The 56,438-nt window shown below is 66.5% G+C and carries 52 protein-coding genes and 1 pseudogene (2 of these 53 only partly in view); 31 read left to right on the plus strand and 22 right to left on the minus strand.

Annotated elements, in window-relative coordinates; translation table 11 throughout:
* Together ACXAD2_RS04455 and ACXAD2_RS04460 are read left to right on the plus strand one after the other, a co-directional pair.
* Positions 1 to 191 carry the final stretch of a nitrile hydratase accessory protein gene (locus ACXAD2_RS04455; RefSeq protein ID WP_475167405.1) on the plus strand. The gene continues 286 nt to the left of window position 1, outside the view, so the window shows 191 of its 477 coding nt (coding positions 287–477); its start codon lies beyond the left edge, outside the window; it ends in the stop codon at positions 189 to 191.
* Between the two features lie 163 nt (positions 192 to 354).
* Positions 355 to 1,737 (plus strand): amidase, encoded by a 1,383-nt coding sequence (locus ACXAD2_RS04460; protein WP_475167407.1) that lies wholly within the window; start codon positions 355 to 357, stop codon positions 1,735 to 1,737.
* Between the two features lie 141 nt (positions 1,738 to 1,878).
* Here the strand turns inward: ACXAD2_RS04460 and ACXAD2_RS04465 are convergent, their stop codons facing one another.
* On the minus strand, positions 1,879 to 2,754 hold the full coding sequence (locus ACXAD2_RS04465) for an arginase family protein (RefSeq protein ID WP_475167410.1): 876 nt from the start codon (positions 2,752 to 2,754) through the stop codon (positions 1,879 to 1,881).
* Positions 2,755 to 3,045: 291 nt separating this feature from the next.
* On the opposite strand from ACXAD2_RS04465, the gene ACXAD2_RS04470 reads away from it, so the two are divergent.
* The 24 genes and pseudogenes from ACXAD2_RS04470 (at position 3,046) to ACXAD2_RS04585 (ending at position 32,267) form a co-directional block, all read left to right on the plus strand.
* Entirely contained in the window at positions 3,046 to 3,396 is a 351-nt protein-coding gene (locus ACXAD2_RS04470; protein WP_475167413.1) for an EthD domain-containing protein, read from the plus strand.
* A gap of 272 nt (positions 3,397 to 3,668) precedes the next feature.
* Positions 3,669 to 4,262 (plus strand): annotated as a pseudogene (locus ACXAD2_RS04475) (substrate-binding domain-containing protein); the annotation flags it as partial.
* A 487-nt stretch (positions 4,263 to 4,749) separates the two neighbouring features.
* Complete coding sequence (locus ACXAD2_RS04480) at positions 4,750 to 8,178, plus strand: ATP-binding cassette domain-containing protein (protein ID WP_475167415.1); 3,429 nt, start codon at positions 4,750 to 4,752, stop codon at positions 8,176 to 8,178.
* Between the two features lie 152 nt (positions 8,179 to 8,330).
* On the plus strand, positions 8,331 to 9,272 hold the full coding sequence (locus ACXAD2_RS04485) for a helix-turn-helix domain-containing protein (RefSeq protein ID WP_475167418.1): 942 nt from the start codon (positions 8,331 to 8,333) through the stop codon (positions 9,270 to 9,272).
* Positions 9,273 to 9,497: 225 nt separating this feature from the next.
* Positions 9,498 to 11,192, plus strand: coding sequence for a glycoside hydrolase family 3 protein (locus ACXAD2_RS04490; RefSeq protein ID WP_475167419.1), 1,695 nt, complete (start codon positions 9,498 to 9,500; stop codon positions 11,190 to 11,192).
* A 76-nt stretch (positions 11,193 to 11,268) separates the two neighbouring features.
* Entirely contained in the window at positions 11,269 to 12,501 is a 1,233-nt protein-coding gene (locus ACXAD2_RS04495; protein ID WP_475167422.1) for an ABC transporter substrate-binding protein, read from the plus strand.
* Between the two features lie 59 nt (positions 12,502 to 12,560).
* The gene (locus ACXAD2_RS04500; RefSeq protein WP_475167426.1) at positions 12,561 to 13,442 is read left to right on the plus strand and encodes a carbohydrate ABC transporter permease; all 882 of its coding nucleotides are present in this window, start codon (positions 12,561 to 12,563) and stop codon (positions 13,440 to 13,442) included.
* A complete protein-coding gene (locus ACXAD2_RS04505; protein WP_475167429.1) occupies positions 13,439 to 14,338 on the plus strand; it encodes a carbohydrate ABC transporter permease in 900 nt (299 codons plus the stop codon). Before ACXAD2_RS04500 ends, ACXAD2_RS04505 begins: the two co-directional genes overlap by 4 nt.
* Positions 14,335 to 15,432, plus strand: a complete 1,098-nt coding sequence (locus ACXAD2_RS04510) for an ABC transporter ATP-binding protein (protein WP_475167432.1) — start codon at positions 14,335 to 14,337, stop codon at positions 15,430 to 15,432. The genes ACXAD2_RS04505 and ACXAD2_RS04510 overlap by 4 nt, the downstream gene beginning before the upstream one ends.
* 854 nt (positions 15,433 to 16,286) lie before the next feature.
* Positions 16,287 to 16,946 carry a GntR family transcriptional regulator gene (locus ACXAD2_RS04515; RefSeq protein WP_224901329.1) on the plus strand — a complete coding sequence of 220 codons (660 nt, stop codon included), beginning with the start codon at positions 16,287 to 16,289 and terminating at the stop codon, positions 16,944 to 16,946.
* A gap of 226 nt (positions 16,947 to 17,172) precedes the next feature.
* Entirely contained in the window at positions 17,173 to 18,066 is an 894-nt protein-coding gene (locus ACXAD2_RS04520) for a tripartite tricarboxylate transporter substrate-binding protein (RefSeq protein WP_475167435.1), read from the plus strand.
* An 81-nt stretch (positions 18,067 to 18,147) separates the two neighbouring features.
* Positions 18,148 to 19,044 carry a substrate-binding periplasmic protein gene (locus tag ACXAD2_RS04525; protein WP_224901324.1) on the plus strand — a complete coding sequence of 299 codons (897 nt, stop codon included), beginning with the start codon at positions 18,148 to 18,150 and terminating at the stop codon, positions 19,042 to 19,044.
* Between the two features lie 10 nt (positions 19,045 to 19,054).
* The gene (locus tag ACXAD2_RS04530) at positions 19,055 to 19,720 is read left to right on the plus strand and encodes an amino acid ABC transporter permease (RefSeq protein ID WP_224901321.1); all 666 of its coding nucleotides are present in this window, start codon (positions 19,055 to 19,057) and stop codon (positions 19,718 to 19,720) included.
* A gap of 3 nt (positions 19,721 to 19,723) precedes the next feature.
* Positions 19,724 to 20,386: an amino acid ABC transporter permease gene (locus ACXAD2_RS04535; protein ID WP_224901318.1), complete on the plus strand. Its 663-nt coding sequence runs from the start codon at positions 19,724 to 19,726 to the stop codon at positions 20,384 to 20,386.
* Position 20,387: 1 nt separating this feature from the next.
* Positions 20,388 to 21,161 carry an amino acid ABC transporter ATP-binding protein gene (locus ACXAD2_RS04540; RefSeq protein WP_475167440.1) on the plus strand — a complete coding sequence of 258 codons (774 nt, stop codon included), beginning with the start codon at positions 20,388 to 20,390 and terminating at the stop codon, positions 21,159 to 21,161.
* Positions 21,161 to 23,413 carry a GMC family oxidoreductase gene (locus ACXAD2_RS04545; RefSeq protein WP_475167442.1) on the plus strand — a complete coding sequence of 751 codons (2,253 nt, stop codon included), beginning with the start codon at positions 21,161 to 21,163 and terminating at the stop codon, positions 23,411 to 23,413. Before ACXAD2_RS04540 ends, ACXAD2_RS04545 begins: the two co-directional genes overlap by 1 nt.
* Positions 23,410 to 24,570, plus strand: coding sequence for an NAD(P)/FAD-dependent oxidoreductase (locus tag ACXAD2_RS04550; protein WP_475167444.1), 1,161 nt, complete (start codon positions 23,410 to 23,412; stop codon positions 24,568 to 24,570). The genes ACXAD2_RS04545 and ACXAD2_RS04550 overlap by 4 nt, the downstream gene beginning before the upstream one ends.
* Before the next feature lies 1 nt (position 24,571).
* Positions 24,572 to 26,527: an oxidoreductase gene (locus ACXAD2_RS04555; protein ID WP_475167449.1), complete on the plus strand. Its 1,956-nt coding sequence runs from the start codon at positions 24,572 to 24,574 to the stop codon at positions 26,525 to 26,527.
* On the plus strand, positions 26,524 to 27,819 hold the full coding sequence (locus tag ACXAD2_RS04560) for an NAD(P)/FAD-dependent oxidoreductase (protein WP_475167451.1): 1,296 nt from the start codon (positions 26,524 to 26,526) through the stop codon (positions 27,817 to 27,819). Before ACXAD2_RS04555 ends, ACXAD2_RS04560 begins: the two co-directional genes overlap by 4 nt.
* 27 nt (positions 27,820 to 27,846) lie before the next feature.
* A complete protein-coding gene (locus ACXAD2_RS04565) occupies positions 27,847 to 28,215 on the plus strand; it encodes a hypothetical protein (protein WP_224901302.1) in 369 nt (122 codons plus the stop codon).
* Positions 28,216 to 28,225: 10 nt separating this feature from the next.
* Entirely contained in the window at positions 28,226 to 29,422 is a 1,197-nt protein-coding gene (locus ACXAD2_RS04570) for an NAD(P)/FAD-dependent oxidoreductase (RefSeq protein ID WP_475167452.1), read from the plus strand.
* A gap of 33 nt (positions 29,423 to 29,455) precedes the next feature.
* Complete coding sequence (locus tag ACXAD2_RS04575; RefSeq protein WP_475167454.1) at positions 29,456 to 30,259, plus strand: AroM family protein; 804 nt, start codon at positions 29,456 to 29,458, stop codon at positions 30,257 to 30,259.
* Positions 30,256 to 31,143 (plus strand): creatininase family protein, encoded by an 888-nt coding sequence (locus ACXAD2_RS04580; protein ID WP_475167456.1) that lies wholly within the window; start codon positions 30,256 to 30,258, stop codon positions 31,141 to 31,143. Before ACXAD2_RS04575 ends, ACXAD2_RS04580 begins: the two co-directional genes overlap by 4 nt.
* Positions 31,140 to 32,267, plus strand: a complete 1,128-nt coding sequence (locus tag ACXAD2_RS04585; RefSeq protein WP_475167458.1) for a saccharopine dehydrogenase NADP-binding domain-containing protein — start codon at positions 31,140 to 31,142, stop codon at positions 32,265 to 32,267. Before ACXAD2_RS04580 ends, ACXAD2_RS04585 begins: the two co-directional genes overlap by 4 nt.
* Before the next feature lie 59 nt (positions 32,268 to 32,326).
* On the opposite strand, the gene ACXAD2_RS04590 is transcribed toward ACXAD2_RS04585, so the two are convergent.
* From ACXAD2_RS04590 to ACXAD2_RS04665, 16 genes are all read right to left on the minus strand, one after another.
* A complete protein-coding gene (locus tag ACXAD2_RS04590; RefSeq protein WP_475167461.1) occupies positions 32,327 to 32,983 on the minus strand; it encodes an amino acid ABC transporter permease in 657 nt (218 codons plus the stop codon).
* Positions 32,980 to 33,642, minus strand: a complete 663-nt coding sequence (locus ACXAD2_RS04595; protein ID WP_475167463.1) for an amino acid ABC transporter permease — start codon at positions 33,640 to 33,642, stop codon at positions 32,980 to 32,982. Before ACXAD2_RS04595 ends, ACXAD2_RS04590 begins: the two co-directional genes overlap by 4 nt.
* Positions 33,643 to 33,649: 7 nt before the next feature.
* A complete protein-coding gene (locus tag ACXAD2_RS04600; protein ID WP_475167466.1) occupies positions 33,650 to 34,426 on the minus strand; it encodes an amino acid ABC transporter ATP-binding protein in 777 nt (258 codons plus the stop codon).
* Positions 34,413 to 35,192, minus strand: a complete 780-nt coding sequence (locus ACXAD2_RS04605; protein ID WP_475167469.1) for an AroM family protein — start codon at positions 35,190 to 35,192, stop codon at positions 34,413 to 34,415. The genes ACXAD2_RS04600 and ACXAD2_RS04605 overlap by 14 nt, the downstream gene beginning before the upstream one ends.
* A 79-nt stretch (positions 35,193 to 35,271) precedes the next feature.
* The gene (locus ACXAD2_RS04610) at positions 35,272 to 36,084 is read right to left on the minus strand and encodes a substrate-binding periplasmic protein (RefSeq protein WP_475167471.1); all 813 of its coding nucleotides are present in this window, start codon (positions 36,082 to 36,084) and stop codon (positions 35,272 to 35,274) included.
* Between the two features lie 118 nt (positions 36,085 to 36,202).
* Entirely contained in the window at positions 36,203 to 36,973 is a 771-nt protein-coding gene (locus ACXAD2_RS04615; protein WP_475167474.1) for an SDR family oxidoreductase, read from the minus strand.
* Positions 36,973 to 37,899 carry a dihydrodipicolinate synthase family protein gene (locus ACXAD2_RS04620; RefSeq protein ID WP_475167480.1) on the minus strand — a complete coding sequence of 309 codons (927 nt, stop codon included), beginning with the start codon at positions 37,897 to 37,899 and terminating at the stop codon, positions 36,973 to 36,975. The genes ACXAD2_RS04615 and ACXAD2_RS04620 overlap by 1 nt, the downstream gene beginning before the upstream one ends.
* A gap of 62 nt (positions 37,900 to 37,961) precedes the next feature.
* Positions 37,962 to 39,320 carry a dihydroorotase gene (locus ACXAD2_RS04625; protein ID WP_475167483.1) on the minus strand — a complete coding sequence of 453 codons (1,359 nt, stop codon included), beginning with the start codon at positions 39,318 to 39,320 and terminating at the stop codon, positions 37,962 to 37,964.
* Positions 39,320 to 39,982, minus strand: a complete 663-nt coding sequence (locus ACXAD2_RS04630; RefSeq protein WP_475167487.1) for an aspartate/glutamate racemase family protein — start codon at positions 39,980 to 39,982, stop codon at positions 39,320 to 39,322. Before ACXAD2_RS04630 ends, ACXAD2_RS04625 begins: the two co-directional genes overlap by 1 nt.
* Before the next feature lie 620 nt (positions 39,983 to 40,602).
* Positions 40,603 to 41,628, minus strand: coding sequence for a YeiH family protein (locus ACXAD2_RS04635; RefSeq protein ID WP_475167490.1), 1,026 nt, complete (start codon positions 41,626 to 41,628; stop codon positions 40,603 to 40,605).
* Between the two features lie 95 nt (positions 41,629 to 41,723).
* Positions 41,724 to 42,782, minus strand: a complete 1,059-nt coding sequence (locus ACXAD2_RS04640) for a TRAP transporter substrate-binding protein (RefSeq protein ID WP_475167491.1) — start codon at positions 42,780 to 42,782, stop codon at positions 41,724 to 41,726.
* 30 nt (positions 42,783 to 42,812) lie between these two features.
* Positions 42,813 to 44,102 (minus strand): TRAP transporter large permease, encoded by a 1,290-nt coding sequence (locus ACXAD2_RS04645; protein WP_224901255.1) that lies wholly within the window; start codon positions 44,100 to 44,102, stop codon positions 42,813 to 42,815.
* 1 nt (position 44,103) lies between these two features.
* Positions 44,104 to 44,691, minus strand: a complete 588-nt coding sequence (locus ACXAD2_RS04650; RefSeq protein ID WP_164182853.1) for a TRAP transporter small permease — start codon at positions 44,689 to 44,691, stop codon at positions 44,104 to 44,106.
* 49 nt (positions 44,692 to 44,740) lie between these two features.
* Positions 44,741 to 45,247, minus strand: coding sequence for a flavin reductase family protein (locus ACXAD2_RS04655; protein WP_475167496.1), 507 nt, complete (start codon positions 45,245 to 45,247; stop codon positions 44,741 to 44,743).
* Complete coding sequence (locus tag ACXAD2_RS04660) at positions 45,247 to 46,137, minus strand: aldo/keto reductase (protein ID WP_475168193.1); 891 nt, start codon at positions 46,135 to 46,137, stop codon at positions 45,247 to 45,249. Before ACXAD2_RS04660 ends, ACXAD2_RS04655 begins: the two co-directional genes overlap by 1 nt.
* 38 nt (positions 46,138 to 46,175) lie before the next feature.
* Positions 46,176 to 47,330: an LLM class flavin-dependent oxidoreductase gene (locus ACXAD2_RS04665; protein WP_164182856.1), complete on the minus strand. Its 1,155-nt coding sequence runs from the start codon at positions 47,328 to 47,330 to the stop codon at positions 46,176 to 46,178.
* 112 nt (positions 47,331 to 47,442) lie between these two features.
* Here ACXAD2_RS04665 and ACXAD2_RS04670 point away from each other — a divergent pair, with 112 nt between their 5' ends.
* The 5 genes from ACXAD2_RS04670 (at position 47,443) to ACXAD2_RS04690 (ending at position 52,803) form a co-directional block, all read left to right on the plus strand.
* Entirely contained in the window at positions 47,443 to 48,168 is a 726-nt protein-coding gene (locus ACXAD2_RS04670) for a GntR family transcriptional regulator (protein WP_066111593.1), read from the plus strand.
* An 18-nt stretch (positions 48,169 to 48,186) separates the two neighbouring features.
* The gene (locus ACXAD2_RS04675) at positions 48,187 to 49,329 is read left to right on the plus strand and encodes a Gfo/Idh/MocA family protein (protein WP_475167500.1); all 1,143 of its coding nucleotides are present in this window, start codon (positions 48,187 to 48,189) and stop codon (positions 49,327 to 49,329) included.
* Positions 49,330 to 49,499: 170 nt separating this feature from the next.
* On the plus strand, positions 49,500 to 49,958 hold the full coding sequence (locus ACXAD2_RS04680) for a (2Fe-2S)-binding protein (protein WP_475167505.1): 459 nt from the start codon (positions 49,500 to 49,502) through the stop codon (positions 49,956 to 49,958).
* Positions 49,959 to 49,962: 4 nt separating this feature from the next.
* Positions 49,963 to 52,182 (plus strand): xanthine dehydrogenase family protein molybdopterin-binding subunit, encoded by a 2,220-nt coding sequence (locus tag ACXAD2_RS04685; RefSeq protein ID WP_475167508.1) that lies wholly within the window; start codon positions 49,963 to 49,965, stop codon positions 52,180 to 52,182.
* A 3-nt stretch (positions 52,183 to 52,185) separates the two neighbouring features.
* Entirely contained in the window at positions 52,186 to 52,803 is a 618-nt protein-coding gene (locus tag ACXAD2_RS04690; RefSeq protein ID WP_475167510.1) for an Isoquinoline 1-oxidoreductase subunit, read from the plus strand.
* A gap of 90 nt (positions 52,804 to 52,893) precedes the next feature.
* Here the strand turns inward: ACXAD2_RS04690 and ACXAD2_RS04695 are convergent, their stop codons facing one another.
* The 5 genes from ACXAD2_RS04695 to ACXAD2_RS04715 form a co-directional block, all read right to left on the minus strand.
* Entirely contained in the window at positions 52,894 to 53,208 is a 315-nt protein-coding gene (locus ACXAD2_RS04695; protein ID WP_475167512.1) for a transposase, read from the minus strand.
* 72 nt (positions 53,209 to 53,280) lie between these two features.
* Positions 53,281 to 54,009, minus strand: coding sequence for a precorrin-6A synthase (deacetylating) (gene cobF / locus ACXAD2_RS04700; RefSeq protein WP_475167515.1), 729 nt, complete (start codon positions 54,007 to 54,009; stop codon positions 53,281 to 53,283).
* A complete protein-coding gene (locus ACXAD2_RS04705; protein ID WP_475167516.1) occupies positions 54,006 to 55,313 on the minus strand; it encodes a cobyrinate a,c-diamide synthase in 1,308 nt (435 codons plus the stop codon). Before ACXAD2_RS04705 ends, cobF begins: the two co-directional genes overlap by 4 nt.
* Positions 55,313 to 56,101, minus strand: coding sequence for a precorrin-4 C(11)-methyltransferase (gene cobM, locus ACXAD2_RS04710; RefSeq protein WP_475167519.1), 789 nt, complete (start codon positions 56,099 to 56,101; stop codon positions 55,313 to 55,315). The genes ACXAD2_RS04705 and cobM overlap by 1 nt, the downstream gene beginning before the upstream one ends.
* Positions 56,101 to 56,438, minus strand: the 3' portion of a protein-coding gene (locus ACXAD2_RS04715) for a cobalamin biosynthesis protein (protein ID WP_475168196.1). It continues 22 nt past the right edge of the window; 338 of the gene's 360 nt are visible here — the last part of the coding sequence; its start codon lies off the right edge, out of view — the gene reads right to left on this strand; its stop codon occupies positions 56,101 to 56,103. The genes cobM and ACXAD2_RS04715 overlap by 1 nt, the downstream gene beginning before the upstream one ends.

Here is a 56,438-nt window from a genome sequence, read left to right on the forward strand (position 1 = left end):
CGGCGACCGAAGAGGAGATCTCGGAGACCGCGGAACACTGGCGGCGCTCTTACATTGCCACCGAGCACGGCAAGCCGATCGCGTTCCGGCGCGATCTGCCGAACCTGCCCGACATCGACGATGACCACCATCACCACCATGCGCCGAGCACGCCGGCCGAGCCGATCTCGGTAAGTCCCGCCGAGGCCTGATCCGACAGCAGCTCTGGCACGCTATCCCCCGCGAAAGGCTTCCGGGGGCTGGCATGCTGCATCCATCTGCCGCGCCTCCGGTGCTGGCGGCAGACCCATAGCGGAGGGCGCTTGCGCCGCTCCGACGCGGGCATGCGCCCATACTCCCTCGAAAGACAAGCCGATGCACTACAGCTCCATCACCGCCCTCGCCCGTGACCTCTCAGCCCGCAAGGTCTCGCCGGTTGAAGTCACCCGGCACATGCTGAACCGGATCGATGCGCTCGAGCCGCAACTGAATGCCTATGTCACGGTGACCGCGGAACGGGCGCTGGAACAGGCCGCTACCGCCGAAGCGGAGATTGCCGCGGGGAAATACCGAGGTCCGCTGCACGGCGTGCCCCTGTCGTACAAAGACATCCTTTACACCGATTTCGCCAAAACCACCGCCGGCACCCGGATTCACAAGGATTTCCGTCCGGGCTACACCGCAACCGTCATTCAGCGGCTCGAGGCCGCTGGCGCCGTGACGCTGGGCAAGGTGAAGACCACCGAGCAGGCCTATGCCAATCACCATCCCGATGTGACTGCCCCGTCGAACCCGTGGAATGCCGGACATTGGGCGGGCTCCTCGTCCTCGGGCTCGGGCGTGTCGGTCGCGGCGGGGCTCGCTTTCTCCTCGCTCGGCTCCGACACCGGCGGCTCGATCCGCTTTCCTGCGGCGGCGAACGGCGTGACGGGCCTCAAGCCCACCTGGGGCCGCACCAGCCGCCACGGCGCCTTCGAACTGGCCGCCTCGCTCGATCACATCGGCCCCTTCGCGCGCAGCGCGGAAGATGCCGGCCTCGTCCTGCAGGCCATGGCCGGCGCGGATATTAATGATCCCACGGCGCTCACCGCGCCGGTTCCGGACTACAGCGCCGAGGCCGGCCAGTCGATTGCCGGGCTGCGCATCGGCATCGACCGCGCCTATATCTCCGAGGGCATCGACCCGGCCAACGTGGCCGCCATCGACGAGGCCGCGCGGGTGCTGCAATCACTGGGCGCGGTGCTGGTCGACGTGACGGTCGAAGACTGGAAGGCCGCCGCCAAGGCCTGGCTGCCGATCTGCGCCCCCGAGACCGCCGCGGCACATGAGGCCACCTTCCCCTCCCGCCGCGATGACTACGGCGAGACCCTCGCCGCGCTCATCGACATGGGCGACGGCTACAGCTCGCGCGAGGTCGCCCGGGCCCATCAGACCCGGCTGGGGTTCACTGCCAAGCTGAATGCGCTCTTCCGGCAGGTCGATCTGCTGCTCATCCCCGCCACCATCTGGCGGGTTCCGGATCTCGCCAACTGGGCCGACTACGCCGAGGGCGACAATTCCGAATTCATCCGCTTCACCGGCCCCTTCGACATGTCGGGCTCGCCCACCCTCACGATGCCCGGCGGCTTCGACAAGAACGGTCTGCCCCTCGCCGTGCAGCTTGTCGCCCCGCAGCTCTGCGAAGGGCGGCTGGTGAGAGCCGGCTCGGCCTTCCAGAAAGCCACGGACTGGCACCTCCGGCAGCCTCCGATTGGGTGATGATGCGGCCTGCTTGGCCTCCGCGCGCCGATCCCGGCCCTCCAGGGGACAACCCGCTGCATATGAAAGGCGCCGCAGGTCGACCGGCGGCGCCTTCACGGTCTCTGCGGCGCTGGACGTTCCGCCGGCCCGCCTTGACAGTCAGTCCGAGAGAAGCGGCAGCTCCGCCAGCATGTCGCGCATGTTCATGGCGTCCCAGGGCAGGTGCTCCGCGATCCCGAGACCGACGATGTCGGTTTCCTTCGAGACATCGCGCAGCAGGCGTACCACCTGCGGCATGGTCATTTTGCCTTGGGGCGTACTGTCCCATTCCGCGTTGTCACTGCCCGGCTTATTGAACAGCAGCGAGCGGAAGCGGGTCGGGTCGAGAACGTCGAGGTCGAGATGGATCGCCAGATGCTTCGCGCCGCTCGCCCGGACCCACTCGAGGATCGGGGCGCTGCTGTCCGCGAGTTCCGCGGGCGGCACGAAGGGAATGCCCATCTCGGCAAGCATGCCGCGTTCGAGATCGCTCATGTCGTCCATGCCAGCGTAGACCACCCGCGAGGGATCGACCTTGCGTGGCACCAAATCCGCGAAGTCCTTGTCTCCGCGGCCTATCAGACTGCCCAGCACCATCGCGTGCGCGCGCTCGAAATACTCGGGTGTCATGATGTCGGGATGGGCATCGACCCAGAGGATGGCCAGATCGCCATCGTATTTCTCGTTGAGATAGGCAAAGGGGGCAAGATCGACGCCGCAGTCTCCTCCGAAGATGACGAGACGGTCAGGGTCGTGCGCCTCGATTTGTGCGCGGGCGGCGCGCGCCTGTTCCAGCAGCCGCGACTTCGCCAGGATCCCATCCTCGAGGGGCAGCGGCGCGTCCGAGGGCTGGTCAACCGCCACCTCGGCGATGGGATCGTCCGAGGCAGGCGCCAGGAAAGCCAGGAGTTCAGAGCCGAAATGGTAGGCGGGCAAGTTCCCACCCTGCCATTGCGGCATCTTCAGGCGCAGTGTCTTGCGAGGCTGCTCGGTCACGTGGATGTCTCCTTTTTTAGAACGGGGGCGCGGCGCATCGCCGGGCCTTTGGCCCGTTCTAGGACACCTGGCCCGATGTCGGATCGAACCAGCCTGCCCAAAGCCGGGAGCATCTTGCCAAGTTTGCCCGCGCGGCAGGAATTTCCTGCCGCCGGTGGCAAGTCAGTTCCGAAATCTGGCAGCGGGATGCGCGTCACGCCGCGTCGCCGCGTGCTACCGATCAACGGCAGACAAAGCGCCCGGCTCAACCGGCGCATGACAGAATCTCACAGGAAAACAGGGACCGCGCCGATGTACACCGTCGCCATGATCTTCCGCCGCAAGCCCGGCATGTCGCTCGAAGACTTCAACGCCTACTACCGTGATCGTCACGGCCCGCTGATGCTCGAACACATCTCCGACCGTGGCCTTATTTCCTACGAGCAATTCCCGGCCGACACTAGCGGCGCGCAGGGCCGCTACGTCACCGAGGGCGAGCTCGAGTATGACGCGATCTCGATCTACAGCTTCGAGACGGAAGCCCAGGCCGAGGAATGCTGGGCCTTGCCGGAAGTCATGGAAGACAGCGCCAAGTTCATCGATTTCGACACGATGATCTCGCTGCCGCTGACTCGGCGGATGGTGTCGTCAAAGACCGGCTGACGCGCAGGCGCCCCCCCCCCCTCAAAAACGAAAGCGCTTCAGCGCTCAATCCAACAGGAGAAGACATAATGAAGACATGGACCAAAGCCCCTCTATCACGGCTCGCAAGCGGGCTTGCCGCGGCCGCGCTGCTTGCCGGTACGGTGCAGGCGGCTGATCTGTCGCCCGACAAGGTCGGGACCGAGGATGAGTTCCTCGACATCTCGCAGTTCTGCGGCACAGAGCCGATCAAGGTCGCGCTCTCTGTCGGTTTCATGAACGCCAACCGCCAGATGAAGTTCGAGGAGCTGAAGGACGAGGCGGCGAAATGCTCCAACATCACCGAGGTCGGCCTGGCTGACGGTCAGGGCAACCCCGAGAAGGAGCTCGCCAACATCCGCTCGCTCGCGGCGCAGGGCTTCGACATCATCATCCTCGGACCGCCCGACGCCGGGCCCGCGGCCATCCCCGCGATGCGCGACGCCATGCGCATGGGCTCGGTGGTGATCCCCGTCGAGGTCGGCGTGAACTTCCCCGGCACACCCGGCACCGACTACACGATGGTCGTCACTCCCAACCAAGAGCAGATGGCCAGCGTTTACGCGCAGTTCCTCGTCGATCAACTGGACGGCGAAGGCAACGTGATCGTCTGGGGCGGCTCGCCCGGCGCACCGCAGACCGCAGCGCAGATGCCCGGCTGGCAGAAGGTCTTTGCCGACAATCCCGGCATCAACGTCCTCGAGGGGCCGGTCGTCTCGGGGTGGGATCCGGCGCAGTACCAGAAGGTCACCACGGCGCTGCTTGCCAAATACCCGCAGATCGACGGCATGTACTCCGACTACGGTGTCGGGGTGCTCGGCTCGCTCCGCGCCTTCGAAGCCGCCAACCGACCGATGCCGCCGGTGACTGGCCTCGATGCGAACGGGGCGCAATGCTACTACCTCGAGCACAAGCCGGATGAGGCGGAATTCGAGATCGGCCTGACCAGTTCCTGGACCTGGATCTTCCGCTTGGCGCTGCGCAAAGGCCTTGCCGCGGTCAACGACATCGACAGCACCGAGCCCAGCATCGTCAATGTCGACCTGCTGGTGGACAGCACTTCGGATGACCCGGCCAAGCAGCCGGTCTGCGATCCGGACGTGCCCTCCGACGTGTCGCTGCCCTCGTCCCTGCTCAGCAAGGAACAGCTGATCGCCATCTTCCAGTGATCCCCACCTGCGCCGCGGCCCGAAGATCGCCGCGGCGCCTTTTCTTCCTTCAGCACGCCGGGCGGGGCCGACCCAGACCCCGGCGCTAGACGTACGTCCGAGGTACCCGATGGCCACCCCAGATACTCGAAGCCAGACCCTCCGCGAGCTTGCGGGATCTTTGGCCATGCGCGCGGCGATGGGCGTCGTGCTGCTCGTCATCCTCGCGCTGGTGGTGGCGCCGCGCAGCGTCTCGCCCGGCTCGCTCTTCGCGATGGCGCCGTTCATCGGCGTGCTGGGGGTGGCGGCGATCGGGCAATATCTCGTCATCCAACAGCGCGGCTTCGACCTTTCGGTCGCGGGAACCATCTCGATCGCCGCGGTGATGATGACCGCCCTGCCCGACGCAGGCACTGACCTTGGCGGTACGCTCGGCTACGTCGCGCTCACACTGCTGGCCGGCGTGGGCATCGGCCTCGTGAACGGCGCCATCGTCACCTGGCTGCGGGTGCCCCCGCTGATCGTGACCATCGGCACCAACTCGCTGCTGATCGGCGCGGTCTACTGGTTGACCGGCGGGTCGATCCAGTCGGCGCCCGCCGCGCTGGTGGGGATCGCCAGCACCCGCGTTGCCTCGGTATCGGTGCTGTTCCTCGGATTCCTGGTGATCGGCGGGCTGGCAACCTGGCTCATGTCGAGCACGCGGATCGGCCGACAATTCCTGATGTCGGCGGTCAGCGCCGACGCCGCGCGGGCCCTCGGTGTTCCGGTGAACCTGTGCAAACTTGGCGCCTATGCCCTCGCGGGGCTGCTCTTTGCGCTGGCGGGGATCATGCTCGCCGGGCTTGCGGTGACCCCGACCCTGCTGTCGGGCAACCCCTACATGCTGACCACCGTTGCGGCAGTGATTGTCGGAGGAAGCCCGCTCAATGGCGACAGGGGCAGCGTTCTGGCAACCATGATTGGCGCCGTGTTCCTGGTCCTGCTCGACCAGATCGTCGTGTCGCTGGGTTTCGACTACGCCATCCAGAGCATCGTCCAGGCCGCCATCATCCTTGCCGGCGTGACGCTTCCGCAGGTGGTGCGTCACTTCCGCCAGCGTGGCGCCGCAGCGCAGCCGCGTGACCCGGCCTCGCGCCCGCTGGCCCCTGCCGAGGACCGCCGCGCGGTTCTGGAACTGCGCGGCATCCACAAACACTTTGGCAAGACGGTGGCCCTTGGCGGCGTCGATCTCTCTGTCGCGCCGGGCGAAGTCCATGCGGTGATCGGCGAGAACGGCGCGGGCAAGTCCACGCTGATCTCGGTCGCCTGCGGTGTTCTGCCGGTGACGCTCGGCGAAGTTGTGATCGACGGCCAGCGCATGTCCGGTGCCGATCCCGACCGCTACCGCGCCGCGGGCATCTCGGTCGCCTTCCAGCATCCGCCGCTGCCGCCGCACCTGACCGTACTCGAATGCCTGTCGCTGGCCGACCCCACGCTCTCGGGGCGTGCCGGAGAAGCGCGGGTCCGCGAGCTGATCGCCGAGGTCACGACAGGGCCGCTCAGCGCCGAGCCGCGCGCGCGTGTGGCTGATCTCTCCATCGGGCAGCGCCATGTGGTCGAGATCGCCCGGGCGCTGGCCTCGAACCCGAAGATCATCGTGCTCGACGAGCCGACCGAGCCGTTCAAGGAAGAGGATGTGCGCCAGCTCTTCGAGCTGATCCGTCGCCTCCGCGACCGGGGCGTCGCGATCGTCTACATCTCGCACCGACTGGACGAGGTCGAGCAGATCGCCGACCGCATCTCGGTGCTGCGCGATGGCGAATTGATCGCGACCCGCCCGCGCGACGCCTTCACCCGCGAGGACATTGTCTCGATGATCGTCGGGCGGCCGATCGGTCAGGTCTATCCCGCTAAGCTCGGCGCCGCGAGCTCGGGGCCGCTTCTTGAACTGCGCAACCTGAGCGGCCCGGGTTTCCGCGACATCGATCTGGTCCTGCGCCCGGGCGAGATCCTCGGTCTTGCCGGCGTCGAGGGTCAGGGGCAACGCGAGCTTATGCGCGCGCTCGCCGGGCTCGCGCCACATGAGGGAGCGATCGTGCTGCATGGCGAGACGCTGTCTTGGCATGATCGCGCCGGCGCCCGCAGCGCGGGTGTGGCCTTCGTCCCCGATGACCGGCACAAGGAAGGTCTGTTCATGTCGATGAGCATCGCCGAGAACCTCGGCGCAGGGCTCGGCGACGGCGGCATGATGATCGACCGCGGACGAGAGCGCGCCGCGATTGCCGAACACACCACCGACCTGCGCATCAAGGCGCCCTCGCATGGCGTGACTATCACCGCGCTGTCGGGCGGCAACCAGCAAAAGGTGCTGATCGGCCGAGAGATCATGGGCAGCCCCCGCATTTTCCTCGCGGACGAGCCGACCAAGGGTGTCGATATCGGCTCTAAAAGCGACATCTACCACAAGCTGCGGGCGCTTGCCGCGCAGGGCGTGGCGGTGATCGTCAGTTCCTCGGACGGGGTGGAGCTCGAAGGGTTGTGCGACCGCGTCGTGGTCATGGCCCGCGGCGAGGTCGCCGCTCAGCTGGAAGGCGACCGGATCACCGATGCGGAGATCACCGCGGCCAACCTGACTGCCGGAGGGCAGCGTGCCGAAGAAGGGTCCGCCGGTGCCGGCCGCGGCGTGAAACTGCGCGCGCTGCTCGACAGCAAGTGGTTCGCCATCACCATCCTGACGCTGGCCTCGCTGGCCATCATCCAGTCGGCGGTGTCGGTTAACGACCGGTTCCTGTCGCCCTACAATCTCGAGAACGTGCAGATCCAGATGGCGACGCTGGCGCTGATTGCCTTTGGGCAGCTGTTCCTGATCCTCCAGGGCGAGATCGATTTCTCGGTCGGGCCGTTGGCCGGGTTCGTCGTGGTGCTTGCCTCCTACTGGATGCCCGACGGCATCGAAGGGCCCTCGCTGGTGCTGGCCGCCCTCGCCATCCTGGTCATCACCACGCTGCTGGGCTTCCTACAGGGGATGATTACCCTCGTGCTGCGGATCCCGTCGATCATCGTCACTCTCGCCGCCTTCTTCGCGTTGCAGGGCCTGTCGCTCTACCTGCGGCCGGTGCCGGGCGGCACCATAGACGGCAAGCTCGTGGCAGTGGCGCTCAAGGCCTTCGGGCCGGTGACGCTGGCAGCAACTGTGGCGGTCATCCTGGCGCTCGGCATGGAGGTGATGGTGACGCGGTCGGGCTATGGCAAACGGCTCCGCGCGCTCGGCTCCGACGGTGCCTCCGCCACCAAACTCGGTGCACGCCGCAGTGTCCTGCTGCCCTCGGCCTTCGCGCTTAACGGCTTTCTTGTCGGCCTTGCCGGCCTGCTCCTCGCGGCGACCGTCGGGGTCGGATCGGGAACGACGGGCGCGAACTACAGCCTGATGAGCATCACCGCGGTGGTGCTGGGCGGCGCGGTGATCAGCGGCGGCATGGGCTCTTTCCTCGCCACGCTGTTCGGAGCGCTGCTGATCCAGCTCACCTTCTCGGCCACAACCTTCATGCAGGTCGGCACCGAGTGGCAATATTGGCTCGTCGGCCTTGTCACCCTGCTTGCCGCCAGCCTGTTCAGCCTCGGACGGAAAGCCTGAACGGGCCAGGCCGGCGCACAGAAAACAGGCAGGCGGTTGCGCTCTTTTGTGGCAAAGACCCGCGCGTGCTGGAACCCGAAAGCGGCCACCTTCACCTCGGCCGCTTTCGGGCTCAAAGTCCGCCGAAACCAAAAGACCGAAGGAGATTCTTCATGAATGCTCTTTTCAGCACCGACCACATCGCATCCCGCGACCGGTTCTCATATTGGAACGACGTGGTCTTCAAGACCTACGCGCCCTGCGTCGGCAAGGCAGCAGAGCTTCCGCAGTTCCGCGCCAGCCTCGAAGTCTCGCACTTCGGCCAGATGCTCGTCACCAATGTAGAGTCGAGCGCGATCACCTACGACCGACGCGCCTCGGACGTGCGCTACGATCCGCGCGATGACTTCTACGCGGTCGCCATGCTGTCGGGTCAAACGCTCCTGACGCAGAACGGACGCGAAGCATGGGCCCGGCCGGGAGATGTCTATCTCTACACTTCGGCCCGTCCCTATCAGCATCATTCCGACACGGATTATCGCTGTATCTCGCTGCGCATCCCGCGGGCGCTGGCGCAGGCGCGGCTCGACGGGATCGAGGACATGTCGGGCCGCGTCCTCCGCGCCGATGCCCCCTATGGCCGGATCATCTCCTCGCTGATACGCGAAGCCTCGGAACTTTCCGAGGGAAGCGATTCCGCAGGCGAGATGCAACGCTTCAGCAGCTCAGTGCTCGACATGATCACAGCAGCCATCGCCTCCGGCTTCGGCGACGTTTCCGACATGGGGACGCGCAATCAAAAACTATTGACACGGATCCAGCGCTACATGCGCGACAACATCGACGACAACACGCTCAGCCTCGCGGATATCGCCACGGCGCAGAATGTATCGATGCGGACGCTCGCGCGGCTCTTCACCGATGCCGGCACGACACCCATGGCCTGGCTGCAGTCCCAGCGTCTGGCGAATGCCTACGCCGCGCTCAACGAGGGCCGGGTCGAGAGCGTCAGCGAGGCGGCCTTTGCATACGGGTTCAACGACAGCTCTTATTTCGGCAAGGCCTTCAAGAAAGTCTACGGTTTCACCCCCAAGACGCTGCTCGATCAGCGCTGAGCCATTTCCCGGATGCGCGAAGATCGCGGGCGCCCTCGGCGCCCGCGTTTCGTTTTGCGCGCCGCTAAGCGCGGCAGTCACGCAGCGGAAAAACTGGCCGTCTGATACCAAAGATTTGGCAAGCAGGTACGAGCAGGAGAGCGCGCAGATTGCCTAAGCTCGATGGCAGGAACACCGAACGACGAGTTGGATTGTTACCGCTATCGAAAGTATTGTAAGCCGCGCATGACCATCTACGACCGCCTGACACTCGCTCCGTTCAACCTGTCCGAGGCCCAGGCCACCGACATCCGGCGCCGGGTCGAGACGATGTCTCTCGAAGATCGCGTGGCGCAGGTGTTCTTTCTGCTGCTGATGGGCGACCGGAAAGAGGATCTGGACCTTGTCCTGCGTCTCAAGCCGGGCGGGATCACGCGGTTTTTCAGCGACGATCTGGAGCGTGAGACCACGCAGATGCAGCGCATCTTCGACACGCTGCCGGTGCCCCCGCTGGTCAGCGCCGACATGGAAGGCAGCCACCTGAGCTTTGACTTCGGGACCAAGGTGCCAAACCAGATGGCGCTCGCCGCGGTCGACGATGCCGCGCTGACAGAGGCCTGTTCGGCGATCATGGCGCGCGAAGGGCGCACCATGGGCGTCACCTGGTCGTTCACCCCGGTGATCGACATCAATGCGGCCTTCCGCAGCTCCATCGTCGGCTCCCGCTCCTACGGCAGTGACATCGACCGGATCGAGCGCCATGCGCTGGCGCATATCCGCGGTCTGCAGGAAAACGGCGTGGCCGCCACGGTCAAGCACTGGCCCGGCGAGGGCTACGATGATCGTGACCAGCATCTTGTGACCACCCAGAACCCGCTTTCTCTGGACGAGTGGCACGCCAGCTTCGGACGGCTCTACCAGACGACCTTCGATGCAGGTGTCATGTCGGTCATGTCGGCGCATATCGGGTTTCCGGCCTACATGAAGGCAAAGGACCCGGGTTGCGGCAAGGAAGCCTTCCGCCCTGCCAGCATCAACCCCGTTCTGACGACGCAGCTCCTGCGCGAAGAGCTCGGCTTCAACGGCATCGTGGTTTCCGATGCGACGGAGATGGCGGGGCTCGGCTCGTGGATCTCCTATGACGACGCCCCGACCGAGGTGCTGGCGGCTGGCTGCGACGTGATCCTCTTCTCGCAGAACCCCGAGGCGGACATGGCCCAGGTGCGGGGCTCGGTCGAAAGCGGTTACCTGCCGGAAGCGCGCCTGAACGAAGCCGTGGCACGGGTGCTGGCGTTGAAGACCGTGGCCGGGCTGCTGGACGGGTCGTTCGACCTTGCGGATGCCGCCACCGCGCGCGCTGCCCTGAAGCGCCCGGAAGATGCCGAGGTCGCCACCGAAGCCTTCCGCCGCGCGCCTACCCTGATCAAGGACGTGAACGAGACGCTGCCGATCTCGCCGCAAACGCACAAGCGCGTCCTCGTCATCGAGAACGGCATTCGCAACGCGCTCTTCGGGTTCAACGTGCGCCGCCCGATGGACCTGCCCGACATGCTCGAGGCTGAGGGGTTCGAGGTACATCGCTTCGATCCGGAGACCCACGAAGGCAGCGCCTTCAATCCCGAGGAAATCGACCTCGTGCTGTATCTGATGGCGGATGAATCCCTGTTCATGAAGAGCCGCATCTACATCGACTGGTACACGATGATGGGAGATTTCGGTCGCGCGACCGAGCGGCCGTGGCAGGACATCCCAACCGTGATGGTCGGCTTCGGACACCCGTATTTCCTCTATGATGCGCCGCGGGTCCCGACATATGTGAACGCCTATTCGACCCTGCCGGAAATGCAGCGCAGCGTGCTGGACGCGCTGACTGGCCGCACATCCTTCGAGGCAAGTTCGCCCGTCGATGCCTTCTGCGGGCAAGAGCAGGCGCTCTACTGAGGCGACGGCGCCGGCCCGGCCGGCGCTGCGCCGACGCAGCCATAAGAAACGACCCAACCCAACAGGAGTATCCTCTATGAAACGCGCCACGTTCAGTGCCCTGCTCACCACATCCGTCCTGGCCGTCGCAACCTCTGCGGCGCGGGCGCAGGAGGCGGATGTGATCCACTGGTGGACCTCTGCCAGCGAGTCGAAGGCTGTCGCCGCCCTTGCCGAGAAGTTCGAGGCCGCCGGGGGCATCTGGTCAGACGCCGCCGTAGCCGGAACCGACGCGGCCCGCACCTCCGTGTCGACCCGCATCCAGGCCGGCGATCCGCCCGCCGCCTTCGTCGCCTCCGCCGTGCTCGAGTACCAGGACATGGCCCGCACCGGGCAGGTCGCCAACCTCGATGCGATCGCCGCCGAGATGGACTGGGAGAACACCATCCCGGCTTCGCTGCTGGATGCGGTGAAGGTCGACGGCCACTACTGGGGCGCGCCGGTCAACATGAGCGTGAACAACTTCCTCTGGACCTCGCGGAAGGCGCTCGAGGCGATCGGCGAGACCGAGCCGCCGAAGACTTGGGACGAGCTTTTCGAGATGGGCGACCGGCTGAAGGAGGCTGGCATCATCCCCTATGCTCATCCGGGCAAGTGGTACTGGGATCTGAACACCTTCGGGTTCATTCTCGCATCGCAGAGCCCAGAGGCCTTCAGCAAATTCCATGCCCTCGACCCCGAGGTCTTCGACGATCCCGCCGTGCTCCAGGCGGCGGAAATCTACGCCAAGCTGCGGGACTATTCCGACAGCGGTGCGCCGGGGCGCGAGTGGAACCTGTCGAACCAGATGGTGATGAACGGCGAGGCCGCCTTCTACCTGATGGGGGACTGGGCCAAGGGCGAGATCACCGCTGCCGGGATGACCCCCGGCGAGGAAGTCATCTGCACCGTCAGTCTCGATGACGCGCCGGCCGCGATCAGCGGCGACGCCATGCTGTTCCCCTCGCTGGACGGCAGCACCGAACCGAGCCCGGCGCAGGTGCTGCTGGCCGAGACCCTTACCTCGGTCGACGCACAGGTGGCGTTCAACCCACTCAAGGGATCGATGCCGGTGCGCACCGACGCGCCGACCGACAATCTCGACGCCTGCTCGCGCCTCGCCCTCGAGCATGAGAAGGCCCACGGCAGCGTCTCGGCCTATCCGGCGCTGCTCTCCGGCGACGCGGCAGGCAGTTTCGGCGACGTTCTGGGCAACTTCTGGGTCGACACCGGGGCGACCGCCGAGGACCTGGTCTACGAGCTTCAGGACACCGCTTCGCTGTTCAACTGAGCCCGCCACGCAAGCGCCATCCCGGCAGCACCGGGATGGCCCAAGACGGAAGCATTTCCATGCGAAGACCACTCAAACTCCTGCAGGGCCAGACGGCACTGCTGCCCGGCTGGCTGATCCTGATCGTCGCGTATATCGGCACGATCCTGTGGACGGCCCGCATTTCCTTCACCGCCTCGCGGTCGATCCCCGTGGACACGTTCGTCGGCTTCGACCAATACGCGCGCCTGTTCCGCTCGAACCGCTGGGTGCAATCCGTCGAGAACATGCTTCTCTACGGCAGCCTCTTCATTCTCGGATGCCTGGTCATCGGCTTTCTGCTCGCCGTGCTGCTGGATCAGAAGGTGAAGGGGGAAAGCGTCTTCCGCACCATCTTTCTCTATCCCTATGCCGTGTCCTTCGTGGTCACGGGGCTGGTCTGGCAATGGGTGCTGAACCCCAGCCTCGGGCTGCAGAAGGCCGTGCGGGACCTCGGCTTCGAGAATTTCACCTTCGATTGGCTGGTGGACCGGGACCGGGCGATCTACGTGCTGACCGGCGCCGCCGTCTGGCAGGCATCGGGGCTTGTCATGGCGCTGATGCTCGCAGGGCTGCGCAGCGTCGACGGTGATCTGTGGAAGGCCGCCCGCGTCGACGGGGCAAGCGCGCCGCGCTACTACCTTCGGGTCGTCCTGCCGCTGCTGAAACCCTCGATCTTCTCGTCGGTGGTGCTGCTCGGGGTCGCGGTGATCAAGTCCTATGACCTTGTCGTCGCCATGACCAGCGGCGGCCCCGGCAACGCGACCGAACTGCCCGCGAAGTTCATCATGGACTATCTCTTCGGACGCCAGAACCTCGGCCTCGCCACGGCCGCCTCGGTGGTGCTTCTGGTCACGGTGATCGCCGTGATTGCCCCCCTCGCCTACGTCCAATCCCAGCGCGCGCGGAGGACCCGCACATGAGCATCCGCCCCCTCTTTCCCGCCCATGCCGAGGGGCCCCGGCCCGCGCGGCTGAACCTCGGGCGCCTCGCGCTCTACCTCTGCCTCATCGCTGCCGCAGCAGCCTTCCTCTTTCCGCTCTGGGTGATGGTCACCACGTCGCTCAAGGACATGGAGGAAGTCCGCAGCGGCTCGATCTTCGGTTGGCCGGCGCAGCCCTCGCTGGCGGCGTGGAAGACCGCCTGGACAAGCGCCTGCACCGGGCTGACCTGCGAGGGTCTGCGGGGCGGCTTCGTCAACTCGCTGCTGATCCTCGTTCCCTCGGTTGCCTTGCCTGTGGCCCTCGGGGCGGTGACCGGCTACGCGCTGTCCTTCTGGCGCCCGCGCGGCGGCAAACTGCTGTTCAGCGGGCTGCTGATCGGGCTTTTCATCCCCTATCAGGTGTTCATCTACCCGCTGGTGCGGATCCTCTCGAGCGTCGGGCTCTACGGCAATATCGGCGGCATCGTCGCGGTGCACACGATCTTTGCCATGCCGATCATGCTGCTGCTGTTCCGCAACTACTACGCCAGCCTGCCGATGGACCTGTTCAAGGCGGCGCGTATCGACGGCGGCGGGTTCTGGACCATCTTCCGGCGGGTGGTCCTGCCGATGTCGGCGCCGATCATCGTCGTCGCGGTGATCCTGCAGGTGACCGGGGTCTGGAACGACTTCCTTTTCGGCCTGATCTTCGCCGGCTCGGACAACCTGCCGATGACCGTGCAGCTCAACAACATCGTCAACAGCGCCCGCGGCGCACAGGAATACAACGTCCATATGGCCGCGACCATCCTGACCGCGCTGGTTCCGCTGATCGTCTACTTCTTCTCCGGGCGCTGGTTCGTTCGCGGCATCGCCGCAGGCGCCGTCAAAGGATGACCCCCATGTCGCAAGTTGCCATCAAGAATCTCGATATCACCTTCGGATCCAACCGGGTCATCCAGAACCTCGATCTGCAGATCGAACCGGGCGAATTTCTCGTCCTGCTCGGCGCATCGGGCTGCGGCAAGTCAACGCTGCTCAACGCGGTTGCCGGCCTTACCGATGTGGCCGGCGGCCAGATCTGGATTGGCGAGAACAACGTCACCTGGGCAGAGCCCAAGGATCGCGGCATCGGCATGGTGTTCCAGTCCTACGCGCTCTACCCCCGGATGACGGTCGAACAAAACATGTCTTTCGGGCTCGAGATGGCGCGCCATCCCAAGGCCGAGATTCGCGAACGCGTCGCCCGGGCCGCAAGCATGCTGCAGCTGAAGCCGCTGATGCAGCGCCGGCCCGCGGAACTCTCAGGCGGTCAGCGCCAGAGGGTCGCGATCGGGCGTGCACTGGTGCGCGACGCCGAAGTCTATCTCTTCGACGAACCTCTCTCGAACCTCGACGCCAAACTGCGCACCGAGCTGAGGGTCGAGCTGAAGAAGCTGCACGCAGAACTGGGCGCGACGATGATCTACGTCACCCACGATCAGGTCGAGGCGCTGACCCTGGCCAACCGTATTGCGGTGATGCAGGGCGGCGTGATCCAGCAATTGGACAGCCCGGATGAGATATATCGCCGCCCGGTAAACAAATTCGTCGCCGGGTTTGTCGGCTCGCCGGGGATGAATTTCATCGAAGGCACGCTTAGTCTGCGCGACGGCAAGGTCGATCTCAGGACGGCCCGGGGCTCGCTCGATGTCACCCGCTATCCCTTTGCGGAGCCGGCAGAGGATGGCCGGAAGGTCATCCTGGGACTGCGTCCCGAACATTTGCAGCCCGAGCCCGAGGAGGGGTGGTGTCCGGCCTCGCTGACGGTCGCGGTGCACGAAAGCATGGGCGCCGATGCCCTGCTCTGGGGCGAGCTCTCGGGCGCGACGGTCTCGGTGAAACTGCCCTCTGACTGGTCTCCGGTTCCGCCCGCGGGCGAGCGTGTGACCATGTGGTACGATGCTTCCAGGGTGTCGATTTTCGACGCTGAAACCGAAGCCCGGATCTGACCCGATACCGACACAGCCCTCGCCGGATGGACGGTGACGTCCCAGGTCGTGGTATAGCTGTCGGCGGCCATCGGGTTTTTCGGCAAGCAAGCCCGGAGCGAGCCTCCCCGACAAGAACGAAACAGCTGCCTGGAAACCCGGGCGGCTGTTTTCTGTCCAGCGGGTTCGGCGAGCGGGCCCGCGCCGAAATCAAGCTGCGCGACGATCGGGTTGAACACCGGCACGGTCAGCAGGATCATCGACGGGCTCTCGAAGACGCAGCCCATCTGCAGGTAGATGCCCACCATGATGAAGAGGACCAGGCCCAGCGTCCTCGCGACGCCGAGCTTGTCGCGGCAGGTCATCTCCTGCATCTGCGCTTCTGATCAACGATCCTGCGATCACCTTCCTGCCGGTCGCGGATTTAACCCTCGAGCGCAAGCTGTACTGCTTTCGCATGACACACCGATCTGCAAGTCCGGTGACGATCAAATCTGAGAAACACGTCCGGAACCAGCTCTCTTGCTATGGGCTGCACTCAGTTGGATGGTCCGTTAACTCAACCTATGTCACCCATGCTTCTCGAACATGCGTCCGCGGCTCGCTCTCGACGGATGTCACCGTAAACGCCGTAAGGTCATCTGCCGGCGGCATTGAAATTTTCTTGCGGCAACGCCAAAGCTGACGTCGGCTCTAACCTTACCGGCGCGCCAAAGCCCGATCTCACTGACCAAGGCAGCGCTGTCCCTTGTAATATCTTACGCGATATCTTAACCTGCCCCAAAACTGGGTTCCGCCCGATCGGAGGGGTAATGGACAGGACTTTGGCAAGAGCCGCGGAGAGCGCGCCATCCAAAGATGGCAAGCGCAAGCAGATGTCCCTGACCCGGACGGTCTATCTGCGTCTGCGGGACGAAATCCTGACCTGCAAGCTCGCGCCCGGCCTCGAGATCTCCGAGGCTGAGCTTGCACAGCAATTCGAAGTCTCCAAGACGCCGGTCCGCGAAGCCTTGGCGCAACTGCGGCAAGAGGGATTGGTCCGCACTTTTCCGCGCCGCGGCTACCAAATCTCGCCCATCACTTTCGGTGACATGAACGAACTGTTCGATCTTCGCACAATTCTCGAGGCCGGTGCCGCCGAGTTGGCCTGCGAACAGATCACCGATGACATGCTTGTCGAGCTCAGAGAACTGGCCGTGGTGGCCTATGAGAAGGACGAGACCCAGACGATCGCGAATTTCATCGCCGCGAACCGCCGGTTTCACATGGCGATCGCCGCCGCCTCGGGCAACTCGCGACTGGTGAACATCTTGGCCCGCCAGATCGACGAACTGGAGCGCTTTTTCTATATCGGCGCCCAGATGAGAGACGTGAACTCCGAGACCAACACCGATCACTTGGAAATCGTCGATGCGCTCGCGCGGCGCGACAGAAAAGCCGCCCGCGACCTGATGATCCGCCACAATGACCTGACACGTCAGGGGCTGTTCCAGTCGCTTGCGATGTCCCGTCAGGCGGGAACCATCAGCCTCTGAGCAGGCCGCCCAAAATCTGAGATGACCTGCCACAGCCCGCACGCATGTGCGGGCTGTCTGCGTTTCGGCACATCTGCCAGGCATGTTTTTCCGGTGATATTTCAATGAGCAGTTTGCGCTCAGACTGCACGAAATATCACAAGAAAATAAACCAAATTTCGATTGCCAACTGAAATATCACGCGCAACACTAAGTGACATAGCAAGGACGTTTCCAAGGAAACATCATGACTCGTTTCAGCGAAAATACCCTCATCGTCCACGGCCCGCCCGGCAGCGCCCCACCGGTTATGGCCGAGGCATTGCGCAGTGCCCAAGCCGAAGTTTTCCCCGAAATGGCAGAGCTCGCGCTGCTGCCGATGGGGGATGATCCGGGTGTGGATTCCATGCACTTCATGGATGGCTGCTGCGGTGAGGGACATCTCGTCTCGACCTGCACGCCGGTCTTTCTGCAGGCCCCGCTGCTGCGGGCCATGTCGCTGACCCACCGTGATCTGACGCCGATCGCGCGCCTCGTGGCCGACCGCTTCTTTGTGGTTGCGCGTTCGGACAGCCCGCTCGCCGAGCCCGGCGCGTTCCTTGACGCGCTGCCGCGGGCCACAACCCGCACGGGCGGCTATTTTCTTGGCGGGATCAACCACCTGCTGTCGCTGGCGATTGCCGACGGCACGAAGGCGGATGTCGAATTCATCGTGACCGAAAGCGAACCTGCGGTCTGGAACGCGCTGATCGAGGGGCGGATCGACTGGGGGTGCGGTGTCGCGGCGGAAATCCTGCCGCATGTCGAGGCGGGCACGATGACCGTCATCGCGGCGCTCGACATGCAGCGCCAGCCCAGTTTCCCCGATGTGCCGACGCTCGCCGAACTGGGCCTTCCGGTGACCTTCCAGCTCTGGCGGGGCCTGATGGCGCCGGGCGGGCTGTCGGTCGAGGCGCAGCAACGCTGGCACGACCATTTTGCTGCGCTGCGCGACACCCAGGCATGGCGCGATTACCTCGCTCGGAACGGACAAGCCGACGCTTGGCTGCCTGGCGACGCCTTCCGCGCGTTCCTCGAAGAGGAATGGAGCTGGTACGAAAAGCATCTTGGTCTGGCGGGGCTTCTTCCCGAACCCGCCTGACCTGATCCGGGCAGTTCGCCCCAAACCGGACATCCGGGACCACAGCCCGGAGCCATCCTTTTCCCGACACGGAGACTCCCAATGACCACGATCCTTCGGACGGGGCTGCTGGCCCCTGCCCTGCTGTGCGCCGCGATGACGCAATCGGCCTTTGCCCAGGACGCGGCAAGCGATGCTGCCGCCGCCTTTGAGGCCGCAATCGGCGACGCTCAGCCCGTCAAGAACTACCCCTCTCCCTGGCCGCTTCGGAACCTCTTGAAAGAGGGCGTCCTGACGGTCGGCACCACCGGCACCTCGCCGCCCCGCACCTTCGTCGATCCGGCGACCTCCGAGCTGACCGGCTCTTACGTCGAGCTGTTCGAGAAGCTCGCCGAGGATCTTGGTCTCGACATCGAATTTGTGCAGCTCGAATGGGCCGGCATCCTGCCGGGGCTGGCGGCGAAGCGGTTCGACCTTGCCTGTGATGGCGCCTCGTGGAACCCCGAGCGCCTTGGATCCGACCAGTTCCTGATGACCTCGCCGACCGGCCTCAACGCCACCGTTGGCATCGCCCTCAAGGACGGCGATATTTCGAGCTTTGACGAGATCGGCGACGGGGTGATCGGCGGCGTGCGCGGCGAGATCTACTTCGAAGGTGCCAAGAAGGCGCTGCCCGAGGCCGACACGACCGACTTCCCGGGTCTGCAGGAATCGCTTCTGGGTCTGCAGAACGGTCAGGCGAATGTGGTGGTGATGAACCTCTCGAACGCCCTCTCCGTGCTCGACAGCGCGCCGAACAAGGACGACCTGATGATGGTCGGCCCGGCGCTCGAGGTCTTCCCGCAGAGCCTTTGCGTCAACGCCACCGAGCCCGATCTTCTGGTCGCGGTGAACACGCTTCTGGGCAACTACCGCGCGGATGGATCGCTGTCCGAGCTGATCGGCAAATACGCGACCTCCACCGCAGAAGTCGATCTGCTGGGCAAGATCGGCTACTGAGGCACGTCACGTGACACTCGATTTCAGCACGATCCCCGAGGTCTGGCCCGCACTCATGAAGGGTGCGGGCGTCACCATCCAGCTGACGCTGGCTGTCCTGATCCTCGCGACACCGGGGGGCTTGCTGGTCGCGTTTCTCAGGCTGGCGCCGCAGCCTTGGCTGCGCGCGCTGGTTCTGGCGCTGAGCTGGGTTTTCCGCGGCATCCCGCCGCTGCTGCTGCTGTTCTTCGCCTTCTTCGGCTTGCCCATCATGGGGCTGACCCTTCAGCCGCTGCCGGCGGCAATCCTCGCGATGACCACCTATATGTCGTTCTATTTCGGCGAGATTTTCGCCTCCGGCCTGCGCTCGGTCCCGCCGGGACAGGCGCAAGCGGCGGCTGCGCTTGGCATTCCGGCGCACCGCACATTGCTGCGCATCATCCTGCCGCAGACCATCCCCGCGGCCCTGCCGCCCTATATCTCGCACGCCACCGAAATCCTCAAAGGCACCGCGCTGGCCGCCGCCGTGGCGGTGCCCGAGCTTTCCAACGCAGCAAAGAAGATCTTTGTCGTCACCTACCGGCCGCTGGAGGTGCTGATCGTCGCCGCCGCGATCTATGCCCTTCTCGACGGGGTGCTGCTGCTTCTGCAGATGTTTGGCGAGCGCTGGTCGAACCGGCGCCGGGCGGGACGGTAGATCATGGATTACGCGCTTATCGCCCCCTATTTGCCGGACCTACTGTCGGGGTTCTGGATCACCGTGCAGCTCTCGGTCATCACGCTGGTGCTGGCCACGCCGATCGCCACTGCGATTGCATTGGGCCGCGACCTTGGTCCGCGACCTCTTGCGCGCGCCCTCGCCGTTCTGGTGAACGTGGTGCGGCTGCTGCCCGCGCTCATCGTCCTTTACTTCGTGTTTTACGGCGGCCCGCAGCTTGGCCTGCGCATGAAGCCGATGACCGCGGCAACGATCGGTCTCGTCGCCATGGGTGCCGCCTATATGTCCGAAGACATCCGCGGCGGCTTCTCGGCGCTGGATCGCGGCCAGCTTGCCGCCTGCCGCGCGCTCGGGCTGCCATTCGGCCACGCGCTGCGCCGGGTGCTGCTGCCGCAGGCGCTGCCGCTGATCGTGCCGCCCTATATGACCCGCGCGATCATCATGGTGAAAGGCACATCGCTGGCCTCCATGGTGTCCGTCGCAGACCTTACCGCCGAGGCCACACGCGCCTCTTCGATCACTTACCAGCCCTATGTCTTCGTGCTGCTGGCCGGGGTCCTGTACCTTGCGCTCAGCGGTGTGCTCGTCGCCTTTCAGGCGTGGGTCGAGAGGCATCTTCGGCTGCGCTACAGATTGGCCCGCTGACATGCCCGCTCACTTCGTTTCCGCCAGCAATCTTCGCAAGACCTACGGCGATTTCACCGCGCTCGACGGCGTTTCCCTGAGCATGGAGCGCGGCGAGGTCGTTGCGGTGATCGGGGCCTCGGGCTCGGGCAAATCCACGCTGCTGCGCTGCATCAACTATCTCGATCCGCCCGACAGCGGCGAGGTGCGGGTCGACGGCGTGCGGATCGGCTATGGCGAGGGCGCCCGCGAAGACCGCGCGCTGCCCGAACGCGACATTCGCCGCCAGCGCGCCGAGATCGGCATGGTGTTCCAGCATTTCAACCTCTTCCCGCATTTCACCGTGCTGCAGAACCTGATCGAAGCGCCAATGGCGGTGCGCGGCCTCAGCCGTGCCGAGGCCACCGAACGCGCGCGGGATCTGCTGAACCGTGTCGGTCTGTCGGGTCGTGAGGGGGCGTTCCCGGCGGAACTCTCGGGTGGCCAGCAGCAACGTGTCGCCATCGCCCGCGCGCTGTGCATGAAACCCCGCCTCATGCTGTTTGACGAACCGACCTCGGCGCTCGACCCCGAACTCGTCGGCGAGGTGATCGCCGTCATGCGTAGCCTCGCCGAGGAAGGCATGACCATGCTCGTCGTCACGCATGAGATGGATTTTGCCGCACAGACCGCGAGCCGCGTCGCCTTCTTCGATGCCGGCAAGATCGTCGAGACCGGGCCGCCCGCTCAGGTACTGCGCAGCCCGCAGCACCCCCGTACCCAAGCCTTCCTGCAACGCATTCTGCGGAGCCACTGATGACCACCTCCCTTTCTCCCGCCCAGACTTCCACGCTCACCGCGCTTTTCGACCGGATCTTCCCCGCTGGCGCGGATGGCAGCCCCTCGGCCTCGGAGATCGGCGCGGTGGACTATGTTTTGGGCGCGCTGAGCGGGCCCTACGCCGAACACCTCCCCCTCTATTCCGAGGTGATCGCGGCGCTGGATCTGGCAGCAGGGGGCGATTTCGCCGCCGCACCGACCGACCGGCAGGACAGCATTCTGGCGCTTTTCGAGGCCAATGACCCGGGCCTCGACGCCCTGCCACGCCCGGCGGATCACTCGGCTTTCGATCTCATCTGGCGGCATCTGCGCGAGGGCCTCTTCTGCGACCCGCGCCATGGCGGAAACCATGGCTTCAAGGGCTGGGACCTGATCGGCTTTCCCGGCGCGCAGCCGGGCTATCGCGCCGAAGAGCAGGAGGTGAGCCACAAGGTCGCCCGCGCCCCGCAATCCATGGTCAGCCTCGGCCAAGATGCCCGGCTCGACAGTGCGCCGGCCACCACCGCCGCGTCCGAGCCGCTGCCCGAGGCGGATGTGGTCATCATCGGCGGCGGTTTCGTCGGGGGCTTCATGGCGCACCGGCTGACCGCGCAAGGCAAACGCGTGGTGATCCTCGAAGCGGGCGACAGCCGCACCGGGCGTGAACACGCGATGGACGAGCTGTCTGCCACCGCCTTTCGCAACCTCGGCGGCGCGAAGAAGTTCAACAGCGAGGTGCCGACGTGGCGGCTGCGCCCCGGCGATCCTGCGCGCCGCGCGTCGATGAGCCAAGGGCTCGAAACCGAGCTCGGCGGCAACTCCGTGGCTTGGGGCGCGGTCGCCATGCGCTTTTACGAGGATGATTTCGAGGTCCGCTCGAAGACCGTCGAGAAATATGGCGAAGCCTCGATCCCGGCGGACAGCACCTTGGCCGACTGGCCGATGTCCTACGCCGATCTCGAACCCTATTACGACATGGCAGAGGACCTGCTTGGCGTCTCCGGCAACGCTGGCGGGCCGCGCGACAGCGGGCGCACGCGAGGCAATCCGTTCGAGGCTCCGCGCAAGCACCCCTACCCGATGCCGGCGCTGCGCCGCTCGGGTCTGGGCCAGACGTTCGCCACCGCTGCAGAAAACCTCGGCTACCATCCGTTCAACCTGCCGGCCGCGATCCTCACCGCGCCGCACAAGGGTCGGCACGCCTGCACCTACTGCAGCTTCTGCTCGCGCTTTGGCTGCCACGTGGACGCCAAGGCCTCGGCGCAGAACACCGTGCTGCCCGAAGCGCTGGACAGTGGGCTGCTGACCATCGTCACCGGCGCGCGCGTGACCGAGATCGTCACCGAGGACGGGCGCGCGGTCGGCGCGCGCTATCAGGCGTCCGATGGCCAGAGCCACGTGCAGCGCGGCGCTCAGGTGGTGCTGGCGACCTATGCTTTCGAGAACACCCGGCTGCTGCTGCTGTCGCGCGATGCGGCGCACCCGCAGGGGCTGGGCAACAACCACGATCAGGTCGGGCGCAACTACATGACCCGGCAGCAGCCCTCGGTCTATGCGGTCTTTGACGACCGCAAGCTCAACCGGTTCATCGGGCCAACCGCGCAGGCCACGGCCATCGCCGATCTGTCCTGCGACCACTTCGATCACACCGGGCTGGGGTTCATTCGCGGCGGTCGTGTCGCGGCCTTCAATCAGTATCTGCCGATCGAGGCCTCTGGCGTGCTGCCGCCCGACGTGCCGCGCTACGGCGCGGCGTGGAAAGAGTTCTTCGTGGCCTCCTACAACGCCACCATGATGCTGTTCATCGACCCCGAGATCCTGCCCTCGACCAACAACCGGCTCGACCTCGACCCCGAACAGACCGACGCCTCGGGACGGCCCGTCGTGCGCATCACCTTCGACATCGGCGACAACGAAAAGACGATGATCCCGTGGCTGCAGGACCGCGCCGAAGAGATCGCCCGCGAGATGGGAGCCGCCCGGATTTGGCGCCGCCCGGCGCTGACCGGACCGATCTCGACCCATGACACCGGCGGCACCCGCATGGGGCACGATCCGAAAAGCTCTGTCACCGATGGGTTTGGCCGTGTCCATGACACGCCGGGCCTGACCGTCGTCGGCGGCTCGAGCTTTGTGTCGCTGCCGCCGGTGAACCCGGCGCTGACCATCCTCGCGCTCAGCCTCAGAGCCGCCGACGCCATTGTCGGCGATCAGGCCGCCGCCGCTGACGCGCGGGACGTCATGGCATGAGCCGTTTCGACTGCATCGTCATGGGCGCTGGCGTGATCGGCGGCTTCATCGCGTGGAACCTGGCCCGTTCTGGCGCGCGGGTCGCTCTGGTAGACCCCCGCGGCGCGGGGCGCGCGCCTTCCGCCAGTTGGGCCAGTGCCGGAGGGCTGCGAACGCAGGGGCGGCATCGGCATGAGCAGCCGCTGAGCAAACGGGCCGCCGATCTTTGGCCCGGAATGCAGGACGCGCTGAGCGCGGACCTCGAACTGTCGCTGGGCGGCCATCTGCATCTTGCCGAGACCGAGGCCGAGATCCCGGCAATCGAAGGCCGGCTGGCGGCGGACACGGCGGGCGGCATCTCCACCGAGCGGGTCGACGCGGCCCAGATCAAGGACATTGCCCATGAGGTGACCGGCGCGGCTCTGCTCGGGGCTTTCACGCCCGGCGACGGTCAGGCGCATCCGGGGCGCACCGCCGAGGCGCTGGCCCGCGCCTGCGCCGCGCTTGGCGTGGCCTGCCACTTTGGCGCGCCTGCAAGCCTTCTCGTCGAGGAAGGCCGCGTTGCGGGCGCCGTGACGGGCGGGCAGAGCCTGCGGGCGCCGCAAACGGTACTGGCAACCGGCGCTTGGACGGCGGAACTCATCGCGCCGCTGGGCCTCTCGCTGCCGATGCGGGCGCGCGGGCTGCAGATGTTGCTCTCTGACCTTGCCGTGCCCCAGCTTGTGGCACCGACGGTCACCGCTGCCGGGCGCAATCTGTCGCTGAAACAACTGCGCTCCGGTGCCTTCATGATCGGCGGCAACTGGTTCGCCCGCCCCACCGGGCGCGGCCTGCAGACGCTGCCGCTGGACGCGCATGCGGCGGCGCAATGGGCGGAGGCTGCCGCAGTCCTGCCGAGGCTGAGCCGCCACAGGCTGGTGCACCAATGGGCCGGAACGGAAGCGCAGACCATCGACGGCCTGCCGTTCATCGGACGCGCGGCAGAGGGGCTCTATCTGGCGTGCGGCTTCTCGAACCACGGGTTCCAGATCAGCCCCGCCGTTGGCGCGCTGGTGGCTGAGGATATTCTGACCGGACCGGCCGCGCTGCTGGCGCCTTTCTCGCCCGAGCGCGCCGCCCACACCGCGCCAGACGATGCAGCGGCTTTCCTCGACGCTCCGATCCTCGCAACGGCCTGATATGACGCAGTTTCCCAATCTCACCGCCCCGATCACTCTGGGCAAGGTCACGCTGCGCAACCGCGTGTGCCTGACCGGTCACGGCACCGGCATGCCGACCGACGGCACCCCCAACGACCGGATGATCGCCTACTACGAAGAACGCGCCAAAGGCGAGGTTGGCCTGATCATGCTCGGCTCGCAGCAGGTGCATCCCTCGTCGCCGGGGATCACCGGGCTTTTGTGCAATTACGACGATGGGATCATCCCCGGGTTGCGCGAGTTGGCCCGCCGGGTGCAGGCGTATGGCACCAAGGTCTTTGGCTACCTGTCGCACATGGGGTTCGCGACCTCGGCCCGCCCCGTCGCCCTGTGGTCGGCCAGTGCCGACTATGAAGAGAAATACGGCGAGGTCGCGCATGAGATGACCGTGGCGGAGATTGCCACGGTGGTGACCGCGCATGCCGATGCCGCCGAGCGCTGCCTGCGGGCCGGTCTCGACGGGATCGAGGTGCATTGCGGGCACGGGCTTTTGGTGCAGCAGTTCCTGTCGCCGCTGTCGAACCATCGCACCGATGACTATGGCGGCGATCTGTGGAACCGCAGCCGCTTTGCCCGCGAAATCCTTGCGGCGGTGCGCCAACGGATCGGAGCGGATGTGCCGCTTGGCGTTCGGGTTTCGGGCGACGAATTGGTGCCCGGCGGGCTGACCGCTGCGGACATGGCCGAGGTTGTGCCTTGGCTGGTCGAGGCCGGGGCGCTGGATTTCGTCGACGTCAGCGCCGGGACCGATGGCAATCTGGTGTCGAACATGCTGCATGAGCCGCCCATGGGGCTGCCGCCGGGGCCGTTCCGTTCGCTGGCCCGGCAAATCAAGGATCGGGTCGACATCCCGATCATCCACGGCACGCGCATCCACACCGCCGAATTCGCCGAAGAGATGCTCGCGCAAGGCGATGCCGATATGGCGGGTATGGCCCGTGCGCTTATCGCGGACCCGCATCTGCCCGCCAAGGCCAGAGCCGGCCAGCCCGAGCGCATCACCCCCTGCATCGCCTGCGAGCAGGCCTGTTTCGGGAGGCTCTACCGGGGGCGGCACATCAGCTGTATCGGCACGCCGCTCACCGGCCGCGAGGTCGAGCCGGTCACCGCCGTGCAGACGCGGCACGGCCCGGTGGTGGTGGTCGGCGCGGGTCCCGGCGGCATGGAGGCGGCTCTGCAGGCGGCGATGCGCGGCCAACAGGTGATCCTGATGGAAGCCGCGGACCGTCTTGGCGGCCGCCTCGATCTGGCGAAACGGCCCACCGGCCGCAGCGAATGGGCCCGGCTGATTGCCTTCAAGACGGCAGAGCTCGAACGGCTCGGCGTCGACATCCGCCTGAACTGCCGCGCCGATGCAGCGGGGATTGCCGCGCTTGCCCCCTCTGCCGTGGTGCTCGCCACAGGTGCCCGGACCCGGCCGCTTGAGCTTTCGGGCGCGGCGGCGGACAAAGTGCTCTCGCTCGACGAGGCGGTGCGGCGCTGGTCCGAAGGGTCAGACAAGATCGGCCAGCGGGTGCTGATCCTCGACGGCATGCACCGGGCGCCAGCCATGGTCACCGCGCTGTCGCTGGCGGGTGCGGGCCATGAGGTGACGCTCGCCTCTGCCGCGCTGCACGTGGGGCAGCATCTCGAGATTCAGAACCTCACCTATCTGAACCGCGAGGTCCTTGCCGCAGGTGTGAGGCTCGCGCCGATGCTGAAACCCCTGCGCATGACCGAGGGGCTGGTCGAGATGGAAAACATCTTTACCCGCACCGTGACCGAGCGGATTGCGGCGGATACGATCATTGCCGCGCTGCCGGGACTGCCGGACACGCGCCTTGCGACCGATCTGGAGCACCTCCCCTTCCCGGTCACGGTGATCGGCGATGCCTATGCGCCGCGCGACGCCGAGGCGGCGATCCTCGACGGCTGGACCGCGGGACGCGCGCTGTGAGTGAGGAAAACGGCTCGCTCTGGACGCATCTGGCCGCGCCCGCGCCTGACCTGTCGCCGCTGCAGGGCGCGCGGAGCGCCGATCTTCTGGTCATCGGCGGCGGCTTTCTGGGGCTGTCTTCGGCGTTGCACGCCGCCGAAGCGGGGCTGTCGGTCGTGCTGATCGAGGCACAGGGGCCGGGGTTCGGCGCTTCGGGGCGCAACACCGGCTTCGTCGTCCCCAGCCTGAAGTCCGCACTGGGCCCAGCCGAGGTCGAAGCGGTGCTCGGCCAGCCCTATTCCGAACGCCTGCTGAGGTTGGTGGCCGGGTCGGGAGATGCCGTTTTTGACCTGATCGACCGCTTCGGCATGGATGTTGCGAAGGCCCGCAATGGCTGGCTGCAGCCCGGTCACAGCGCGCAGGCCGAGGCCATGCTGAAGGCCCGTCTGCCCGCCCTCCGGGCCGCGGGTGTCGCGGTCGATTTCCTCGATCGCAGTGAGATGCTGGCCGTGACGGGCCTGCCCGCGTTGCATGGTGGGCTGCGGGTCGCGAGCGGCGGGCAGATCAATCCGCTGTCCTATGCGCGGGGGCTGGCGCGGGCCTGCCTCTCGACCGGCGTCGCCCTGCATTGCGACAGCCCCGCACTGCGGCTCGAGCGCAGCGGGGGCGGATGGCGCGCCGAAACGCCGTGCGGCAGCGTCACCGCGCCGCATGTGCTGCTGGCCACCAATGCGATGATCGGCGGGCTGGAGCCGCGGATGCGCGATACCGTCGTTCCGGTGAAGGTCTATCAGGTGGCAACTCAGCCGCTGCCGACCGAGCTGCGCCGCCGCATCCTTCCTGCCTGCGCGCCGGTCGCCGATACCCGCCGCCACACCTTTGCCCTGCGCTGGACAGAGGACAACCGTCTGGTGACCGGGGGCATGGTCGCGCCGCTTCCAAAGCGGGACGGGCTTGCCCGCCGGGGCTTTCTGGCGCGGCTCAGGGCCTTTGTCCCCGACTGCCCACCGCTGCGGGCCGAGCATGTCTGGACCGGCACCATCGCCGCGACGCTGGACGCGCTGCCCCGGATCACCGAGCTCGCGCCCGGCCTCACCGGGGCGATCGGCTGCAACGGGCGCGGCGTGGCGCTGACCACCGCGCTGGGGGTCGAGCTTGGGCGCTGGCTTGCCGGCGGGTCGGCTGCCGATGATCTGCCGCTGCCCCCAACCCCGCCCCAACCGATCCCGATGGCCCGCCTGTCGGGTCTCGGCCCGCATCTCTGGCTGCCGTGGTCGTCGCTGCGCGACCGGCTCGACAGCCGCAGCACCTGACCCCGACCTTCAGCAAGGAAAGATCGAATGACCGAAGAAAAGATCCAATGGTCCCGCCAGGAAGACGTTGCCTTCACCTGGGTTCACGAGGGCAAGGAATTCAGCCACCGGCTGATCACCAACAAGCTGCATGGCTCGCCCATGTCGTTCCACATCACGACCTATATGCCGCATTTCGATGTGATGGTCGAAGGCGATGGCGAGCATGAGGTGATCCTCTACTGCCTGCACGGCTGGTCCGAGCAGATCGTCGAGGCCACCGGCGAGACCCATCACTTCAAGCAGGGCGACGCGATGTACCTGCCGAAGAACTACCGCTACCGCCACATCATCGGCGAGGCCGGGCTGGTCGTCGCGGTCTGCGCGACGCCCTCCAAAGAAGCCGGCGATATGTAAGGCGCTCCCGATGCCCGCACGTTTCCTGCACTCACTGTCCGACGTTCCCGCCCACCCCGATGTCACCATCGTGGGCGGCGGTATTGCCGGGCTTGCCACCGCGTGGGCGCTGTCGCAGCGCGGCCTGCGCCCCCTGTTGATCGAGCGCCTTCCGGCGCTGGCCATGCTCGCCTCTCGGCGTTCGGGCGAAGGCGTGCGGGCGCAATGGGAGCACCCCGGCTCCATCGCGCTGGCGCGGCCCTCGATCGATTTTTATCGCGATTTCGCCGAGCATACCGGGCAGGACGCGGGATATCGGCCGGTGGGCTATCTCTATGCCAGCCGCAGCGCGGCGGGCGCCGAGCTGTTGCGCGACCGGGTGCTGCGGCAGCAGGTAGCGGGCCTCGACGATGTCGCCTTTCTGGAGCCCGACGCGCTGCGCGCGCAGGTGCCGAGCCTTGCGGAAGACGTCGCGGGCGGTGCCTTTCGCGCCGCCGATGGCGTGGTCGAGATCGACCGGATCATCGCGGGCTACCTCGCCAGTATGGAGGCGGATATCCTGCTGGGCTGCGATCTGCTGGTGGTGCGTCCGGGCAAGCAATCGGTCACTCTGCGCACCACCCTAGGCGAGATTCACACCGGCCAGATCGTGCTTGCCACCGCTGCGCGGCTGCCGGGGCTGATGGTCGGGCTGAACCAACCGCTGCCCTTGCGGCTGTCGCGCTCGGCCATTCAATACGTCACGCTCGACGGGGTCGATCCCCAGCATCCGGCGACCATTGATGCCGATCTTGGCTCGTTCTGGCGCCCCGATCATGGCGGCGCGCGGATGACCGCCTCGTTCCGCTCGACGCTGTTTCTGGACAGTTTCACCGACGATCCGCCGGTCGACCCGGACTATCTTGCGCAGGCCATCGCCACCGTCGCGCCGCTGGTTCCGTTCTGGGGCCACCGCAGCCATGAGATCAGCGGCGGGCACATCCGCTCGGGCAGCCTGCTGGTCACCGGCGACGGCTTGCCGCTGATCGGAGCCCTGCCCGAGACGCCGCGGGTCCTTCTCAACACCGGATACGGCGGGCATGGCGTGATGATGAGCCCCGAAGGCGCCGCGCGGACCGCAAGGATCGTGCTGGGCGATGCGCCGGACCCGCACACCGACCCCGCCCGCTTTGCCGATCCGGACAATCCTCCGCCCGCCGAGCCGATGACCGTCAACCTCGCCGGCTGAGCCCCCTCTCCAAGACCAAGAACGAGTTTTCAAATGTCCCAAGCTAAGCGCCATATCGGCATCATCACCACCGGCCACGGCCCGCGCGACGAGTATCTGCACTATCACGGACTGTTCCTCAAAGCGCTCGGCGCGGATGTCACGATCACCCTGCGCCACATCTATGACGGGCTGACGCTGGCCGATCTCGACCCGCATGAGGTCGATAAATCCACCCCCAACCTCGGCGCGCATGTCCACGTGCCCGGTGCCAAGGGCAACCACATGGGCGATGGCTGGGAGCACCGGTTCTACGACCTGCAGTTCGCCACCGACCTCGTGCAGCTGGCCATCGAGCGACTGGAGACCGAAGACGGCGTGGACATGGTGCTGCTGGCCTGCGCCGCAGAGTTCCCCGAAGGCGCGCTTTCCGCCCGCACCATGCTGATCCACCCGCGCGAGATCATGTTCGGGCTGGCGCAGACCATCGCCGAAGGCGCGTCGCGCAAGCCCAAGGTCGGCGTCATCGTCGACGCCGAACATGCCGATCACGACCGCGCCGACTGGCTGTCGCGCGCCTTTGCGGATCAGATCGAACTGGTGGTCTCGCCGATCACCTCCACATGGCTGGAGGCGGCGCAGGCGCTTGGCGCGGCAGAGGTCGAATACGCCTTCTTCTTTGGCTATGGCGTCGGCCTTGCGCCCTATGACGCCCGCGACGAGATCCCTGCGCTGGAACGCGCCATCGGCGCGCCGCTGATCCTGCCGCACCGGGCCACTGTGCTGCATCTGCGCAACCTGCTGATGCCCGCGCTGAACGATCTTGATTACCTTCCCGCCGACTGGAACCGCACATGACCACCGAGACCCCCCGCCACTTCGCCCCGCGCCAGAAGATCTGGTCGCAGATGACCCGCGCCGAGATCACCGCCGCGCGCGACCGTGGCGCATTGGTGATCATCCCCACCGGCTCGATCGAGCAACATGGCGATCACCTGCCGGTCGAGACCGACAGCCTGCTGAGCGCCGCCGTCGCCGAGATGGCCGCCGCCCGGATCACCGAGGTCGAAGTGATCGTCGCGCCGGTCGTGTCCTTCGGCTTCACGCCGCATCACCTCAGCTGGCCGGGAACCATCTCGCTGCGGCTCGACACCTATCTGTCGATGCTGCGCGATGTGGCCCGCTCGGTGCTGGATGCCGGGTTTCCGCGGGCGATCTTCGTCAACGGCCATGGCGGCAACTCCGCGCCGCTGCGCGCGCTGGTGGGCGAGATGATCACCGACGGACATGCGGTCGGCATGGTGGATTATTTCGCACCGTCCTTCGAGACGATGGTTGGCCTGCTCAAAGGCGCCCTGCCCCGCCCCGGTCACGCCTGCGAGCAGGAAACCGTGCTTGCCGGGCAGGTCCTTGGCACAGATGAGGCCGCGCTTCTGGCCGAACGCAGCGCGGGACTTGAGCCGCGGTTGATCCAGCCGTGGGTCGCGCCGGGATATCCCGACGATCCGGTGACCGAAGCCGGTGCGGGCTGGGCCGCGATCTTCCACGCCGACGACTGCGGCTACTACGGCGATCCCGGCGCCGCGACCGCAGAGACCGGCGCGGCGGTGCTCGAGGTCACGGTGGCCGGTCTTGCTCGGTTCCTCGAGCAATTCGCGCAGACGCCGCTGCGCTTGGGCATCGCGCCTGATCCGGCGAAACCGGGGATCGCGCAGCCCCTGCCCAAGAAGGTGTCGCAATGAGCTTCGACGTGATGATCACCGGTGCGGGCGCGGTGGGCGCCCATGCGGTGGAATATCTTGCCCGCCGCCCGGAAATCACCCGCATCTGCCTGATTGACCGCGACGGGCCGCGCGCCGAAGGCATCGCATGGCGCGCCACGCTTGGCGCGCTGCAAGAGGGCCGCCACGTCCGGATCGAGGCGCATGGGCTGGACCTCGGCGACAGCGCCGCGCTGGCCGAGATCATCGCCCGCACCAAGCCGCGGACCTTGTTTCATGCCGCGACGATGATCTCGGTTCCGGAAATGGCCCGTGGCCTGCCGCCCGAGGTCTTCGAGCGGATCCGCAGCGCGGGCATGGGCGGCTTCCTCGCCGCGCATCTGGCTCTCGGCCTTTCGGTGCAGAAAGCGATGGGGCTGGCCGGACACAGCTGCAGCTTCATCACCGCGCCCTTCCCGGATTTCGCCAATCAGGTGCTGACCCGGACCGCCGCCGCCTCAGGCGGGACGAAGCCGCTCACCGGCATCGGCAATGTCGACAACATGGCCGCCGAACTACAGGCCATGGTGGCGCAGCATATGGGTGTCTCGGCGCTGTCGGTCCGGCCGATGATCATGGCGCATCATTCGGTGGCCGAATGGTTCCAACGCTCGGGCAGCGCGGGCGCCGCACCATGGCTGGCACGGGTGCTGGTCGAAGGATGCGACGTGACCGACAGGCTCGATCTCAACGCGCTCATGGCCGAGAGCGCCCGCCGGATCCGTCAGGTGCCGCAGGAAAGCCGCACCGCGGCCTCGGGCGTCAAAACCGTACTGGCGGCGCTGCGCGACGACGGCAGCTATCAGCATGGCGCGGGGCCGGATGGTCTGCCCGGCGGCTGGCCGATCCGGGTCTGGGCCGACCGCGTCGAGGTGCTTCCGGTGCCCGGCCTCGATCCGCAGGCGGCGCTGGACACCGCGCTCTCGGGCCAGTTCAAAGGCGGCATCGCCGAGATTGCCGAGGATGGCACGTTGATCGCGACAGAGATCTGCGCGGCGGCGATACGCGACGAATTCGGGGTGGACGTCACGCGGCTGTCTCCGGCCGATATACCGCAAGCGGCGGCGGCGCTTCGCGCGTCGCTGAGCCAGCGGATCGCGGCGTAACAAAACAAACCGGCCCGCACCTTTTGGTGCGGGCCGGTTTCATTTGGCGCCTCCGCTGCTCAGCCCTGACCGGGCAACGACAGCCAGTTCTCGACGCGGTGCTGCAGCCAGATCAGCACGCCGTTGAGCATCAGATACGCCAGCCCGATCACGATGAGGATCTCGAAGGGCTGGTAGGTGCGGGAGATCAGCGCCATCCCGGCGCCGGTCAGTTCGGTGACCGCCACCATCCCGGCCAGCGAAGAGCCCTTCATCACCAGCGTCAGGTTCGAGGTCAGCGGCGGCATGATCGTCCGGATCGCCTGCGGCACGATCACCCGGCGCAGGATCATCGGGAAGGGCATGCCAAGCGCGCGGGCCGCCTCGTATTGCGTCGAGGGGACCGCGCGCAACCCCGCCCGGATGTACTCCATGTTGTAGCCGGTGGCCGAGAGCGTCAGCCCGGCAATCGCCGCCGGAACAGCCGCGAGGTAGATGCCGATCTGCGGCAGGCCAAAATAGGTCAGGAACAGCAGCGTCAGCGCCGGTGTCGCCCGCATCACCCAAGAGAAGACGGCAGCCACGATACGCAGGCCCCGGATCGGCCCGTCCCGCATCACCGCGAGGGGAAAGGCCAACACCACCGAGAGGATGATCGTCGCGCCTGCGACCCAAAGCGTGGTGGCGAAAGCCTCCAGCAACAGTCCGGCGTTGTCCGTCACGACACTCCAGTTCATGTCATGCCTCCATTGATCGGGCCATAGCGGCGGCGCATCAGCCCCGACAGCAGCAGTTCGGCGACCATCACCACGCTTGCCATCGCGGCATAGACCGCCCCGGCGAACAGGATCAGGGTCATCGGGTCGCTCGAGATCGCAAGGCTCTGGCGCGTGACCATCATCACCTCGCCGACGGAAACCGCAGAGGCCAGCGACAGCATCTTCACGTTGCCCGCCAGAAAGGTTGCCCAAGGGGTCACGGAGATCCGCGCAAGCTGCGGGATGATCACCCGGCGCAGCATCAGCATGCGCCCCATGCCAAGGCTGCGCGACGTCTCGATCAGCCGCGGATCAATGGCGGCGAGCCCTGCGCGAAAGATCTCTGCATGAAACGCGGTGCCGATCAGCACGAAGGCCAGAAAGGCCGAACCGATGGCGCCCAGATCGATCCCGATGCGCGGCAGCGCGAGAAAGCAAAAGAGCAGGACGACAAGCTCGGGCAGACCGCGGAAGATCCATGTATAGACCGAGAGCGCGCGGCGTCCGCGCGGGCCGTTGACGAACAGCGCCAGTGCCAGCCCCAGCAGGGTCGAGACGGTGGCGATGAGCGCAAACAGCCAGATTGTCAGCCAGATCGCCTGCAGAAAGCGGGGCATCTGTGTCGCAAGAACATCCATGCGCGCCTCAATCCGTCACGCTGCGCACAAAGGCCTGCAGCTCTGGTGTCGACGGATTGGCCAGCACGTCCTTGGGATCGCCGGCTTCGCAGACCCGGCCCTTGTGCATGAAGACCACCCGGTCGGCGACATTGCGCACGAAGCCCATCTCGTGGCTCACCGACACCATGGTCATTCCCTCGGAGGCGAGGTCGCGCATCACCGAGAGCACTTCGCCCTTCAGCTCGGGATCGAGCGCCGAGGTGACCTCGTCGAAGAGCAGCGCCTCGGGTCGCATGGCCAGCGCGCGGGCGATGGCCACGCGCTGCTGCTCGCCGCCCGACATCTGATGCGGATAGGCGCCAGCGCGATGCGACAGGCGCACCTTCTCCAGCAGCGCCTCGGCCTCGGCCCGCACCTCGTCGCGGGGCCGTTTCATCACCATCACCGGGGCTTCCATGACGTTTTGCAGCGCGGTCATATGCGGAAACAGGTTGAAGCTTTGAAAGACCATCGAGATTTGCGTGCGGTAGCCAAGCAGATCGCGCTCGCGCACGGGCATGCGCTTGCCGCCGTTTTGCACCCAGCCGACCTCGCGCCCCTGCCAGAGGATCCGCCCGTTATCGGGGCGGATCAGCAGGTTGAGGCAGCGCAGCAGGGTTGATTTCCCCGAGCCCGAGGCGCCGATGATGGCCAGCACCTCGCCGCGATTGACGGTGAAATCGACGCCGCGCAGCACGTGCTGTGCGCCCAGCGTCTTTTCCAGCCCCGCAACCTCGAGCAGCGGCCCGTCAGTGGCGGACATGAATACGCTCCGGCCACGCGGGCGAGGTCAGCATTCGGGCATTGAAGACGTTCAGCACATTGGGGGTGACCACCGGGCAGCCCAGACGGGCCGAGATGTCGGCAAGCAGATCCTCGGGGTCATGCGGGGCCAGACCGTCGCCGTAGCCCCAGATCAGCGCCAGATCGAACGGGCCCTCGGGCGCCAGTTGATCGAGGGCCTCGCCGGTGGCAATGCCGATGCCGAAGTGGCTTTCGACGGTTTCCATCCACGGCTGCGAGGACCATGTGGCGCGGTCCTGATCGATGTGCCACTCGGTCGGCAGCAGCAGCGCCAGCTTGAGCCCGCCGCGCGCTTCGGCTTGACGCCGTACGAGATCGAACATCAGCTGATAGGGCAGCAGCAGCGGCACCGGCGAGGACAGCGCGCCTTCGGGATACATTTCGGCGCAGCACATCAGGATGATCTCGGCGCCGTCGGCCACATGGGCGTCGATGGCCGCCTGGGCGCGTTCCAGATACCACTCCTGCGCCACGAAAATCTCTTCCCAGCCCGCACCCATGCGGCGATCGTCGGGCGTGGTGTTATGCACGTAGCAGCCGATCCCAAGCCCATCCTCGGGCGAGATTTCATGCTCGGCAATCTGGGCGCGGGTGAGCCCGTCGAGGCAGGCTTTTTCGGTCACTTCAACCTCGAGGCCCATGGCGATCAGGGCGTTGGTGTGGAAGCTGACGTATTCGTTGCGCGGGCTTTGGCCCGTGGTGATGATCCCGATCTTGGTGGGCATGAGAGAGAGTCCTTTGGTTTCTTGGCCCCGCCATTCATGGGCGGGACCGATTGTTCAGGATGCTTTTGTGGGGCGCCGCTCAGGACGGATCCGCAGGCATCTGGGTGAAATCGACGGGCTGGCCGAAGTATTCCTCGACCAAGGCGTTCAGCGTGCCGTCCTCGCGGTAGGTCGCGATCAGCTTGTCCAGCGCTTCCGCCAGTTCCGCGTCACCCGGGGCGACGGCAACGGATTGAGTTTTGGGCGAGCGCACTTCGGGAAGCACGGTGATCAGCTCGTCCTTGGCCGCAAGGTAGGACGGCCCGAGGTAGTCCATGCCGATCCAGTCGATGCGGTGGTTCTTCAGATCGAGCGACATTTCGGTCCAGCCCGGATACTCGCTGACTTTGCCAAGGCAGCCCTCGGGCAGCGAGGCTTCGATCAGGCCAAGCTCGGCGGATCCGCGGATCACACCCACGGTCTTGCCGCAGACATCGTCCCAGCCGCCGATCTCGTCATTCGCCGCCAGCTTGGTGACCGCCACGCCGTTGATGATGTAGGGCGAGAGCATGATCAGATCGTCCGACGCGAGGCGCTCGGCGGTGCGGGTCACCCCCGACGAGACAACATCGAAGCGGTCCGAGGCGAGGCCCGGCAGAAGACCGGCCCAGTCCAGCTGTTCGAACTCGACGTTGATGCCGAGGTCTTCCGCCAGCTTGGTCATCACCGCCACGTCGAAGCCGCCAAGCTCGCCATCATCGCCGATCATCGAGAACGGCGGGGCCGAGCCGGTGGTCCCGACAACGATGGTGTCGGTCTTGAGAAGTTCATCTTTGAAATCGGCAGCGGCGGGGCCAGCCAAAAGGGCTCCTGCTGCCAAAACCGCCATCGCGGCCATAGCACGTTCGGTCATCCAGACCTCCTTGGTTCAAGTGTTGGAAAAGTCGGGTCTTTCCGGAGCCGGTCTTTGTGCCGATCCTTCCGGGGCGAGACCGGGCCTGCGCGGCCCGTCCCTGTCGTTCAAAGCCGCGTCAGAGATGCCGCAGCATGCCGCCATCGACCCGGATCATCGATCCGGTTACGAAAGAGGCCCGTGTGGACGCGAGGAACGCCGCGACCGCACCAAATTCTTCGGGCTTGCCGTAACGCCCGGCGGGGATCGTCGCGCGCGAGCTTGCCTGCACGTCCTCGACGCTCTTGCCGGTGCGCTTCGACGCGGCCTCGTCAAGCTGCGCGACGCGGTCCGTCGGGATGCGCCCGGGCAGGATCATGTTGACCGTGATGCCATCGGCGGCGACCTCCGCCGCGAGCGTCTTGGACCAGCCCGCCAGCGCCCCGCGCACGCCGTTCGACAGCGCGAGATTGGGAATCGGGGCTTCAACCCCGGACGAGCCGATGGTGATGATCCGTCCGAAGCCGCGCGCGCTCATGCCCGGCAGCAGCGCCGAGGTGAGTTTCATGATCGGACCGGCCATCGCCGCCCATGCCTCTTCCCAGGCCTCGGGCGTTTGCGCCTTGGCCGGGCCGGGCTTGGGGCCGCCGGAGTTGTTCACCAGAATGTCGATGCCCTGCGCGGCCATCTGCGCGGCAAGCTCCGAGACGCTGCCAGCATCGGTCATGTCGAGCGCGACCGGCGTCACCAGATCGCCGAACTCCGCGGCCCAGTCCCTGATCGCATCAAGGTCGCGCGCGGCGGCGAAGACTTTCACACCCTCGCGGGCCAGTTCCTGTGCGCAGGCGGCGCCAAGGCCGCGGCTGGCACCAAGTACGAGGGCGGTTTTTCCCTGCAGTCCGAAATCCATCAGCCAAGCTCCTTCAGTCGGCGTTCCTGTCTGCTGATCAGATAGTCGACCTCTGCTGCGGCAGCCGCGGTCAACCCCGAGCCCGGCGCGCGCAGGGCGGGCGAGGCAATCGCGCCGCGCTGCGCCAGAACGTGCTTGCGAACGGCAAGCCCGAGGCCGGGCTGAGACTCGTAGCGGATCAGCGGCAGATAGGCGTCAAAGAGGTCATGCGCCCGATCTTTCTGCCCCGCCTTCATCAGCTGGGCGATCTGCACCATCATCTCGGGGTAGCCGAAGCCGGTCATCGCACCATCCGCGCCGCGCGCCATTTCCTCGGCCAGAAAGCCGCCGCCATTGCCGCAGAGGATCGAGATACGGCGCTGTCCTGCCGCCTCGGCCTGCCGGATCTTGCTGATCTTCTGCAGCCCTGGCCAATCCTCATGCTTGAGCATCTTGATCGAGGGAAAATCGTTGATGATCCGCGCCAGAACCTCGTCACTGATCGCCACTTTGGTGGCCAGCGGGAAATCCTGAAGCACCACCGGAACCTCCGGCCCCAAGACCTTCACGACCTGCCCGTAATACGCATGGATCTGCGTGTCGGTCTGCAGGCTGCCCGGCGGCGCGACCATGACGCCAGCGGCCCCCATGTCCATCGCGGCCATGCTCAGTTCGCGCAGCGCGGCGAGACCCGGAGCAGACACACCCACCACCACCGGACGGTCCCCGGCCCGGGCGATGACCCGGCGCGAGATCTCCAGCGCCTCGGCCTGCGTCATCTTCGGCGCCTCGCCCATCATGCCAAGAATGGTCAGCCCGTCGGCCCCAGCCTCGAAATAGAAATCCGTCACCCGATCGAGGCTCTGCCAGTCGATCGCCCCTTGCTCGTCAAAAGGCGTTACGGAAATCACGAAGACCCCAGAGGTGTTCTCGTCGATCAAACCCATATCTCGTCTCAACTTTCTACTCTCATCCCCTGCCCCGCGGCGCGGCGGCCGGGCGTGTCGTTTCAGGCAAACCAGCCCGCCGTGGCGCGTTTCACCAGTCGCCCCGAGCCCGGTGCATTCAGCACCTCGCTGCCGTCCCAGACCGGCGCGCCGCGCAGATAGGTCGCCGCGACGCGGGCGCCGAAGGTTTCGCCGTGGAAGGGGCTCCAGTTCAGACCGTCGTGCGCGCGGGTCTCGTCCCAGGTGAAGGCACCTTCCTCGAGCACCGCCAGATCGGCCTCGCGCCCGATCTCGATGGCGCCCTTGCGGCCGTCGATCCCGAAGAAGCGGGCCGGATGCTCCGACAGCATCCGCGCGCACATCTGCGCAGGGTCGTGGCCGCGGTCACGCGCCAGCGTGAAGAAGGCGGGCAGCAGCGTTTCCATGCCGGGCACCCCCGCCCCCGCATCGAAGATCGAGTCGGTGTATTTGTTGTCGATCGGCCAGCTGGAATGATCGGACGAAACGAAGGCCACATGCCCCGCTTCGAGCGAGGTCCAGATCCCGTCGATCGCGCCGGGGCGGATCGGCGGGTTCACCTTCATCCGCGCGCCCAGCCGTTCGCCGTCGCGTGCCGCGTCGAACCACAGGTAATGGACGCAAAGCTCGCCGGTTGCCCGCATGCCCGAAGCGGCGAACATCGCAGTGATGTCAAAACTTTCCCGCGCGGTCTGGTGGACCGGATGCGCATGTGCGCCAGCCGCCTGCGCCAAAGCAAAGAACTGTGCCGTCGCCGCCATCTCGGCCGCCAGCGGGCGCGAGGTGGAATGCGCCTCGATCCCCTCGACCCCTGCGGCACGTGCGCGCGCCATGCGGGCATGCACGATCTCCTGATCCTCGTTGTGCAGCCCAAGCGGCAGATCGGTGGCCGAAAGCTGTTCAAAGAGGTCGAGCGTCAGATCCTCGGCGATGCGCGGAAAACGTGTGGGGCTGCTTTCAAACGACGAGATCTTGAAGGCCACCACCCCGGCGTCGATCAGCGCCTGCAGTTGCGCGGTGCCGGTCTCGCGGGTGGCGGTGCCGTAGAGCGCCATATCCGCATGGGCATGCTGCGCCACGGCCTCGGCCTTTGCCGCAAAACGGTCGGGGCGGTCCAGCGGCAGCGGATTGTCATAGGGCATGTCGACCAGCGTCGTCACCCCGCCCGCAACCGCCGAGGCGGTGGTCGGCGTGATACCGGGCAGGCCCATGTAGCTGGTTGCATGGGTCTGGCCATCGACCACGCCGGGAAGGATCAGTGCGTCGCCATGATCGTCGGTCTGCGCCGCGGCGGGCGCAACGCCCTGCCCCATCGCGGTGATCCGCCCGTCCTCAATGCCGAGCCAACCCTTGTCGAGCCGCCCCTGCGGAGTGACGAGGCAGCCTTTTACAACTCGGTCCATCACGAGCCCTTTCTAGTATAGTCCAGATCCAGCGCCGAGATGGCGTTGGCGACGGCGGCCTGCACCGGGTCGATCACCACATGCCCCAGCACCGCCTGAAGCGCCGGGCGGTGCCCGCCCATGCCGGCGCAGCCCAGAATGAGCACGTCGGCACCGTCCTTATCGATCAGATCTTGGCCGGTGCGGGTCACCGCGGCGCGCGCCGCATCGACGTCATTGGCCTCGGCCACGGTCATGTCGACGGAACGGTCGCCCGCAAGCCGTGTGCTGAGCCCAAGCCCCTCTATCCGGGCGAGATGCCGGGTGATCGAAGATGGCCCGAGCGACACGACGCCGAACCGCGCCCCGTGCAGCAGCGCGGCGCAATAGGCAAACTCGGCGATCCCGAAGATCGGCTTTCCGCTCGCCTTGCGCGCCTGCTCGACCCCCGGATCCGAAAAGCAGGCGATGACATAGGCATCCGCCTCGGTGCGGCGCACATAGTCCACGACCAGCGGCGCAACGTCGGCGACATGCTGGTCGGTCTCAATCCCTTCAGGGCCCTCGTCCAGCGTGTCGCAGATGATCGCGTGGCGCGTCGTGGCAATGAGCGGCGCAAGGCAGTCCTGCATGGAGGCCGTCACCTTGCGGGAGCTGTTGGGGTTGAGGACAGCAATCTGCATTTCAGTTCTCTCGGTTTGGTCGGCTGCAGGAGGTGCGAACGGTCACTGGAGGGCTCGAAGCGGACGGGTCATGCGCGGAGGAGCTGTGAAGAGGGAGCGCGCCCAAGCGCCTGTGATGATGCGACGATCTCGGGCGGGCGCGCTCTGCTCTCGAGCCAGAAGAGCCTGTCGTCGGTCTTGTCCATACATGAGAAAGCGAATCATCCACCGTTACGTTCTATTGAGATGTTTCTAGATATATCACGCAGTATCAATAGAGACATATCGAGAGAGCGGCGTGGGACTGATTTCCCCTGCCGACTGCTGGATTTCTGTGCATTTCTGAGGTGGCGGTCCGTCGCGAGGCCGAAAATCGGGATCAGGCGCAATCCCCTAGCCTCACGCTACGGCGAGCACAGCGGCTCTCCTTGAGGACCAGCTAAAGCGCCGGCAGAGCATCGCGACCTCAGGCACAGCAGCCCGAGGAAGCCTGACACATCCTTCTACCAAAGGGCGTTGAGCGCGGGACGCATGCACTGCGGCGCCGGGAAATATCCCCGGCCGCAGCTCGCGTGGCGCGCGTGCCATGCAGCCTTGCGCCGACATCATCAACGGTTGGCCGAGGGACGGGCTGCCCGCTTTTAGACCAGCCCGGTCAACAGCGGGATCAGCACCAGCGCGGCCAGCACGGCTGTCTGCACCGCCAGCATCGCGATGGCCGTGCCGCCGACGTCGGCGAGCTTGGCCAGCGAGGTCTTCATGCCCACGGCGGCCACTGCGGTGACCAGCAGCGCGCGGGACAGGGTCGAGGCGGGTTCGATCACCACCTCAGGCACGAGATGGAAGGAATTGAGCGCGGCCAGCACGAGGAACGCCGCGACAAAGCCCGGCAGCAGCGGCGGGCGGGCCGCCGCAGTGGGCGCGTGGCGGCGCATGGCGAGCGCGCCGATCAGCACCACCGGGGCGAGCATGGTCACCCGGATCAGCTTGACCACCGTGGCGATGTCGCCGGTTTCGTCCGAGACCGAGTAGCCCGCGCCGACAACCTGCGCCACGTCGTGGATAGTGCCGCCGAGGAACAACCCCGTCAGATGCTGGTCGAGCCCCATCGCCTCGGCAAAGATCGGATAGACGATCATCGCCAGCGTCGAAAAGGCGGTGACCGAGATCACGGTGAACGACAAATCCCGCTCGGCGGTGTCGCGCTGCGGCAGGATCGACGAGATCGCCATCGCCGCCGAGGCACCGCAGATCGCCACGGACCCGCCGGTCAGAAAGCCAAAGGCGCGGTCCTTGCCCACAAGGCGGGAGACAAGGATCGAGCCAAGGATCACCACCGCGATGCAAAGCGCGATGATCAGCACGAAGCCCCAGCCGATCTGCCGCACCATATCGAGCGAGACCCGCAACCCAAGCAGCGCCACGCCGATGCGCAGCAGCCCTTTGGCCGCGAAGGTGATGCCGGGGCCGGTGTTCTCGTGCTCTGAGAGGAAATGGAAAGGAATGCCCAGCAGGATCGCCATCAACATCACCGGCGCGCCGTAGTGGTTCGACAGGAACTGCGCCGCCATCGCCAGAACGATCGCCAGCGCCGTGCCCGGCGCGAGGATCTTGGCGCGGGCAACGATGCGGCGGGGGTCCGAAAGGGTGGCGGTAAGGGCGCTCATGTCCTGTCCTCGGTGTCTTTTGATATCGTATTGGGCAGGGCCCGAAGGCCCGCGCCGGGGCGGGCGCACCCTTAAAAAGGCGCGCCCACAAGGCGTTATTGAATGTCGCTGGCGCGCTCGGCGTCAAGCTCTTCGGTCGCGGCCTGCACCGCACCCTGCATGGCGCTGAAAATCTCCTCGCCGCCCTCGACGTTGGCGGTGAACCACTCATAGACCGGCTGCGCGGCGTCAGCGAAGGCCTGCTTCTCTTCGGGCGTCGGCACGTAGAGATCGCCGCCCCCCTCGACAAACTCCTGATAGGCCGGGATCGACTTGCGCTTGGGCGAGGCAAAGGTCGCCTGCTGCAGCTGATAGAACCCGTCGACCACCACCCGGCGCATGTCTTCGGGCAGCGCGAGGAAGGTCTCGTTCGACATCCACCACAGCGCGCCCATATAGGCGTGACCATCAAGCGTGACGTATTTCAGTCCGGCCTCGGGGAATTTCATCGACATGATGTCGGTGATGCCGTTCTTCGTGCCCTCGACCACGCCCGTCTGCAGCGAGGTGAACAGCTCGGGCCACGGGATCGGCGTTGGGGCGGCCCCAAGCGCGCGCACCAGTTCCTGCGGCAGATCGGCGACCACGGTGCGGATCTTCATGCCCTTGAGGTCCGCCGGTGTCTGCACCCGCTGCTTGGTGTTGGCGAAGTTGCGCCAGCCACCAGTGTTGCCGATGGTCATCAGGCGGATCATCCCGCCGGAGTCCTCCAGCGCCATCGACCGCATGGTGCGGGTGAACTCCCCCGAAAGCACCCGCTCGGCCACGCGGTCATCCTGCATCACATAGGGCAGGTCCAGCACCTGCACGTAGGGGAACAGCCCCGCCGCGCCGCCGGAGGTCGAGATATAGACGTCGATCGAGCCGTCGGCCACGCCCTGCAGGCATTCCGCGCCGTTCGAGCAAAGCTGCGTGCCCATGTAAATCTCGACGCCGATGGCCCCGTTCGAGGCGCTCTCGACGTAGGATTTGAAGACCTGCAGGCCGTCGTAATCCTCATCGTTCTCGTTGGAGTTGGCGACGGCGCGGATCGTGTAGTCCTGCGCCAGTGCCGGGACGGCAAGCGCCGCCGTCATCAGCAGCGTCGCCGCCAGCGTTTTGGTCTTCCCGAGCATGTTATCCTCCCTGATAGCTCTGGATTTTTCTTAGTTCGCGAACCCGGTCAGTCGCGGGATCGTCATGGAAATCGCGGGGAAATAGGTGATCAGAAAGATCACCGCGATCTCGACCGCGAGGAATGGCAGGATGGCGCGGGCGATGGTCGTCACCCGCTCGCCCGAGACGGCGGAGGCCACGAAGAGCACCAGCCCCATGGGCGGCGTCGCCAGCCCCACCGTCAGGTTCACGCACATGATGATCGCGAAATGCACCGAGTCGACGCCCATGCCGGTGAACACCGGGCCAAGGATCGGCCCCAAGATGATGATCGCCGGGCCTGCGTCGAGGAACATCCCCACCGCGAACAGCAGCAGGTTGATCAGGAACAGCAGCAGCAGCGGGTTCTCGGTCAGCGTCAGAATGAAATCGGCCATCTGCTGCGGCGCGTGCGACAGCGACACCACCGTCTTGAACGCCATGGCCGCGCCCACCAGCAACAGCACCACCGCCGAGGTCAGACCGGCCCGGCCCAGCACGTCGGGCAGTTCGGCAAAGCGCAGGGTCTTCAGCACGAAAAGGCTGATGAAGAGCGCGTAGAACACCGCCACCGCCGCCGCCTCGGTCGGGGTGAAGACGCCCGCAAGGATGCCGCCCAAGATGATCACCGGGGTCAGCAGCGGGAAGAAGGCCTTGAGGCTCGCCTCTCCCCGTTCGCCCCAGCTGTATTTACGGGACGCCACGGGGAAGTCGTAGCGGTTGGCCATCACCTTGATCAGCAGCATCAGCCCGACGCCCACCAACACGCCCGGCACCAGCCCGGCAAGGAACAGCGCCGCGACGCTCTCGCCCATGACATAGGCGTAGATGATCATGATCCCCGAGGGCGGAATGATCGGCCCGATGACCGAGCTCGCGGCGGTGATCGCGGCGGCGAAGCGGCGGGTGTAGCCCTGTTTCTCCATCGCCGGGATCAGCATCGAGCCAAGCGCCGAAGTGTCGGCCACCGCCGAGCCCGACAGCCCGGCAAAGAGCATCGACGACATCACGTTCACATGCGCCAGACCGCCGCGCAGATGCCCCATGAAGGCTTGGCTGAATTCCACGAGGCGATGCGTGATGCCGCCGCGGTTCATGATCTCTCCCGCCAGCATGAAGAAGGGGATCGCCATCAGTGGGAAGCTGTCCATGCCGTTGTAGAGATTGCGGTAGAGCAGCGTCAGATCGCGCTCCTGCCCGTTCAGAAACAGCAGGATGCCGGGCGCGGCCAGCAGGCCAAAGAACACCGGCAGGCCGATCATCAGGAACACGAGAAAGAGCGGAAGGAACCAGATCAGCATGTCATTCGGCCCCTTGCGTGTTGGCCTGCGGGATCGTGGGCAGGTCGCGGACCGAGCAAAGCTCGGCAAGGTTGCGCAGGATCAGCTCGATATTGACCAGCACCAGCAGCCCCATGCCGACGAGGATCGAGGCCATCATCCAGCTGCGCGGCACCCGGTGCCATTCGCTGAAATCAAGCGCCGTGGGAATGTAGAGCGAGGCCGAAGCAAAGCGCCCGCCGAGGCCCGTGACCTCTTTCCAGCCGATCTGCAGCGCGAAGACGAGCACCATTAGGCTGATCGCCAGAAGCACGAGGTTGAGCAGGCTGGCCGCCCGGCGCGGCAGCAGCGAAGGCAGGATGTCGATGGCGACAAAGCCACCCCGGCGGAAGGCGGTCGGGGCCATCAGCCCGGTCATCCACAGCATGCAAAAGCGCGCGGCCTCGTCCGGCCACGGCAGCGCATTGCCCAGCACATAGCGGCAGAACACCTGCACGAGGGTCACCGCCACCATGACCGCGATGGCCACGACGCCGATGCCGCGACCGACCTTCAGCAGGCGGTCGTTGATCCATGACAGCGGCCGGATCAGCCCGTCGAGTAACGTCATTCTCTCCTCCCCGTCACGCCGCGCCCTCCTCCAAGGCGGCGGCCTGCCGTCAGTTGATGTCGACCCGCGCGACCCGCCCGCCGAAGAAGGCCAGCGGATCGCCCTGTTGCGTGGCGGCGTGCAGAACCTCGCCCACGACGATCGCGTGATCCCCCGCCGCGTGCACCGCGTGCCGGCGGCAGTCGAACCGCGCGAGGCAATGCTCCAGCACCGGCACGCCATTTGCATTGCAGCCCAGATCCACGCCCTTCAGCGCCGCGCCATCCTTCGCCACACGCCACGCCAAATCCTGCTGGTCGGCGGCAAGCACGTGGATCGCGTAATGCTCGGCCCCGGCAAAGAGCCCATAGCGGCTGGAACTGCGCGCGGGCGACCAGAGCACCAGCGGCGGATCCATCGAGACCGACGAGAAACTGTTGGCGGTGATCGCGGCGCAGCCGTCGGGCCCGCAGGTGGTGACAATGGTCACCCCGGTGGCGAAGAGCCCGAAGGCATCGCGCAGCGCCCGCCCGTTGCCCGGGTCGGGCACAAAGCTATGGGGCTGCGCGATCTGCATCACGCCACCTCGCGGCCCAGTGCCGCCTCGTAGAGCTGGAACCATTGCACCCGGCTCAGCGCGACCTTGCGGGCGTCCGAGATCTTGGCGATGCGCTCCAGAGAGTTCGTGCCCAGCACCGGCAGGATGGTCGCCGGGTGGCGCAGCAGGAATGCCACGGCGATGGCGGCGCGGTCGACGCCGAACTCGTCAGCCATCGCATCCATGCGGCGGGTCAAAGGGCTGTCACCGGTCATCAGGCTGCCGCCACCCAGCGGCGACCATGCCATCACCGGATCCTTGCGGCGCTGGTGGAAGGCCAGATCGCCATCGGTGAAGGGCTGGACACGCGCCAGCGAGATCTCGATCTGGTTGGTGACCAGCTTGGTGTCCATCGCGCTTTGCAGCAGCTCGACGTCCCAGGGCCGGAAGTTCGACACGCCGGCGGCACGGATCTTGCCCGCCTTGACCAGCCCGTCGAGCGCCGCGCCGGTCTCTTCGTGGTCCATCAGCGGATCGGGACGGTGGATCAGCAGCAAGTCGATGTAATCGGTGCCGAGATCGCGCAGCGAGCTCTCGACCGACGCTTCGATGTGCGCCTTAGAGGTGTCGTAATGCTTGCAGGCCACATCCGCGTATTTGCCGCAGGGCGCGACGATATCGCATTTGGTGACCAGTTCGACCTTCTGGCGCAGCGCGGGGTCGGCCTTGAACGCCTGCCCCAGCACCGCCTCGGCGGTGTAATCGCCGTAAATGTCGGCCTGATCGAGCGTGGTGATCCCCTGCGCAAGGCAGGCGTCGATCTTGGCGCGGACGTGGCCCGCAGAAGTGTCGGCGTCATCGCCGATGCGCCACATGCCGTAGACCAGCCGCGAGAAGCTGAGCCCCTCGGCCATGGTCACGCGGTCCATGTCTGCGCTTTGGGGGGTGAAATCGCTCAGAGTATCCATCAGCGGCGGTCTCCTGCGCCAAGCGGCGTCTTCGGAAGGGTTTGCGGAACCCGGCCCCAGGCCTGGTTGAGCTGGCATGTATTGAGTTGCGGCAGCACGCGCGACCCGAAATGCTCGGCCTCTTCGATGTGCGGATAACCCGAGAGCACGAAGGCACGGATGCCCATCTTCTGCAGTTCCTCGAGCTTACTCAGCACCTGATCGGTCGAGCCGACGATGGCCGCGCCGCAGCCCGAGCGCGCGCGCCCCACCCCGGTCCAGAGGTTGGGCTCGATATAGCCCTCAAGGTCGGCCAGCTCGCGGTTGCGCGCCTGATGGCTGACGCCGAGGCTGCCCGAGTCCAGCGCCCGCTCGCGGATCGCCTGCCCCAGCTCGTCGTCGAGCTTGCTGGCGATGTAGCGGGCATATTCCTTGGCCTCCGCCTCGGTGTCGCGCACGATGACATGGCTGCGGAAGCCGTAGTCCAGCGTGCGGCCATACTGCTCGGCGGCGGCGTTGGCGGCCTTCATCCGGGCGGCGATGTCCTCGGTCTTTTCCGGCCACATCAGGTAGACGTCGCAATGCTGGCCGCAGAGGTCGAGCGCGGCGGGGGAGTAGCCGCCGAAATAAAGCATCGGCCCGCCCTTCTGGTAAGGCTTGGCGGGATCGGTGGTGAGGCCGGTGAAATTATAGACCTCGCCCTCGTAGTTGATTTCGTCGCGGTTCCACGCCTGCTTGAGGATCTCGACCACCTCGCGCGAGCGCTGGTAGCGGAACTGGCTTTCGGCCTTCTCGCCAGGGAAGTCGGACGAGATGATGTTCACCGTCAGCCGCCCCTGCAGCATGTGATCGAGCGTCGCGATGGTGCGCGCCAGCATAATCGGCTGCATCTCGCCGCAGCGCACGGCGGCCAGCAGGTTGATGCTCTCGGTGATCGGCGCGCAGCCCGCGACAAAGCTCAGCGTGTCCTGCCCGACCTGATAGGACGAGGGGCACAGGATATTGCCGAAGCCCTGCGCCTCGGCGGTTTTCACGATGTCCGAGCAATGGTCCCACGACGAACGCAGATCGCCGTCTGGCACGCCGAGGAACTGGTAGTCATCCGAGCAGAGCGCCGAGAACCAGGCCACCTCGACCGCGTCGAGATCGGCGGATGTAACGGGTACGACCGTCATGTTTTCCTCCCTGAAAACCTCCGAACTTTCCCTTTCACTACCCGCGTCTTTGATGTAGATCAATGGTGTATCAATTTTTTCATTCGCAGCATCCGCAGGGGGAGGCGGAAACATGCAGGAAAAAAACAGGAATTCGGCTCACAGGCCCGATGCGCTGCCGATCTACATGCAGATCAGCGAGCTGGTGATCCGCGATATCGCCGCTGGCCGGCTGGTCGACGGGCAGAAACTGCCGCCAGAGCGTGAGTTCGCCAAAGCCCATGGCACCACCGTGCGCACCCTGCGCAAGGCACTGCTGGAGCTCGAGAAAAAGGGACTGCTCGAGCGCCGTCAGGGCTCTGGCAACTACGTCCGCGCGGGTGGCGAGGTCGAATCGGTCTACTCGATGTTCCGGCTCGAACTGGCCGAGGGCGGCGGCGGCCTGCCCACCGCCGATATCCTCGCGGCCGACTATGTTCCCAAGGATCCGCAGCAGCCCGCCTATGGCACCTCGGACCACGGCACCCGCTTTCGCCGCCTTCGCTACCTCGACGATGTCGTCATCGCGGTCGAGGAGATTTGGCTCGACGGCGGCGCGGGACGGGTGCCGCGCGAAATGGTGCAGGATTCGCTCTACCTGACCTACAAGCGCGCCCTGCAGCTTTGGATCACCCGCGCCGAAGACCGCGTGGGCATCGGGCAGGTGCCGGACTGGGCGCCCGAAGCATTTCCGCTCAAGCCCGGCACCACCACCGCCTATATCGAGCGCCTGTCTTGGGCGCAGGGCAGCGAGGCGGTCGAGTTCTCACGCACTTGGTACGACACCCAAAAGGCGCTCTACGTCCAGCGCCTCATCTGAAGGGAGGAGGATTTCCCTATGACGACCCAGACCCTCGCGCGCAGCGAGACACGGACCATCACCTACGGCATCATCGGCTGCGGCATGATGGGGCAAGAGCATCTGCGCAATATCGCGCTGCTCGAGAACACTGCCGTCGGCGCGATCTTCGAGCCCGACGCCGAGATGCGCGCCCATGCGCGGCAGTTCGCCCCGAACGCGCGGTTCGTGGACAGCATCGAGGCGCTGCTGGACGCGGCCGAGATCGACTGCCTGCTGATCGCCAGCCCCAACTTCCGCCATGTGGAGCAGCTGCAGCAGATCGCAGGCAAACGCCCGCTGCCGGTGCTGGTGGAAAAGCCGCTGTTCACTGACCCAGAGCATGCCGCCGCCATCGACGCCTTTGCCGAGAGCTACCCCGCGCCGGTCTGGGTGGCGATGGAATACCGCTACATGCCGCCCGTCGCCAAGCTGCTGGAAGAGGCCGAGGCGGCCACCGGCGGCGTGAAGATGCTGACCATCCGCGAGCACCGCTTCCCCTTCCTCGAGAAGGTCGGCGACTGGAACCGTTTCAACCGCTACACCGGCGGCACCTTCGTCGAGAAGTGCTGCCACTTCTTCGATCTCATGCGGCTGACGCTGAAGTCCGATCCGGTGCGGGTGATGGCGATGGGCGGTCAGGCGGCCAACCATCTTGAAGAGACCTACGCCGGCGAGACCCCCGACATTTTCGACCATGGCTATGTGATGGTCGAATTCGAGAGCGGCGTGCGCGCCATGCTGGAGCTGTGCATGTTCGCCGAGGGCTCGCGCTTTCAGGAAGAGATCTCGGCGGTCGGCCCCAAGGGCAAGATCGAGGCGCTGGTGCCGGGGCCGGGCCGCTTCTGGCCGTCGCATCTGGGCGCGGCGCCGGTGCCGCAGGTCATCGTCTCGCCGCGTGAGCCCAAGGGGCCCGAGGTGCGCGAGATCCCCGTCGATCCGACGATCCTCGAAGCCGGGGACCACAACGGCTCGACCTTCTACCAGCATCGCGGGTTCCTTGAGTTGGTGCGCGGCGAGCGCAGCGCGCCCGAGGTCTCGTTGCAGGATGGCAAATGGGCGGTGCTGATGGGCCTCGCGGCGCAGCGCTCGATGACCGAGGGCCGCGCGGTGGATCTCAGCGAGCTGACCGGCGCGGCCTAAGCCACGGCGAGCACGGAACTTTCGGCGGGGGCCTTCTTATGGGCCCCTGCCCCACGCATCAGACAAGGCTGCAATCACGGCCTTCGGGCGTGGACGCGGCACCCGTCAGCGCTACCTCCCCTCCACAAACCAAGCGCCAAGCTACGCATGCGCAGCCAGGGAGGAGAGCCATGGTTTCGTTCGAACTCAACGGAAAAGATGTGTCCGTCGATGTGCCCGAGGAGACGCCGCTCCTCTGGGTGCTGCGCGACGAGTTGCAGATGACGGGCACCAAATTCGGCTGCGGCATCGCCCAATGCGGCGCCTGCACCGTGATGATGAATGGCATGACCCGCCGGGCCTGCGTGACGCCGGTCTCGATTGTCGACGGCGCCTCGGTCACCACGATCGAAGGCATCGACGGACCTGAGGCGGAGGCGGTGCAGGCCGCATGGGAGGGCCTCGACGTGCCGCAATGCGGCTGGTGCCAGTCGGGACAGGTGATGAGCGCCACCGCGCTGCTGCGCGAAGTGCCCAAGCCCAGCGACGAGGACATCGACAACGCCATGGCGGGCAACATCTGCCGCTGCGCCACCTATGTCCGCATCCGCAAGGCGATCCACGACGCCGCCGACAAGCTGGAGGGCTGAGACGATGACACAGACCTTCGAAAGACTGGCCTTCGCAAAACCGGCCCCCGCAAAACCCGCCCTGTCCCGCCGTGGCTTTCTTGCCTCATCGGCGGGGCTGGTGATCGGCATGACGCTGCCGCTGGCCGCCCGCGCCCAGTCCGGCGCTGCAGCTGCGCTGAAATCCGGCGCGACGGGTGACGCCACCTTCGCCCCCAACGCCTTTGTCCGCGTCGCGCCTGACGATACGATCACCGTGATCATCAAGCACATCGAGTTCGGCCAAGGCCCGTTCACCGGCCTCGCCACGCTGGTGGCCGAGGAGATGGACGCCGACTGGAGCCAGATGCGCGCCGAGAACGCGCCCGCCAACAACGAACTCTACAAGAACCTCGCCTTCGGCATGCAAGGCACAGGCGGGTCGACCGCTATGGCCAATTCCTACATGCAGATGCGCAAGGCCGGGGCCGCCGCCCGCGCCATGCTGGTCGCCGCCGCCGCCGAGGAATGGGGCGTGCCGGAGGGTGAGATCACCGTCGCCAAGGGCCAGATCATACATAGCTCGGGCAAGTCCTCGGGCTTCGGCGCGCTGGCCGAGAAAGCCGCCGGGATGACCCCGCCGGAGGATCCGCCGGTAAAATCGCCGGATCAGTTCGTGCTGATCGGCACCGACCTGCCCAAGCTCGACACCAAAGCCAAGTCCACCGGCACCGCGACGTTCACCATGGATGTCTACCGCGAAGGGATGCAGACCGTCGTCGTGGCGCATCCGCCCAAACTTGGCGCCACCGTCGGCTCGTTTGACGACAGCGCCGCGCTCGAGGTGCCGGGCGTCGAGGCCGTGCGGCAGATCCCGCAGGGCGTCGCGGTCTATGCCCGTTCGACCCATGCCGCGCTGAAGGGCCGCGAAGCGCTGAGCATCGAATGGGACGAGAGCGAGGCCGAGACGCGCTCCTCCGCCGAGATCTTCGAGGCCTTCTCGAAGGCCGCCTCGGAGGGCGGCAAGGACGCGGAAATGCTGGGCGATGGCGCGTCAGGTATCGAGGGCGCGGCGCAGGTGATCGAGGCCGAGTTCCGCTTCCCCTATCTCGCCCATGCCCCGATGGAGCCGCTCGACGGTGTCATCGAACTGCGGGAAGACGGGGCCGAGGTCTGGATGGGCTCGCAGTTCCCGGCGCTCGACAAGCCGACGATCGTGCAGACGCTTGGGCTGCAGCCCGAGGCCCTGCGCCTCAACGTGATGTTCGCCGGGGGCAGCTTTGGCCGCCGCGCGCAGGACACCGCGCATTTTGCGGGCGAACTGGCCGAGGTCGCCAAGGCGGCGGGCGGCCCCGGCGCTTTCAAGCTGGTCTGGACCCGCGAGGACGATCTGCACGGCGGCTACTATCGCCCGCTCACTGTCCACAAGATGCGCGCCGGTCTCGACGCCGACGGCAAGCTCACCGGCTGGGAAGACGTGGTGGTCAACCAGTCGATCATGGCGGGCGGGCCGATGGCGCAAATGATGCAGAACGGGATGGACCCCACCTCCTACGAAGGCTCGACCAAGATGCCCTATGACCTCGGCAACCTGCGCGTCGGCTGGGCCCAGCAGGAAAGCCCGGTCACCGTGCTCTGGTGGCGCTCGGTTGGGCACACACACACTGGCTATGCCACCGAGGTGTTTCTCGACATGGTGCTCGAAGCGCAGGGCAAGGACCCGGTGCAGGGTCGGCTCGATCTCATTCGCGAGGATGCGGGCCGGGATCGCGGCGTGCTCGAGAAAGTCGCCGAGATGGCGGGCTGGGACGGCAGCAAGGTCAAGGGCGACAAGGCCTATGGCGTCGCCGTGCACGAAAGCTTCCAGACCTATGTGGCGCAGATTGCCGAGGTTTCGGACGCGGGCGGACACCCGCGCGTGCACCGGGTCTGGTGCGCCGTCGATTGCGGCGTCGCGGTGAACCCCAACGTGATCCGCGCGCAGATGGAGGGCGGCATCGGCTACGGTCTTGGCACCGTGCTGTTCGATGAGATCACCCTCGGCGAGGGCGGCGCGGTGCAGCAGGCCAACTTCGACAGCTACCGCATGCTGCGCATCCACGAGATGCCCGAGGTGATGGTCGAGATCATTGCCTCGGACGCCGACCCCACGGGCGTCGGCGAGCCGGGGGTGCCGCCCATCGGGCCCGCCGTCGCCAACGCTTGGCGCGCGCTGACCGGCAAAGCGGTCACCGACCTGCCCTTCCTCAAGACCATGGAGGCCTGAGCCATGCGCAAGACGATCCTGATGGCGGCGCTGCTCGGCGCCGCACCCGCCCTCTTTGCCCTGCCCACCCTTGCCGAGACGGTGAAAGGGCTGCGCACCGTGGATGAATTCGACGGCATCGCAGACGAGACCGAGCGCTCGGTCGCGCTCTTCACCGAGATGATGGCGGTGATCGAGCACCCGCGCTGCCTCAACTGTCACCCGGTCGGCGACAGCCCGCGGCAGGGGATGGACATGCATCCGCATGAGCCGCCGGTGGTCCGAGGAGACGCGGATTTCGGCGCGCCCGGCATGCGCTGCAACACCTGCCACGGCGAGGAGAATTTTGCCTTCACCACCGGCGAGGGGTCGATCCCCGGCCATTCGCCGTGGCAGCTCGCCCCGATCGAGATGGGCTGGGTCGGCAAGAGCGCCGCAGAAATTTGCGCGCAACTCAAGGACCCAGAGCGCAACGGCGGGCGCAGCATGGAAGACCTGCACGAGCACAATGCCACCGACGGGCTCGTTGGCTGGGGCTGGGATCCGGGCAAGGGTCGCGAGCCCGCCCCCGGCACGCAGGAGATCTTTGGCCAGCTGACAAAAGCGTGGATCGAAACCGGCTCGGCCTGCCCCGAGGGGTGAGAGCCCTCACCCAAGGCAAAACGGCGGGCCAACCCACCGGCCCGCCGTTTTATTTGGCAATCGGAGAAAGTTGCCTAGCAACTGTATCCGTCATGCGCCTTGAAGGCCCCATGGTTCACGGGCTTTGCATAGAGCGTTGGGGATATTGACGAGCTTTCGTGCGACCGTAGTGATGTTGACCTGGTGCGGTTTTCCGGCGTCGCGCAGTCGCTGCGCGAAGGCTTTCAGGGTGGGGTTATGATTTGCTGCGGCGAGGGCGATCTGGAACAGGACATGCCGCAGGGCGCGCCGCCCTCCGGCGAGGGTTCGTTTGCCCCGCAACGCACCGCTGTCGTGCGCTTCATGTACCGCGCACAAGCAGGGCTTCGATTTGGGTTGCGGTGACGCCTTGGGTTTGAGCGGCACTCAGCGCACTGACCGGCCTCCTGATCCCGTGTTCAAGCGTCAGGCAACCGACACAGGCGTACCAAAGCAGCGTCACTGACGGATAAGGTACGTGTCCATGATCCAGCCGTGCCGGGCCCGCGCGGCGGTGCGGGTGGCGATAATCCTTGGCCCGGCCTCGGCCAGCGGACCGCTCTCCAGCACCTGCTCGGGCATTCCGAGAAATCCGCCCCACCAGATATGCCGCCCTGCGGGCGCAAGCGCCTGAAAGCTGCAGGCGCCATCGAGCATCACCGCCACGGTCTCGGCCCCCGCCGGCCAGCCATGCTCGCGCAGTTGCCGCCCGGTGGTCACCGTCACGGCGCCGTTCACCGTGTTGAAGGGGATGGCATGCGCCGCGGTCAGCGCCTGCAGCGCCGTGATCCCCGGCACCACCCGCAGCTTTGGCGCGGGCTCCAGCCGCGCCGCGATCCGCAGGGTGGAATTGTAAAGTCCGGGATCGCCCCAGACCAGCAGCGCCACCGGTCCTTCGGGCGCAGCGCGCAGCGCCTGCTGCCAGCGCGCCGCGATCGCGTCGTGCCAGCGCGCCACCCGCTCGGCATAAGGCAGCGCAGGATCGCGCAGGGGCATGTCGAAGGGGATCACCTTGGGCTCTGCGCCTGCTGCGCGCAGGATCGTCAGCCGCAGATGCGCGAGGTCTTCCTTGCCGGGCCCTTTGCGCGGGATGAGCACCGCCGCCGCCTCACGCAGCGCCGCCGCGCCCTCCAGCGTGACATGGCCGGGATGGCCGGTGCCGATGCCGATCAGCCAGATCTCGGTCATTGCGGCTCTTCCTGCGCGATGAGGTGAAAGAAGGTGCCTGTGGCGTGGCCCCGGCGCGAGCCGGTTTCAGGCACCGGGGTGCCGTCGGCATCGCTGACCTCTGCCAGAGGGGCGTCGGGCTGCTCGACAATGGTGGAATAGTGGAACTCATGCCCGCGCAGCAACGCGCCCTCGGACTGCCCCGGCATGGGGCCCAGCAGCGCCGCCCGGCGATAGCCGAGATGCAGCTTGCGGGTCTCGTAGCTGGTGACCAACCCGAGCAACCCGGCCATCTCGTGCCGCGCGCCCTGCTTGTCGATCAGCGCTCTGCCAAGCACCATGTAGCCACCGCATTCACCATGCACCGGACGGCTTTGCGCATGGGCGCAAAGCGCGGCGCGGAAGCGCGACGCGGCGGCGAGCGTTCCGGCGTGCAACTCGGGATAGCCGCCAGGCAGCCAAACCAGATCGGCCCGCGGATCCGGCGGCTCATCGGCCAGCGGCGAGAATGGCAGAACCTCGGCTCCGGCTGCGCGCCACCCCTCGAGCAGATGCGGATAGGTGAAGGAGAACGCCGCATCCTGTGCCAGCGCGATGCGCTGCGCCGGCGGGGATGGCAGCGGTGTCTTCGAGGGCAGCGGCGCTCCCTCGGCGGCGGCGCGAATGGCCGCAAGGTCCACATGTGCGCGCAGAAATTCGGCATAGCCCGCGATGGCCGCGTCGAGGTCGGGATGCTCCGCGGCCTGAATGAGCCCCAGATGCCGTTCCGGCAGGGTCAGGTCACCGCGCCGCGGCAGCACTCCCAATACTGGCAGCCCGGCGCGCTCCATCCCAAGCTGGGTCAGCCGCGCGTGCCGGGCCGAGGCGACGCGGTTGAGGATCACCCCGGCGAAGGGCAGATCGGGCATGTACTGGCGGAACCCAAGCGCGGTGGCGGCGGCGCTTTGCGCCTGGCCGCCGACATCCAGCACCAGCACCACCGGCCAGCCCATGCGCCGCGCCGTCTCGGCGCTGGAGCCAAAGCCCGTCTGCCCGCGCGTCGCCACCCCGTCATAAAGCCCCATCGAGCCTTCCGCGACGCAGATCTCTGCGCCCTGCGCCTGCGCCGCCACCGCCGCCAGCAGCTGCGGGCCCATCCCCCATGTATCGAGGTTGAACGACGCCCGCCCGCAGGCGGCACGGTGGAACGCCGGGTCGATGTAGTCGGGCCCGGACTTGAAGGGCTGCACCACCAGCCCGTCCTCGCTGAGCGCCCGCAGCAGCCCGAGCATCACCGTGGTCTTGCCAGTGCCCGAGGCGGGCGCGGATACCAGAAGCCCGCGCATCACTCCTCGCTCCAGCCAGCCCAGCGGCTGTCTGCATCCTGCGGGCGGTAGCGGCGGTCGTAGCCCGGCGCATAAAGGCAGCTTTCGTCAAAGCCCTCGCCCGCCAGCGCCGGGCCGACGAGGATCAGCGCGGTGCGGCTGATGCCTGCGTCCATCCGCGCCTCGATATCAGCCAGCGTGCCGCGCAGGATACGCTCATCCGGCCAGCTCGCGCGCCAGACTACGGCAACCGGGCAATCGGCGCCATAGAAGGGCGTCAGCTCGGTGACCACGGCGGCGAGGTTCTGGATCGACAGGTGCAGCGCCAGCGTCGCCCCGGTGGCGGCGAAATTGGCCAGCGTCTCGCGCTCGGGCATGCTGGAGGCCCGCCCCGGCGTGCGGGTCAGCACCACCGATTGCGCGAGCCCCGGCAGCGTCAGCTCGGTGCCGAGCGCGGCGGCGGCGGCAGCGAAGGACGGCACGCCGGGCGTGACCGAGACCGGGATACCGAGCGCCCGCAGCCGCCGCAGCTGCTCTCCCATCGCCGACCAGACCGACAGATCCCCCGAATGCAGCCGCGCCACATCCTGTCCGGCGTCATGCGCCGCGATGATCTCGGCGATGATCTGGTCAAGGTCCATGGGCGCGGTGTTCACGATCCGCGCGCCTTGCGGGCAATGCGCCAGCACCGCCTCGGGCACCAGCGATCCGGCATAGAGGCACAGCGGGCAGGCGGCGATCAGGTCGCGGCCGCGCAGGGTCAGAAGGTCGGGCGCGCCGGGTCCGGCGCCGATGAAGTGAACGGTCATCAGAGGTCTCCTGTCGCGATGGCGCATGTGGCCATCCGGTCGGGTGAAATCACGCGCGGGCCACGCAGGCGTGCACCGGGGCCCGCCGCGACAAGCGCCGCCGCCTCGGCAAGGCTGCCGGTGCCGCGCGCCGCCAGCGCGGCGGTGGAACGGGTCGGGGTGGGCTGCGCGCTCAGCGGCTCTGCGGGCAGCGCGACCACCGGCAAGCCGAGGGTTTCGGCGAAGGCGCGGAACGCTGGCGCCCCGGCCTTGTCGGCGGCGGTGGCCAGCGCCTCTGCCCCGCCGCCAGCACGCGCATAAGCCGCGGCAAGGCTGCGCGCATTGGCGCCGCTGCGAA

The sequence above is a fragment of the Salipiger sp. ABN3_019 genome, assembly GCF_056158605.1.

What these genes read in the sequence shown, in the direction of transcription:
- ACXAD2_RS04470 (WP_475167413.1), top strand. Translation starts at nt 3,046, where the DNA reads ATGTACACCGTCGCCATGATCTTCCGCCGCAAGCCCGGCATGTCGCTC.
- ACXAD2_RS04555 (WP_475167449.1), top strand. Translation starts at nt 24,572, where the DNA reads ATGACGCAGTTTCCCAATCTCACCGCCCCGATCACTCTGGGCAAGGTC.
- ACXAD2_RS04535 (WP_224901318.1), top strand. Translation starts at nt 19,724, where the DNA reads ATGGATTACGCGCTTATCGCCCCCTATTTGCCGGACCTACTGTCGGGG.
- ACXAD2_RS04630 (WP_475167487.1), bottom strand. Translation starts at nt 39,982, where the DNA reads ATGCAGATTGCTGTCCTCAACCCCAACAGCTCCCGCAAGGTGACGGCC.
- ACXAD2_RS04520 (WP_475167435.1), top strand. Translation starts at nt 17,173, where the DNA reads ATGACTCGTTTCAGCGAAAATACCCTCATCGTCCACGGCCCGCCCGGC.
- ACXAD2_RS04615 (WP_475167474.1), bottom strand. Translation starts at nt 36,973, where the DNA reads ATGGATTTCGGACTGCAGGGAAAAACCGCCCTCGTACTTGGTGCCAGC.
- ACXAD2_RS04685 (WP_475167508.1), top strand. Translation starts at nt 49,963, where the DNA reads ATGACACAGACCTTCGAAAGACTGGCCTTCGCAAAACCGGCCCCCGCA.
- ACXAD2_RS04485 (WP_475167418.1), top strand. Translation starts at nt 8,331, where the DNA reads ATGAATGCTCTTTTCAGCACCGACCACATCGCATCCCGCGACCGGTTC.
- ACXAD2_RS04595 (WP_475167463.1), bottom strand. Translation starts at nt 33,642, where the DNA reads ATGGATGTTCTTGCGACACAGATGCCCCGCTTTCTGCAGGCGATCTGG.
- ACXAD2_RS04600 (WP_475167466.1), bottom strand. Translation starts at nt 34,426, where the DNA reads ATGTCCGCCACTGACGGGCCGCTGCTCGAGGTTGCGGGGCTGGAAAAG.
- ACXAD2_RS04540 (WP_475167440.1), top strand. Translation starts at nt 20,388, where the DNA reads ATGCCCGCTCACTTCGTTTCCGCCAGCAATCTTCGCAAGACCTACGGC.
- ACXAD2_RS04505 (WP_475167429.1), top strand. Translation starts at nt 13,439, where the DNA reads ATGAGCATCCGCCCCCTCTTTCCCGCCCATGCCGAGGGGCCCCGGCCC.
- ACXAD2_RS04515 (WP_224901329.1), top strand. Translation starts at nt 16,287, where the DNA reads ATGTCCCTGACCCGGACGGTCTATCTGCGTCTGCGGGACGAAATCCTG.
- ACXAD2_RS04670 (WP_066111593.1), top strand. Translation starts at nt 47,443, where the DNA reads ATGCAGGAAAAAAACAGGAATTCGGCTCACAGGCCCGATGCGCTGCCG.
- cobF (WP_475167515.1), bottom strand. Translation starts at nt 54,009, where the DNA reads ATGACCGAGATCTGGCTGATCGGCATCGGCACCGGCCATCCCGGCCAT.
- ACXAD2_RS04650 (WP_164182853.1), bottom strand. Translation starts at nt 44,691, where the DNA reads ATGACGTTACTCGACGGGCTGATCCGGCCGCTGTCATGGATCAACGAC.
- ACXAD2_RS04510 (WP_475167432.1), top strand. Translation starts at nt 14,335, where the DNA reads ATGACCCCCATGTCGCAAGTTGCCATCAAGAATCTCGATATCACCTTC.
- ACXAD2_RS04525 (WP_224901324.1), top strand. Translation starts at nt 18,148, where the DNA reads ATGACCACGATCCTTCGGACGGGGCTGCTGGCCCCTGCCCTGCTGTGC.
- cobM (WP_475167519.1), bottom strand. Translation starts at nt 56,101, where the DNA reads ATGACCGTTCACTTCATCGGCGCCGGACCCGGCGCGCCCGACCTTCTG.
- ACXAD2_RS04705 (WP_475167516.1), bottom strand. Translation starts at nt 55,313, where the DNA reads ATGCGCGGGCTTCTGGTATCCGCGCCCGCCTCGGGCACTGGCAAGACC.
- ACXAD2_RS04550 (WP_475167444.1), top strand. Translation starts at nt 23,410, where the DNA reads ATGAGCCGTTTCGACTGCATCGTCATGGGCGCTGGCGTGATCGGCGGC.
- ACXAD2_RS04545 (WP_475167442.1), top strand. Translation starts at nt 21,161, where the DNA reads ATGACCACCTCCCTTTCTCCCGCCCAGACTTCCACGCTCACCGCGCTT.
- ACXAD2_RS04635 (WP_475167490.1), bottom strand. Translation starts at nt 41,628, where the DNA reads ATGAGCGCCCTTACCGCCACCCTTTCGGACCCCCGCCGCATCGTTGCC.
- ACXAD2_RS04610 (WP_475167471.1), bottom strand. Translation starts at nt 36,084, where the DNA reads ATGACCGAACGTGCTATGGCCGCGATGGCGGTTTTGGCAGCAGGAGCC.
- ACXAD2_RS04490 (WP_475167419.1), top strand. Translation starts at nt 9,498, where the DNA reads ATGACCATCTACGACCGCCTGACACTCGCTCCGTTCAACCTGTCCGAG.
- ACXAD2_RS04575 (WP_475167454.1), top strand. Translation starts at nt 29,456, where the DNA reads ATGTCCCAAGCTAAGCGCCATATCGGCATCATCACCACCGGCCACGGC.
- ACXAD2_RS04495 (WP_475167422.1), top strand. Translation starts at nt 11,269, where the DNA reads ATGAAACGCGCCACGTTCAGTGCCCTGCTCACCACATCCGTCCTGGCC.
- ACXAD2_RS04500 (WP_475167426.1), top strand. Translation starts at nt 12,561, where the DNA reads ATGCGAAGACCACTCAAACTCCTGCAGGGCCAGACGGCACTGCTGCCC.
- ACXAD2_RS04460 (WP_475167407.1), top strand. Translation starts at nt 355, where the DNA reads ATGCACTACAGCTCCATCACCGCCCTCGCCCGTGACCTCTCAGCCCGC.
- ACXAD2_RS04645 (WP_224901255.1), bottom strand. Translation starts at nt 44,102, where the DNA reads ATGCTGATCTGGTTCCTTCCGCTCTTTCTCGTGTTCCTGATGATCGGC.
- ACXAD2_RS04570 (WP_475167452.1), top strand. Translation starts at nt 28,226, where the DNA reads ATGCCCGCACGTTTCCTGCACTCACTGTCCGACGTTCCCGCCCACCCC.
- ACXAD2_RS04605 (WP_475167469.1), bottom strand. Translation starts at nt 35,192, where the DNA reads ATGCCCACCAAGATCGGGATCATCACCACGGGCCAAAGCCCGCGCAAC.
- ACXAD2_RS04655 (WP_475167496.1), bottom strand. Translation starts at nt 45,247, where the DNA reads ATGCAGATCGCGCAGCCCCATAGCTTTGTGCCCGACCCGGGCAACGGG.
- ACXAD2_RS04480 (WP_475167415.1), top strand. Translation starts at nt 4,750, where the DNA reads ATGCGCGCGGCGATGGGCGTCGTGCTGCTCGTCATCCTCGCGCTGGTG.
- ACXAD2_RS04680 (WP_475167505.1), top strand. Translation starts at nt 49,500, where the DNA reads ATGGTTTCGTTCGAACTCAACGGAAAAGATGTGTCCGTCGATGTGCCC.
- ACXAD2_RS04640 (WP_475167491.1), bottom strand. Translation starts at nt 42,782, where the DNA reads ATGCTCGGGAAGACCAAAACGCTGGCGGCGACGCTGCTGATGACGGCG.
- ACXAD2_RS04675 (WP_475167500.1), top strand. Translation starts at nt 48,187, where the DNA reads ATGACGACCCAGACCCTCGCGCGCAGCGAGACACGGACCATCACCTAC.
- ACXAD2_RS04585 (WP_475167458.1), top strand. Translation starts at nt 31,140, where the DNA reads ATGAGCTTCGACGTGATGATCACCGGTGCGGGCGCGGTGGGCGCCCAT.
- ACXAD2_RS04565 (WP_224901302.1), top strand. Translation starts at nt 27,847, where the DNA reads ATGACCGAAGAAAAGATCCAATGGTCCCGCCAGGAAGACGTTGCCTTC.
- ACXAD2_RS04660 (WP_475168193.1), bottom strand. Translation starts at nt 46,137, where the DNA reads ATGGACCGCGTGACCATGGCCGAGGGGCTCAGCTTCTCGCGGCTGGTC.
- ACXAD2_RS04580 (WP_475167456.1), top strand. Translation starts at nt 30,256, where the DNA reads ATGACCACCGAGACCCCCCGCCACTTCGCCCCGCGCCAGAAGATCTGG.
- ACXAD2_RS04665 (WP_164182856.1), bottom strand. Translation starts at nt 47,330, where the DNA reads ATGACGGTCGTACCCGTTACATCCGCCGATCTCGACGCGGTCGAGGTG.
- ACXAD2_RS04590 (WP_475167461.1), bottom strand. Translation starts at nt 32,983, where the DNA reads ATGAACTGGAGTGTCGTGACGGACAACGCCGGACTGTTGCTGGAGGCT.
- ACXAD2_RS04690 (WP_475167510.1), top strand. Translation starts at nt 52,186, where the DNA reads ATGCGCAAGACGATCCTGATGGCGGCGCTGCTCGGCGCCGCACCCGCC.
- ACXAD2_RS04625 (WP_475167483.1), bottom strand. Translation starts at nt 39,320, where the DNA reads ATGGACCGAGTTGTAAAAGGCTGCCTCGTCACTCCGCAGGGGCGGCTC.
- ACXAD2_RS04620 (WP_475167480.1), bottom strand. Translation starts at nt 37,899, where the DNA reads ATGGGTTTGATCGACGAGAACACCTCTGGGGTCTTCGTGATTTCCGTA.